At 58.1% G+C, this 57,671-nt stretch carries 39 protein-coding genes and 1 pseudogene (2 of these 40 only partly in view); 16 read left to right on the top strand and 24 right to left on the bottom strand.

Annotated features, from left to right (window positions below; translation table 11 throughout):
• Both IM282_RS07260 and IM282_RS07255 read right to left on the bottom strand, forming a co-directional pair.
• On the bottom strand, nt 1-15,326 hold the 5' portion of the coding sequence (locus IM282_RS07260) for an Ig-like domain-containing protein (protein ID WP_192970278.1). The gene continues 2,680 nt to the left of window position 1, outside the view; only the first 15,326 of its 18,006 coding nucleotides appear in the window; it begins with the start codon at nt 15,324-15,326; the stop codon falls past the left edge of the window.
• Nucleotides 15,327-15,446: 120 nt separating this feature from the next.
• The gene (locus IM282_RS07255; protein ID WP_046621616.1) at nt 15,447-16,778 is read right to left on the bottom strand and encodes a TolC family outer membrane protein; all 1,332 of its coding nucleotides are present in this window, start codon (nt 16,776-16,778) and stop codon (nt 15,447-15,449) included.
• 737 nt (nt 16,779-17,515) lie between these two features.
• Here IM282_RS07255 and IM282_RS07250 point away from each other — a divergent pair.
• Entirely contained in the window at nt 17,516-18,259 is a 744-nt protein-coding gene (locus tag IM282_RS07250; protein ID WP_022648061.1) for a DeoR/GlpR family DNA-binding transcription regulator, read from the top strand.
• Between the two features lie 13 nt (nt 18,260-18,272).
• Nucleotides 18,273-19,340, top strand: a complete 1,068-nt coding sequence (locus IM282_RS07245) for an oxidoreductase (protein WP_038416023.1) — start codon at nt 18,273-18,275, stop codon at nt 19,338-19,340.
• A 42-nt stretch (nt 19,341-19,382) separates the two neighbouring features.
• Here the strand turns inward: IM282_RS07245 and cybB are convergent, their stop codons facing one another.
• The 3 genes from cybB to IM282_RS07230 form a co-directional block, all read right to left on the bottom strand.
• Nucleotides 19,383-19,913 (bottom strand): cytochrome b561, encoded by a 531-nt coding sequence (gene cybB, locus IM282_RS07240; RefSeq protein ID WP_023300059.1) that lies wholly within the window; start codon nt 19,911-19,913, stop codon nt 19,383-19,385.
• 508 nt (nt 19,914-20,421) lie between these two features.
• Nucleotides 20,422-21,861 (bottom strand): aldehyde dehydrogenase, encoded by a 1,440-nt coding sequence (gene aldA / locus IM282_RS07235; protein ID WP_192970277.1) that lies wholly within the window; start codon nt 21,859-21,861, stop codon nt 20,422-20,424.
• A 199-nt stretch (nt 21,862-22,060) separates the two neighbouring features.
• Nucleotides 22,061-22,855 (bottom strand): YdcF family protein, encoded by a 795-nt coding sequence (locus tag IM282_RS07230; RefSeq protein WP_022648057.1) that lies wholly within the window; start codon nt 22,853-22,855, stop codon nt 22,061-22,063.
• Nucleotides 22,856-23,246: 391 nt separating this feature from the next.
• Here IM282_RS07230 and IM282_RS07225 point away from each other — a divergent pair, with 391 nt between their 5' ends.
• From IM282_RS07225 to IM282_RS07205, 5 genes and pseudogenes are all read left to right on the top strand, one after another.
• Complete coding sequence (locus tag IM282_RS07225) at nt 23,247-24,566, top strand: MFS transporter (protein ID WP_192970276.1); 1,320 nt, start codon at nt 23,247-23,249, stop codon at nt 24,564-24,566.
• Nucleotides 24,567-24,724: 158 nt separating this feature from the next.
• Nucleotides 24,725-26,377 carry an MFS transporter gene (locus tag IM282_RS07220; protein ID WP_023300055.1) on the top strand — a complete coding sequence of 551 codons (1,653 nt, stop codon included), beginning with the start codon at nt 24,725-24,727 and terminating at the stop codon, nt 26,375-26,377.
• Nucleotides 26,378-26,399: 22 nt separating this feature from the next.
• On the top strand, nt 26,400-27,482 hold the full coding sequence (locus tag IM282_RS07215; protein WP_032624299.1) for an HlyD family secretion protein: 1,083 nt from the start codon (nt 26,400-26,402) through the stop codon (nt 27,480-27,482).
• Nucleotides 27,479-28,858 carry an efflux transporter outer membrane subunit gene (locus tag IM282_RS07210; protein WP_058646681.1) on the top strand — a complete coding sequence of 460 codons (1,380 nt, stop codon included), beginning with the start codon at nt 27,479-27,481 and terminating at the stop codon, nt 28,856-28,858. Before IM282_RS07215 ends, IM282_RS07210 begins: the two co-directional genes overlap by 4 nt.
• A gap of 61 nt (nt 28,859-28,919) precedes the next feature.
• Nucleotides 28,920-29,360: pseudogene (locus IM282_RS07205) on the top strand (O-methyltransferase); the annotation flags it as partial.
• An 81-nt stretch (nt 29,361-29,441) separates the two neighbouring features.
• Here the strand turns inward: IM282_RS07205 and hrpA are convergent.
• On the bottom strand, nt 29,442-33,344 hold the full coding sequence (hrpA, locus tag IM282_RS07200) for an ATP-dependent RNA helicase HrpA (protein ID WP_192970275.1): 3,903 nt from the start codon (nt 33,342-33,344) through the stop codon (nt 29,442-29,444).
• 203 nt (nt 33,345-33,547) lie between these two features.
• Here hrpA and azoR point away from each other — a divergent pair, with 203 nt between their 5' ends.
• Complete coding sequence (azoR, locus tag IM282_RS07195) at nt 33,548-34,153, top strand: FMN-dependent NADH-azoreductase (protein ID WP_022648050.1); 606 nt, start codon at nt 33,548-33,550, stop codon at nt 34,151-34,153.
• 89 nt (nt 34,154-34,242) lie between these two features.
• Nucleotides 34,243-34,929 carry an RluA family pseudouridine synthase gene (locus tag IM282_RS07190; protein ID WP_023300051.1) on the top strand — a complete coding sequence of 229 codons (687 nt, stop codon included), beginning with the start codon at nt 34,243-34,245 and terminating at the stop codon, nt 34,927-34,929.
• A gap of 7 nt (nt 34,930-34,936) precedes the next feature.
• On the opposite strand, the gene IM282_RS07185 is transcribed toward IM282_RS07190, so the two are convergent.
• Entirely contained in the window at nt 34,937-35,476 is a 540-nt protein-coding gene (locus IM282_RS07185) for a DUF2058 domain-containing protein (protein ID WP_022648048.1), read from the bottom strand.
• A 168-nt stretch (nt 35,477-35,644) separates the two neighbouring features.
• Between IM282_RS07185 and IM282_RS07180 the strand changes: the two genes are divergently transcribed.
• Nucleotides 35,645-36,619, top strand: coding sequence for a DUF1852 domain-containing protein (locus IM282_RS07180; protein WP_063147385.1), 975 nt, complete (start codon nt 35,645-35,647; stop codon nt 36,617-36,619).
• 26 nt (nt 36,620-36,645) lie between these two features.
• A complete protein-coding gene (locus tag IM282_RS07175; RefSeq protein ID WP_003857302.1) occupies nt 36,646-37,674 on the top strand; it encodes a methionine synthase in 1,029 nt (342 codons plus the stop codon).
• A 3-nt stretch (nt 37,675-37,677) separates the two neighbouring features.
• Here IM282_RS07175 and IM282_RS07170 read toward each other — a convergent pair whose 3' ends face one another.
• Nucleotides 37,678-38,610 carry a LysR family transcriptional regulator gene (locus tag IM282_RS07170; RefSeq protein WP_046621637.1) on the bottom strand — a complete coding sequence of 311 codons (933 nt, stop codon included), beginning with the start codon at nt 38,608-38,610 and terminating at the stop codon, nt 37,678-37,680.
• A 98-nt stretch (nt 38,611-38,708) separates the two neighbouring features.
• On the opposite strand from IM282_RS07170, the gene IM282_RS07165 reads away from it, so the two are divergent.
• Both IM282_RS07165 and IM282_RS07160 read left to right on the top strand, forming a co-directional pair.
• Nucleotides 38,709-39,143, top strand: a complete 435-nt coding sequence (locus IM282_RS07165) for a DMT family transporter (protein ID WP_063148850.1) — start codon at nt 38,709-38,711, stop codon at nt 39,141-39,143.
• 4 nt (nt 39,144-39,147) lie between these two features.
• Entirely contained in the window at nt 39,148-39,606 is a 459-nt protein-coding gene (locus IM282_RS07160) for a DMT family transporter (protein WP_022648044.1), read from the top strand.
• Here IM282_RS07160 and IM282_RS07155 read toward each other — a convergent pair.
• Genes IM282_RS07155 through IM282_RS07120 form a run of 8 tightly spaced genes read right to left on the bottom strand, consistent with a single transcriptional unit; the run spans nt 39,603 to nt 45,483 of the window.
• Nucleotides 39,603-40,136: a DUF3833 domain-containing protein gene (locus IM282_RS07155; protein ID WP_063841499.1), complete on the bottom strand. Its 534-nt coding sequence runs from the start codon at nt 40,134-40,136 to the stop codon at nt 39,603-39,605. The genes IM282_RS07160 and IM282_RS07155 overlap by 4 nt on opposite strands.
• Nucleotides 40,133-40,657 carry a hypothetical protein gene (locus IM282_RS07150; protein ID WP_045309114.1) on the bottom strand — a complete coding sequence of 175 codons (525 nt, stop codon included), beginning with the start codon at nt 40,655-40,657 and terminating at the stop codon, nt 40,133-40,135. Before IM282_RS07150 ends, IM282_RS07155 begins: the two co-directional genes overlap by 4 nt.
• Nucleotides 40,654-41,139, bottom strand: coding sequence for a DUF2878 domain-containing protein (locus IM282_RS07145; protein WP_046621641.1), 486 nt, complete (start codon nt 41,137-41,139; stop codon nt 40,654-40,656). Before IM282_RS07145 ends, IM282_RS07150 begins: the two co-directional genes overlap by 4 nt.
• A complete protein-coding gene (locus tag IM282_RS07140) occupies nt 41,136-42,356 on the bottom strand; it encodes a cyclopropane-fatty-acyl-phospholipid synthase family protein (RefSeq protein WP_108367525.1) in 1,221 nt (406 codons plus the stop codon). The genes IM282_RS07145 and IM282_RS07140 overlap by 4 nt, the downstream gene beginning before the upstream one ends.
• Nucleotides 42,353-43,075: a DUF1365 domain-containing protein gene (locus tag IM282_RS07135; RefSeq protein ID WP_192970274.1), complete on the bottom strand. Its 723-nt coding sequence runs from the start codon at nt 43,073-43,075 to the stop codon at nt 42,353-42,355. Before IM282_RS07135 ends, IM282_RS07140 begins: the two co-directional genes overlap by 4 nt.
• A gap of 1 nt (nt 43,076) precedes the next feature.
• Nucleotides 43,077-44,336: an NAD(P)/FAD-dependent oxidoreductase gene (locus IM282_RS07130; protein ID WP_192970273.1), complete on the bottom strand. Its 1,260-nt coding sequence runs from the start codon at nt 44,334-44,336 to the stop codon at nt 43,077-43,079.
• Nucleotides 44,333-45,052, bottom strand: a complete 720-nt coding sequence (locus IM282_RS07125) for an SDR family NAD(P)-dependent oxidoreductase (RefSeq protein WP_171935806.1) — start codon at nt 45,050-45,052, stop codon at nt 44,333-44,335. The genes IM282_RS07130 and IM282_RS07125 overlap by 4 nt, the downstream gene beginning before the upstream one ends.
• Nucleotides 45,049-45,483 (bottom strand): nuclear transport factor 2 family protein, encoded by a 435-nt coding sequence (locus tag IM282_RS07120; RefSeq protein WP_022648036.1) that lies wholly within the window; start codon nt 45,481-45,483, stop codon nt 45,049-45,051. The genes IM282_RS07125 and IM282_RS07120 overlap by 4 nt, the downstream gene beginning before the upstream one ends.
• Before the next feature lie 258 nt (nt 45,484-45,741).
• On the opposite strand from IM282_RS07120, the gene IM282_RS07115 reads away from it, so the two are divergent.
• Entirely contained in the window at nt 45,742-45,939 is a 198-nt protein-coding gene (locus IM282_RS07115; RefSeq protein WP_022648035.1) for a hypothetical protein, read from the top strand.
• 1 nt (nt 45,940) lies between these two features.
• The gene (locus IM282_RS07110; RefSeq protein WP_022648034.1) at nt 45,941-46,693 is read left to right on the top strand and encodes a hypothetical protein; all 753 of its coding nucleotides are present in this window, start codon (nt 45,941-45,943) and stop codon (nt 46,691-46,693) included.
• Nucleotides 46,694-46,746: 53 nt separating this feature from the next.
• Here IM282_RS07110 and IM282_RS07105 read toward each other — a convergent pair whose 3' ends face one another.
• A complete protein-coding gene (locus IM282_RS07105) occupies nt 46,747-48,723 on the bottom strand; it encodes an alkyl/aryl-sulfatase (RefSeq protein ID WP_022648033.1) in 1,977 nt (658 codons plus the stop codon).
• 203 nt (nt 48,724-48,926) lie between these two features.
• Here IM282_RS07105 and IM282_RS07100 point away from each other — a divergent pair, with 203 nt between their 5' ends.
• On the top strand, nt 48,927-49,562 hold the full coding sequence (locus tag IM282_RS07100; RefSeq protein ID WP_023300038.1) for a helix-turn-helix domain-containing protein: 636 nt from the start codon (nt 48,927-48,929) through the stop codon (nt 49,560-49,562).
• Nucleotides 49,563-49,600: 38 nt separating this feature from the next.
• Here IM282_RS07100 and IM282_RS07095 read toward each other — a convergent pair whose 3' ends face one another.
• From IM282_RS07095 to paaH, 7 genes are all read right to left on the bottom strand, one after another.
• Nucleotides 49,601-51,598, bottom strand: a complete 1,998-nt coding sequence (locus tag IM282_RS07095; RefSeq protein ID WP_023306141.1) for a choline BCCT transporter BetT — start codon at nt 51,596-51,598, stop codon at nt 49,601-49,603.
• 179 nt (nt 51,599-51,777) lie between these two features.
• A complete protein-coding gene (gene paaY, locus IM282_RS07090) occupies nt 51,778-52,383 on the bottom strand; it encodes a phenylacetic acid degradation protein PaaY (RefSeq protein WP_023300036.1) in 606 nt (201 codons plus the stop codon).
• 9 nt (nt 52,384-52,392) lie between these two features.
• A complete protein-coding gene (gene paaX / locus IM282_RS07085; RefSeq protein ID WP_032622213.1) occupies nt 52,393-53,328 on the bottom strand; it encodes a phenylacetic acid degradation operon negative regulatory protein PaaX in 936 nt (311 codons plus the stop codon).
• A gap of 571 nt (nt 53,329-53,899) precedes the next feature.
• The gene (gene paaK / locus IM282_RS07080) at nt 53,900-55,216 is read right to left on the bottom strand and encodes a phenylacetate--CoA ligase PaaK (protein ID WP_192970272.1); all 1,317 of its coding nucleotides are present in this window, start codon (nt 55,214-55,216) and stop codon (nt 53,900-53,902) included.
• Between the two features lie 26 nt (nt 55,217-55,242).
• The gene (gene pcaF, locus IM282_RS07075) at nt 55,243-56,448 is read right to left on the bottom strand and encodes a 3-oxoadipyl-CoA thiolase (protein WP_192970271.1); all 1,206 of its coding nucleotides are present in this window, start codon (nt 56,446-56,448) and stop codon (nt 55,243-55,245) included.
• Nucleotides 56,448-56,870, bottom strand: a complete 423-nt coding sequence (gene paaI, locus IM282_RS07070) for a hydroxyphenylacetyl-CoA thioesterase PaaI (protein WP_022648026.1) — start codon at nt 56,868-56,870, stop codon at nt 56,448-56,450. Before paaI ends, pcaF begins: the two co-directional genes overlap by 1 nt.
• Nucleotides 56,860-57,671 carry the 3' portion of a 3-hydroxyacyl-CoA dehydrogenase PaaH gene (gene paaH, locus IM282_RS07065; protein WP_192970270.1) on the bottom strand. The gene runs 613 nt beyond the window's last position, so only the last 812 of its 1,425 coding nucleotides appear in the window; its start codon lies off the right edge, out of view — the gene reads right to left on this strand; its stop codon occupies nt 56,860-56,862. Before paaH ends, paaI begins: the two co-directional genes overlap by 11 nt.

Here is a 57,671-nt window from a genome sequence, read left to right as displayed (position 1 = left end):
CCGTACGTGCCCGTACGTTCACCTTCCCCGTCGGTATAGCTGACAACCGTTCCCACCGTTTCAGGCGGCGTGGTATCAACCGTTACCACCTGCGACGAGGTTGAGCCGACGTTGCCCGCCTGGTCGATGATCCGCACCTGCCAGGTGTAATCCCCGTCCGCCAGATCGCGGGTATCCGTATAGCTCCAGCGCTGGTTAGTGACGGCAGTGTCAATCCAGGTATTGCCGCCGTCGAGGCTGATCTGTACGCGCTCGTCGCTGGCCAGCGCGCTGCCCAACGAGCCGTTGATCGTCAGCGAGGTGTCCATGGTGATGAAATCACTCCCGGACTGCCCGGTATCTTCGCTGATGCTGTCAATGGTGATGCCGTACTGCGGCGCCTGGGTATCCACCGTCACGTCCTGCGTGGTGGTGGCCCCGACGTTGCCCGCCTGATCGACAACCCGCACCTGATAGCGGTAGTCGCCGTCGGCCAGGGTGCGCGCGTCGTTATAACTCCACCGGGTGCCGCTTACCGTGGCGTAAACCCAGGTAGTGCCGCCATCCATGCTCACCTGCACATACTCACCCGCCCCGAGTTCGGCCCCGAGCGTCCCGTTGAGCGTGTACGAGGTCGAACTGGTCAGGAAGTCGTTATTGTCGAAGCCGGTATCGACGGTGATGTTATCCACGGTCACCGTAATCGCCGCATCCGGCGCGACCGTATCGACCATCACCTGCTGATGAGCGCTGGCACCCACGTTGCCCGCCGCATCCACTACGCGAACGTAGTAGTCATAGGTCTGGTTACCCAGCGTGCGGCCGTCCACGTAGTACCAGCTGTTGCCGGTGACGATCACGTTCTGCCATGTGACACCGCCGTCGATGCTAATCTGGGCATATTCGCCGTCGGCCAGCGTTGCGCCGAGCGAGCCGTGCAGCGTCAGGGAGGTATCATTGGTGATAAAGTCGCTGCTGCTCAGGCCGGTATCGTCGCTGATGCTGTCGATAGCGATCGTTTTGCTGGCGTCCGGCGCGACGGTATCAATGGTCACCACCTGGCTGGTGGTGGCGCTGATATTCCCCGCGTCGTCAATCACCCGCAGCTGGTAGTTGTAGTCTCCGTCGGCCAGCGTGCGGCCATCAACGTAGGTCCAGCTCAGACCGCTGACGCTCACGTCAGTCCAGGTCGCGCCACCGTCCAGGCTGATCTGCGCGTGGTCGCCGCTGCCCAGGGCCGCGCCGAGCGTCCCTTTCAGGCTAATCTGGTTGTCGCTGGTAATGAAGTCGCTGTCGGACAGGCCGGTATCCTGCGAGACGGAATCCACGGTAATGCTCGTCGCCGCAGGCTTCGTCAGATCGATTACCACGTCCTGGCTGTCCGTTGCCCCAACGTTGCCCGCATTATCAATGACGCGCACCTGGTACGGGTACGTCCCGTCCGTCAGGGTACGCCCATCGGTGTAGCGCCAGGTGGTGCCGGTCACGGTCAGGTCAATCCAGGTGACGCCGCCGTCCAGGCTGATCTGCGCCTTCTCGTTATTACCGAGCTGCGCGGTCAGGGAACCGTTCACCACCACCTGCTTATCGTTGGTGATGAAGTCACTCGCGCTCAGGCCGGTATCGTTTTGCAGGGAATCAATGCTGATCCCCATTGACGGTGCGGTGAGATCCACGGTGACGCTGTGGTTATCGCTGGCGCTGTTGCCGATTGCGTTGCTCACCTGCGCATTGATCACGTACGAACCGCCGTCCGCCAGCGCGGTCACGTCTGCGCTGCCGACCGTATAGCTCCAGGTGCCGTCATTTTGAACGGTAGCCGTGTAGGTTTTACCGTTAAGCGTAATGGTCACCGTCTGGCCCGCAGGCGCGTCGGTGGTGCCGCTGACAATTAGCGGCGTGCCGTGCTCGGCGGCGTTGACGATATCGTCCTGGGCAAAGGTGTTAATGACGATGGTCGGCACGTCGCCGTTCAGCGTCACGTCGTGTGTTGCGCTGCCCGGGTTACCCGCCTTATCGCTCACCGTAGCCGTAATGGTGTAATCCCCATCGCTCAGGCCGAGGAAGTCGCGGCCCGGCACGAAGACCGACCACGAACCGTCTGCTCCAACGGTCGCCTGATAGCTGTGCCCGTTGAAGGAGACGGTCACCGTCTGGCCCTGCTCCGCGGTGGTGGTCCCGCTAATAGTCTGCCCCGCCAGCTGCTCGGCGTTGTTGACGATATCGTCATCGGCCACGGTGCTGATGGTGACGGCTGGTGCGACGGTATCGACCGTTAAGGTATGGGTCGTCTGGCCGCTGTTACCGGCTTTATCGTTGACCACGGCGGTCACCGTCAGCGCACCCTGGCTCAGTGCGGCCAGGTCTGCCGCCGGAACGTCCAGCGTCCAGGTGCCATCGCTGCCGACAAGCGCAGTGTAGGTTTTTCCGCCCAGCGTGACGGTCACCGTCTGGCCTGCTTCCGCGCTGGAAGAGCCGTGTACGGTGAGCGGCTGCTGAGCTTCCGCCGCATTCAGCACGTCGTCGCCCGACAACGTGTTCACGCTAATCACCGGCACGGTGGTGTCCACGCTGATGGTATGCGTCGCCGAGGCGCTGTTCCCGGCGCTGTCCTGCGCCGAAGCAGAAACCTGGTAGCTCGCGCCGTCGGCCAGAGCGCCCACGTCGGCGGCCGGAACGGTGGTCTGCCAGGCGCCGTCGCTCTGAATGGTGGCCGTATAGCTCTTACCATTCAGGGTGATAGTGACCTGCGTACCGCTGGCGAACTGCGCACTGGAACCGTTGATAACCAGCGACGCGCCCGCTTCTGCCGCATTGATCACGTCATCACCACTGAGGGTGTTGACGGTCAGCGCGACCGATGCGGTATTTACCACCACGTCATGGGTCTGGGTGCTGCTGTTGCCTGCGCTGTCGGTGATAGTCGCGCTGAGGGTTACGGTGCCGTCGGTCAGTGCGGAAATCACGCTGGCCGGAACGCCCACGCTCCAGTAACCGCTGGCGTCAACGGTGGTGGTGTACTGATTCGAACCGATGGTGATAATCAGCTTATCGCCGACGCTGGCGCCGGTTGCGGTGCCGCTGACGATCTGCGCCTGCCCGTGCTCCACGCTGTTGATGACGTCATCACCCGCCACGACGTTAAAGCTGACGGTCGGCGGCGTGGTATCAAGCGTAATCGCTTTACCCGCGCTGCCCGGGTTACCCGCGGCGTCACTCACGCTCACCTGCACGGTGTAGCCGTTATCCGCCAGGGCGGACAGGTCTGTGCCCGGCACGTTAACGCTCCAGACGCCGCCCTGCTGAACCTGCGCGGTGTAGCTGTTCCCGCCGAAGGTTACGGTTACCGTCTGACCGACTTCCGCCGTGGTGGTGCCGGAAATGGCCACGCCCGCAGCCGCTTCGCTGCCGTTGATCACGTTGTTGCCTGCGACCGTGTCAATCGTCACGGTTGGCGCGGTGGCATCTACACTGTATTCGCGGCCCGCCGAAGCGCTGTTGCCGTGCGCGTTGGTGACGCTCACCTGCACGCTGGCGTCGCCGTCTTTCAGACCCGCAAGATCCGAGGAAGGCACGCTCGCCGTCCAGTTACCGTCGGCATCGACTTTGGCGGTGTAAGACTTGCCGCCAAAGGTGATGGTAACGATCTGGTTCTCTTCCACATTGGATGTGCTGCCGGAAAGCACCAGATCCGCGCCTTTCTCCGCCGCGTTAATCACGTCGTCGGTGGCGATGGCATCGATGCTGATCGCCACGGCTGCCAGATCGATGGTGACGTCGTGGCTGATGGAGACCGGATTGCCCGCCGCGTTCTGGCCCGCTACGGTGACGGTCATCGTGCCTGCGGCCAGAGCGCCCACGTCTGCCGCCGGGATCGCCGCGGTCCAGGAGCCGTCTGCCAGTACCGACGCGGCATAGGTCTTGCCATTCAGGGTCACGGTGAGCGTAGTGCCCGCCGCCAGCCCATCGCTTGAGCCAGTGACGATAAGATTCTGACCATGCTCAATGCTGTTGATCACGTCATCGCCCGCCACGGTATCCACGCGCAGCCCCGGCAGGCTGGCGTCGATAGTGATATCGCGCTCGCCCGTTCCCGAATTGCCATGGTCATTAGTGACGGTCGCAGACACCGTTAAATCGCCGTTGCCCAGCGCCGTCAGAACCGACTCAGGCACGTTCACGGACCAGGTCAGATCGCTCTGCACCGTCGCGGTGTAGCTGTTGCCGCCGATGGTCACCGTCACGGTGTTGCCCGCCTCAGCGTTCGTTACCCTGCCGCTGAGGGTCTGCCCCGCAGCCACTTCCGCCGCGTTAATCACGTTGTCGCCCGCCACGGTGTTGATGGTGACGGTTGGCAGCGCGGTGTCGACAAGCAGGTTCGCGGTGTTGCTCACGCTGTTGCCCACGCCGTTGGTGACGGTCGCGCTCAGGGTGTAGTTGGCTTCGCCCAGGCTCGCCAGATCCGCCGCCGGAACCGTCAGGCTCCAGGTGCCGTCTGCCGCAGTTGTCGCCGTGTAGTTTTTACCGTTCAGAATTACGGTCACCACGGTGCCTTCTGCCAGGTTGGCGCTGGTGCCGTTGACGCTCAGGTCCTGCCCTTTTTCTACCGCGTTCAGGACGTTGTCATCGCTGATGGCGTTGAAGCTGACCGACGGCAGACCAGTATCGACGGTCACATTATGCGTGCCGCTGCCGGTGTTGCCCGCCGCGTCGGTGACAGACGCAGTGACGGTCACGGTGCCGTCGCTGAGGACTGAAATGACGCTGGCCGGAACGCCCACGCTCCAGTTACCCGCCGCGTCCAGCACGGTGGTATAAGTCTGGCCGCCAATCGTGACGGTGACCTTATCGCCCGCTGCCGCGCCGGTGGCGGAGCCGCTGACGATCTGCGCCTGATTGTGTTCAGCCGCGTTAATCACATCGTCACCTGCAACGGTGTGGATGGTCACCCCAGGAACGGTCACATCCACCGTCAGAGTGTGATCAACCGATGCCGGGTTACCCGCCTTGTCGCTGACTGAGGCAGTGACCGTCACGCTGCCGTCGGTTAATCCTGCCAGATCCGCCGCCGGAACGTTCAGCGTCCAGCTGCCGTCCGCGCTCACGGTTGTGGTGTAATCTTTGCCGTTCAGCGACACGGTCAGCGTCTGGCCCGCTTCGGCGGTGCTGGTGCCGGAGATTGCCAGGTCTGACTGCGCTTCCGTGGCGTTGAGGATATCGTCTGTGGCAATCGTGTTGATGGTCACGGACGGCGCGGTAGCATCCACGCTGTACTCGTGGCCCGCAGACGCGCTGTTGCCGTTCACGTTGGTGACGCTCACCTGCACGCTGGCGTCGCCATCCTTCAGGCCAGCCAGATCCGCTGACGGCACGGTGTAAGTCCAGTTGCCGCTGTCGTCCACGGTGGTGGTGTAGATCCTGCCGTTCAGACTGATGGTCACGGTCTGCCCGGCTTCCACGTTGGTGGTCGCACCGGACAGCACCAGATCCGCGCCCTTCTCCGCCGCGTTAATCACGTCGTCGGTGGCAAGCGCATTGATGCTGATGGCAACGGTAGCCAGATCCACGGTCACATCGTGGCTGATGGTGATCGGGTTACCCGCCGCGCTGTCGCCGGTAACGCTGATTTTCACGGTGCCTTCCGGCCACGCGCTCACGTCGGTGGACGGGATCGCCGCGCGCCAGGTGCCGTCTGCCAGCACCGTTGCCGCGTAATCTTTACCGTTGACGGTAACCGTCAGCGCCGTGCCCGGCGCCAGCCCGTCGCTGGAGCCTGAAACAATCAGGTTCTGCGCGTGCTCAATGGTGTTGATCACGTCATCACCCGCCACGGTATTCACGCGCAGGCCCGGCAGGTTAGCGTCGATAGCGATCTCGCGCTCGCCGGTCCCGGTGTTGCCGTGGCCGTTGGTGACGGTTGCCGTCACGCTCAGGCTGCCGTTGCCGAGTGCGGTCAGCACGTCAGACGGCACGTTGACGGACCAGGACAAATTGTTCTGCACCGTCGCGGTGTAGCTGTGGCCGCCGATAGTCACCGTCACGGTGTTGCCCGCTTCGGCATTCGCCACGGTGCCGCTCAGGGTCTGACCTGCCGCCACTTCCGCCGCGTTGATGACGTTGTCGCCCGCCACGGTGTTGATGGTGACGGTTGGCAGCGCGGTGTCCACCAGCAGGTTCGCGGTGTTGCTCACGCTGTTGCCCACGCCGTTGGTGGCGGTCGCGTTCAGGGTGTAACTGGCCTGACCGAGACCGGCCAGATCCGCCGCCGGAACAGTCAGGCTCCAGGTGCCGTCTGCCGCAGTTGTCGCCGTGTAGTTTTTGCCGTTCAGAATTACGGTCACCACGGTGCCTTCCGTCAGGTTGGCGCTGGTGCCGCTGACGCTCAGGTCCTGCCCTTTTTCAACGGCGTTCAGGACGTTGTCATCACTGATGGCGTTGAAGCTGACCGACGGCAGACCGGTATCGACGGTCACATTATGCGTGCCGCTGCCGGTGTTGCCCGCCGCGTCGGTGACAGACGCAGTGACGGTCACCGTACCGTCGCTGAGGCCTGAAATCACATTTGCCGGAACGCCCACGCTCCAGTTACCCGCCGCGTCCAGCACGGTGGTGTAAGTCTGGCCGCCGATCGTGACGATGACCTTATCGCCCGCCGCCGCGCCGGTGGCGGAGCCGCTGATAATCTGTGCCTGCTTGTGTTCAGCCACGTTAATCACGTCGTCGCCTGCCACGGTGTGGATGGTCACCGCAGGAACGGTCACATCCACCATCAGAGTGTGGTCCACCGACGCCGGGTTACCCGCCTTGTCGCTGACTGAGGCAGTTACCGTCACGCTGCCGTCGGTTAATCCTGCCAGATCCGCCGCCGGAACGTTCAGCGTCCAGCTGCCATTCGCGCTGACGGTTGTGGTGTAATCTTTGCCGTTCAGCGATACGGTCAGCGTCTGGCCCGCTTCGGCGGTGCTGGTGCCGGAGATAGCCAGGTCTGACTGCGCTTCTGAAGCGTTGAGGCTATCATCTGTGGCAATCGTGTTGATGGTCACGGACGGCGCGGTAGCATCCACGCTGTACTCGCGGCCCGCCGAGGCGCTGTTGCCGTTCACGTTGGTGACGCTTACCTGCACGCTGGCATCACCCTCTTTCAGACCGGTCAGATCCGAAGATGGCACAGTGGCGGTCCATTTACCCTCAGCGTCCACCGTGGCGGTGTAGTTCTTGCCGCCGAAGGCGATGGTGACGGTTTGATTTTCCTCAACGTTCGCAGTGGTGCCGGAAAGCACCAGTTCTTCGCCCTTCTCGGCGGCGTTGATCACGTCATCGGAAGCGATGGCGTCAATGCTGATGGCGACGTTTGCCAGATCCACCGTCACATCATGGTTGATAGTCACCGGATTGCCCGCGCTGCTCTGCCCTTCAACGGTCACGGTGACCGTGCCTGCGGCAAGGGCACCCACGTCCGCAGAAGGGATCGCCGCACTCCAGGTGCCGTCTGCCAGCACGGTAGCCGCATAGGTTTTACCGTTTACGGTGACGGTCAGCGCCGTACCCGCCGTCAGGCCGTCGCTTGAACCCGTGATAATCAGATTCTGCCCGTGTTCGATGCTGTTAATCACGTCATCGCCCGCCACGGTGTCCACGCGCAGGCCCGGCAGATTCGCGTCTATCACGATTTCGCGCTCGCCCGTTCCACTATTGCCCACGCCGTTGGTGACGCTGGCTGACACGGTTAAATCGCCGTTGCCCAGCGCGGTCAGCACCGACTCCGGCACGCTCACGGACCAGGTGAGATCGCTCTGCACCGTTGCGGTGTAGCTGTTGCCGCCAATGGTCACGGTCACGGTGTTGCCTGCTTCGGCATTCACCACCTTACCGCTGATGGTCTGGCCGGTTGCCAGCTCCGCCGCGTTAATGACGTCGTCACCTGCCACGGTGTTGATAATCACGCCCGGCAGAACGGATTCCACGTTCACGGTGTGCGAGGTGCTGGTGCTGTTGCCGACGCTGTCCGTCGCGGAGGCCGACACGGTGTAAAGCGCTTCACCCAGTTGCCCCACCTCGCTCGCCGGAACGGTTGTAGTCCATTGGCCATTGGTATCTACCGTGGCGCTGTACGCTTTGCCGTTGAGCATCACGGTCACCACCGCGCCCGCCGCCAGCCCGGAAGCCGTACCTGTGATGGTCAGATCCTGGGTTTTCTCGGTGTTGTTGATCACATCGTCACCGGACACGGTGTCAATGGTCAGCACCGGCGCGGTCAGGTTGACTTCAACCTCGTGCGTTGTGCTGTTGCTGTTTCCGGCTTTATCGGTCAGCGCCGCGGTGATGGTGTGATCCCCTGCGGTCAGAGCACTCACGTCCGCCGCAGGCACGCCCACGTTCCACTTGCCGGAAGCGTCCAGGGTCGCCGTGTAATCTTTGTTATTGATGGTGACGGTCACCACGTCACCCGCCGCCGCACCGGTCACGGAACCGGTGACAATCAGCGCCTGCGCATGCTCGGCGCTGTTGATCACGTCGTCGTCGGAAACGGTGTTAATGGTCAGCTGTGGCACCGTGGTATCCACCAGCACATCGCGATCCGCCGAGGCCGGGTTACCCGCTTTATCCAGGACGGCTGCCGTGATGGTGTAATCGCCGTCGGAAATCGCGCCGACATCCGCAGACGGTACGGTGACGCTCCAGCTGCCATTCGCCTGCACGGTGGTGGTGTAATTCTCGCCGTTCAGGGTCACGGTCACGGTCTGGCCCACTTCCGCATCAGAGACGCCGTTGATGACCAGATCCTGCTGCGCTTCGGCAGCATTGATGATGTTGTTGTCGCTGACGATTTCAATCGACACCGTCGGCGCGGTGGCATCCACGCTGTACTCGCGGCCCGCAGAGGCGCTGTTGCCGTTTACGTTGGTGACGCTGACCTGCACGCTGGTGTCGCCGTCTTTCAGTCCGCCCAAATCGGCAGACGGTACGGTCGCCGTCCAGTGGCCGCTGGCATCCACCGTCGCGCTATAGGTCTTACCGCCGAAAATGATAGTAACGGTCTGGTTTTCTTCCACGTTGGTGGTCGAGCCGGACAGCACCAGATCCGCACCCTTCTCGGCTGCGTTAATCACGTCGTCCGTAGCGATGGCGTCGATGCTGATGGCGACCGGCGCCAGATCCACCTTCACGTCATGGCTGATGGAAACCGGATTACCCGCCGCGCTCTGGCCGTCAACGGTCACGGTGACTGTACCTGCGCTCAGCGCGCCGACGTCAGCCGCCGGAATAGCCGCCGTCCAGGTGCCGTCCGCCAGCACGGTTGCCGCGTAGGTTTTGCCGTTGACGGTGACCGTCAGCGCCGATCCGCTCGCCAGCCCGTCGCTGGAGCCGGTGATAATCAGGTTTTGAGTATGCTCGATGCTGTTGATCACATCGTCGCCTGCCACGGTATCCACGCGCAGGCCCGGCAGGCTGGCATCAATCGTGATGTCGCGCTCGCCGGTGCCGGTGTTGCCGTGGCCGTTGGTCACGCTCGCTGTTACGGTGAGATCGCCGTTACCGATAGCGGTTAAGACGTCAGATGCCACGTTAACCGACCAGCTCAGATCGTCCTGAACCGTCGCGGTATAGGTGTTGCCCCCGATACCGATCGTGACAGTGTCACCGCTCGCCGCGCCGCTCACTTTCCCGCTCAGGGTTTGTCCGGAAGCCACTTCCGCTGCGTTAATCACGTCGTCGGTGGCAACTGCATTAATGGTGACCTGCGGCAGCGCGCTGTCGACCAGCACGCTATGGCTGGTGTTCGCGCTATTACCCGCGGTATCGGTCACGCTGGCCGTCACGCTGTAGCTCGCTTCGCCCAGTGCCGAGACGTTTGCCGCCGGAACGGTGACGCTCCAGTTACCGCTGGCATCGGTGGTGGCGGCGTAACTGATACCGTTCAGGGTTACGGTGATGCGGGTCCCGTCCGGCTGGTTGCTGGTGCCGGAGACCAGCAGATCCTGACCTTTCTCGGTCGCGTTGATCACGTCGTCAACCGCCAGGGTAGTGATGGCAATCACCGGCGCGGTCAGGGAGACGTCAAACGCGTGCGTCGCGCTGGTGCTGTTGCCCGCTTTATCGGTGAGCGTGGCGGAGATCGTTTGATCGCCGTTAGCCAGCGCGCCCACGTCCGCCGCCGGAACGCCCACGCTCCAGTTACCGGCACCGTCCAGCATGGCGGTGTAGTCTTTGCCGTTCAGGGTCAGGGTAATCACATCGCCCGCCTGCGCGCCCGTCACCTTGCCGGTGACAATCAGCGCCTGGCCGTGCTCGGCAATATTAACAATGTCGTCGCCCGCCACAATGTTGAAGGTAATCTGCGGCACGGTAGTGTCGACCAGCACGGACGCCCCCGCGCTGGCCGGGTTGCCCGCTTTATCGGACACGGTCGCCGTGACCGCCGCGCTACCGTCTGCGATCCCCGCCAGATCCGCCGCCGGTACATCCAGCGTCCAGCTGCCGTTTGCCTGCACCTGGGCGGTGTACTGATTGCCGTTGAAGGTCACGGTGACCGTCTGGCCTGCTTCGGCAGTAGACGTCCCGCTCAGGGTCAGGTCCTGCGCCGCCTCTGCCGCATTTAGCATGTTGTCGCCGCTGATGGTGTTGATGGTGACCGCTGGCGCGGCGGTATCGACGCTGAATGCCTGCGAGGAAGAGGCCGCGTTGCCGTTCATGTTGGTTACGCTAACCTGTACGCTGGCGTCGCCATCCTTCAGGCCGCTCAGTTCGGCAGCCGGTACGGTGCAGGTCCAGTCGCCGTTGGCATCGACCATCGTGGTCCAGGTTTTACCCGCAAAGATAATGGTAACGGTCTGGCCCGCTTCAACGTTCGAGGAGGAGCCGGACAGCACCAGATCCTGGCCTTTTTCTGCCGCGTTCAGCACGTTGTCGTCCGTCACGCTGTTGATGCTTATCGCCACCGGGGCGAGATCGACATCCACCACGGTACCGATGTTCACCGGGTTGCCGGAGGTATCCTGCGCGCTGGCGCTGATGGTGAGCGCTCCATCCGCCCACCGGGAGACGTCCGCGGCCGGAACCGCAGCCTGCCAGGTGCCGTCCGCCAGTACCGAGGCGGAATAACTCTTGCCGTTGATGCTCACGGTGACGGTGCTACCCGCCGCCAGGTCGGTGCTGGTGCCGGAGATAACCAGGTTCTGCGCGTGTTCAATAACGTTAATGACGTCGTCACCGGCGACGGTATCAATGCGCAGGCCGGGCAACTGGGCGTCAATGGTGACATCCAGGGAAGACGATCCGGTATTACCGTGCGCGTTCGTCACGCTGGCCGATACGGTCAGGTCGCCGTTGCCGAGCGCGGTTAACTGACTCTGGGTTAACGGCAGGCTCCAGGTGAGATCGTCCTGTACGGTAGCCGTGTATGTCTGCCCGCCGATGATAATGGTGACGGTATCGCCCGATGCCGCGTTCGATACTTTCCCGGTCAGGGTTTGCCCTGCGGCCACTTCCGCCGCGTTAACGATATTGTCGCCCGCGACGTTGTTGAGGGTAACAACCGGCAGCGAGCTGTCCACCAGCACATCGTGCGTGGCAGAGGCGCTGTTGCCCACATTATCGGTGACGCTCGCCGTCACGGTGTAATTGGCTTCACCCAGCGCGCTCACCGCAGAGGCGGGTACGGTAACGCTCCAGTTGCCACTGGCGTCGGTGGTGGCTGCATAGTTGATACCGTTCAGATTAACGGTGATGGTGGTTCCTTCCGGCTGGTTGCTGGTACCGGAAAGCAGCAGATCTTCGCCCTTCTCTGCCGCATTGATCACGTCATCCGCTGCCAGCGTATTAATACCGATTACAGGCGTGACTGTATTGACCACTACATCCACTGAACTGCTGCCGGTGTTGCCGGACCGATCGGTCACGGAGACGTTAATGGTCCAGGTGCCGTCCGTCAGCCCCTGAACGACGGACGCAGGCAGGCCGAGGCTCCAGTTGCCCGCCGCATCCACCACGGTGGTGTAGTCCACGTTATTGATGGTGATGATGACCAAATCACCCGCCGCCGCGCCGGTGACGGAGCCGCTCAGGATCTGCGCCTGTGAATGGGCCAGCTGGTTAACGGTGTTGGTGTCGGTGACGAAATCGTTGATGGTCACCTGCGGCACGGTGGCATCCACCAGCCCAACGCGGTCCGCGCTGCTGCTGTTGCCCGCCACGTCACTGACGGTGGCCGTGACGGTGACATTGCCATCGGTCAGCGCGCCAACGTCGGCGGCAGGCACGTTCAACTGCCAGCGACCGTCCGCCTGGACCGTGGTCTGGTAAGATTTACCGTTCAGCGTCACGGTGACCGTCTGGCCCGCTTCAGCGGTTGTGCTGCCGCTGAGCACCAGATCCTGCTGCGCTTCTGCCGCATTAATGATGTTGTCGTCGGTCAGGTTATCAAGCGTAATGGCTGGCGGCTGTGTATCGACAATCACCACGCGTGAGGCGTCCGCGCTGTTGCCGTTGACGTTAGTCACGCTGACGCTCACCTGCGCCCGCCCGTCGATCAGCGTTTCCATCGCGCTCGCCGGAACGGTCAGGCGCCAGGAGCCGTCCTGCTGCACCTGTGCGGTAAAGGTTTGATCCGCGAATTTCACCACCACGGTTTGCCCGGCCTCTACGCCCTGCGTCTGACCGGAAAGCGTGACATCCGCGCCTTTTTCCGCCGCGTTGAGCATATCGTCAGTGGTTACGGTATCGATGGTGACGGCCACCGCGTTCAGGTCAAGCTCGATCGGGTGTTCAGCCGCCACGGTGTTGCCCCAGGCATCTTCCGCACTGACGCTGACGGTCATTCCTCCCGCCGTCCATGCCTGCAGGTCCGCCGACGGCACGCCAATCTGCCAGCTGCCGCTGGCGTTAACCGTGGTGACGTATTCAACATTATTGATGGTGACGGTGATCTGTGTGCCTTCGGCCAGATGAGTGCTGGAGCCGGTCACGGCCAGATCCTGCTGCTGTTCAATGGCGTTAATCACGTCATCGCCAGAGATCGTGTTCACGCGCAGGCCCGGCAGTTCGGCGTTGATGTTGATATCACGTTCGCCGGTGCCGGTGTTGCCGTGCGCATTGGTGACAGAGGCGCTGAAGGTTAACTCGCCGTCGCCAAACGCCTGAAGGTCGGCCGATGGGATGGTCACGCTCCATTTCAGGTCGCTGCCAACCGTCGCGGTGTAGCTCTTGCCGCCCACGGTGACAGAGACGGTATCGCCCGCCGCCGCGCCGGTGACGCGTCCGCTGAGGGTTTGGTCAACCGCCGCTTCGGCGTTATTGACCAGGTTATCCCCGGAAAAGGTGTTGAGGATCACCTGCGGCAGCGCGGTATCGACCAGCAGATTCGCCTCGGCGGAGCCGCTGTTACCCACGCTGTCGGTGCCGCTGACGCTCACGGTGTAAAGGGTATTCGCCAGATCCAGCACGTCGGAAACCGGCACCTGAACGGACCAGCTACCGTTCTCAACGGTGGCCTGATAGTTAACGTTGTTCAATGTCACGGTGACAGCGCTGCCGTTCGGCAGATTACTGGTCCCGCTCAGGCTCAGAGGCTGCATGGCCTCCAGCGCATTCAGGACGTTATCCTGGCTGATGGGGTCAAGGGTAAATTCCGGCGGGTTGCCGCTGAGCGTAATGCCGTGCGTCGCGCTGCCGGTGTTGCCCGCCGCATCGGTCACGGAGACCGAAATGCTGTGGCTACCTTCACCCAGCGCGCCAATGACAGAGGCTGGCACGCCGACGCTCCAGCTGCCGTCCGCCTGGACGACACCGGTAAAGGTCTTGCCGCCAACGGTCACGGTGACAACGTCGCCCGCCGCCGCGCCGTTCGCCTGGCCGGAAATAATCTGAGCCTGCCCCTGCTCGCTGGTGTTCAGAATGTCGTCGCCCGCGACAGTGTTGATAGTGACCACTGGCGCTGCGGTATCGACCGTGAAATCGGCGGTGGTGGAGGCCCCGTTACCCGCTTTGTCGCTGACGTTTGCCGTCAGGGTGTGCTCGCCGTTAGCCATCGCCTGTACTTCACTGGCCGAAAGCGTAACGGACCAGGTGCGGTCGCTGCCCACGGTCGCCGTGTGATTTTTGCCGTTCAGCGTGACCGTCACAATCTGGCCCGCTTCCGCATCGGTTTTTCCGGTCAGCGTCAGCGGCTGATTATGTTCAGCCGCGTTGATGATGTTGTCCTGGGCGATCGTGTCGACAGAAATCGCTGGCGCAGCGGTATCGACGCCAATCGTCTGGCTGCCGGTCACGGTGTTGCCCGCCGCGTCTTTGCCGCTGACGTTGACCGTCCAGGTACCATCGCCCAGCGCCTGCGCGTCAGCAGCAGGCACCTTCACGCTCCATGCGCCGTTTGCCCCCACTTCTGCGGAATAGGTTTTACCGTTCAGCGTGACGGTAAGCGCCGTTCCCTGCGCCAGGTTTTTGCTGGTGCCGGACAGCGTAAAGCCAGCGGCCTGCTCGCTGGCGTTGATCACGTTATCGCCCGCCGTGGTGGCGAGCGTCACGCTGGTATCCGCTGTAGAAACGGTTACGGTAATACTGCCCGCAGAGGTCGTTTTACTGCCGTCGATCTGGACGACGGACCAGGTATGTTCCCCGTCCGCCTGGGTCGGAAGTGTTACCGTCCAGGTGCCGTCCTTTGCGACCATGGTGCTGGCGATGGTGCTGCCGCTGCTGTCTTTAACCTGAATGGTCGCGCCCGGCTGCCCGGTACCGCTGAAGGTTGGGGTGTTATCATCCGTGACCTCTTTTGCACTCAGCACCCCCTGCTTGTCACCCGCGTTATCCGTCAGCAAAAATGTTGGCGTGGCGCTTTCGACTTCTTTCGTATTATCAATAACTTTTGTTTTGGTTTCGCCGTCACCGCCGTGAGCCAGCAGTGCGCCAATCGCACCGCCTCCCAACGCCGCTCCGGCAATCCAGCCCCACGGCGCATCGCTTAAGACGCTTCCCTGCTCCAGAAAAGGTTCAATGCTGCTAATGGGTGCAGCCTGGGCGGTTAATTCGGTGGCGGCAACGCCTGATGCTTCCCCGGCATCGGCAAATGAAATATGCGTCAACTCCTGGTTATCGTTAAATACCAGTTCGGAATGATTATGGGTTTCCGTGTCTTCGACAAAATAATTATTGCAGCGGATCACGCTGCCATCTTTCATATAAATGAGGAGGTCATTCCCCTGGCGGACATAACGCACCACGTCCTGAGCAGAACCCTGAATTTCAATCACGCTCGGCGATGAAATAGAGACCGAGAGATTCCCTTCACCGGTTAATTTCGTTTTTTCTGCCGTTTTTCGAATGATAACATCAACAACTTTTGCGTTACTCATATTCTTCTCCTTGCAGGTGCGCGTATTCCTGTGGTTATGTCCACCAGAGGGATGTAACTATCCCTGGGAAAAACCACCCATTATTGTCTGACTTATTTCGCGCAGAAAGGCGCGCCTTTTTTAACTCAAATCAGGTAATTTCGCGGCAGCGTTTTTCTCTATTCCGATAAGCGGCATGAGATTATCCACCGCGGAGGCGTAATTAATCGCCGCGCTCCAGCCATCGTATTCAGCCATTATTTTCGCTGAGGTGGCAGACCAGACATCCTGCTCCACGCTGAGCAGATCGTTAATGCTGCGCTTGCTCAGGGTATATTCATTTTTGTAGACGTCGCGGGCGCGCAACGCATTTTCCAGCTGACGTTTTCCGGCCTCCATACGTCCTTGCGCCCCGGTCCAGTCGGCCTGTGCGACGGAGGCTTTTTGCAGGACATCAAAACGGGCCTGATCGACCTGAGACGATGCCATTGCCCTTGCGCCCTCGGCCTGACGGACGCGCGCCGAGACCGCGCCGCCCTGATAAAGCGGTGCATCAATATTGAGCTGGATCTGATCATCCCAGTACGCGCGATTATCAGACTCGTACCGGGTGCGGCCCCCTTTCAGGCTTAAGGTTGGCCAGTGCTGAGACTTCGCGGTTTCTACGCCGTACTGGGCTGATCGCTCCATGTTCTGCGCGGCCATCACCGTTGGGATCAGTGAATAATCAATCCGATTGAGAGAATCCGGCTCCACGGCCAGACCTCCCGGAACCGGTGAATAGCGTTCAGTCTGTATGCCAGTCAATACCGCCAGCCGCGCGCGGGCGCTGTTCAGGGACGCATTGTACTGCTCTACCGTCGCCTGCATTCCGGCAATACGGGTGCGGGTCTGAAGCTCATCAGAGGTGGAGCTTACGCCTGCATCGGCGCGGAGTTTTGCCAGCTGCTCAACGTTTTTAAGCGCCTGCACGTTCTCTGTTGCCGCCTGTAGCAGATCGCTGTAGCGTTTCACTTCCACATAGCTGAGGGCCGTTTTTTCCGCGACGGCAGACATCGTGCTCATCAGTTGGTAGCGATAGCTGTCACGCTGAGCTGAAGACTGGCTGATGCTGTTATTGGTCTTGCCAAAATCGTACACAAGCTGCGTCAGGCTCAGCCCCCAGGCTGCGGAATTTCGCAACGAGCCGCTCGAATCGGTGGTCTGGCTGTGACCCGTACTCCCGTTCAGGGCTATTTGTGGCATCCAGCCACTACGCGCTTCGTCTATTTGTGCCTGGCCAATCCCCAGCTGTGCAGCCTGCTGACTCACCGACGGGTCGCGGTCAAGAGCGAAAAGAATACTTTCTTTCATCGTCATTGCCGCAACGGGAGATATTCCTACCAGACCGTTAGTTGCATGAGCCGCTGTCACCACCAGTGAAATTAAGGTCAGGGAAGCAGATAATCTGAGCATCCTGTTATTGCATTTCATCTTTATAATACCCCCGACTTCAGGTGATGGCTAAATAATTACCAGGAAGAGGTACAAATAATTCACCCTATTTGCCCCACTCCTGTTTGATAAATTCCGCCAATAGTCGCCCACACCCATTTCAATTGAGATGAGAGCCGTACAATCTCTTTTTTTCTTTTAAGAATTTACTTAAATATTTATTGATTCGCAGCATAACAAAATGTGATATGAGCGACCACACCTGTAGTGTTAATGCGGTGTTACAAATAAGAAAAAAGATGGGGTTTCTGGACAAATGGCTATTAGATGCGTTTACGCTGAAACATATAAACCCTCTGTAATTTAAGGAAAATTCTGAAACACCTTGATGTACATTTTTGCGTTTATTTCATCGCGAATCAGACACAAAGATTTTCAAAGAACTGTCAATTTAAGTCATTCGCTGATTAATATTAAATTATTTTACTTTAAAAAGAATATCTAATAGATATAAGCACCAATTTATATTTATAATCTGGTTTTATATTCTTATTCGAACTCCTTATTCGGTAGCTTCAACCAAATTTCTATGTAAAACATAGCGTTAACATCAGGTCTAAACGATACATACATGTTTTTGATGACTGATTAATGCTAATTCAATATTCACCTTATCAAACTGTTTTTGGACAACATCCCCCTCCTGTTACGATTCCCTTTCTTGTAAAATGCTGTAAACTGCATAGTATTGCGACATTTTGCAGGATACTGCACCCATGCATAAAACTGCCAGACAGAAATATGTACTTGAAATTATTACTGAACAAGGCCAGGCCAGCATTACTGAGCTGGCAGAAAAGTTGCAGGTTTCGGCGGATACCATCCGTCGCGATCTGACCGATCTGGAAAAACAGGGACTGGCGCAAAAAAACCATGGCGGCGCCATCGCGCTGAATCTCTCGACGATGAACCGAGTTAGCAGGAATACCTTACTGCCTGAAATCAAGCAGCGGCTGGGTAAACAGGTTGCGCAGTGCGTACCTGCGGGCTCGACGCTTTTTCTGGACGCCGGAAGCACACTTCTGGCCGTTGCCTCTTTCCTGCAGGGACCGCTGACCATCATCACCCCTTCTCTTGATATCGCCCAGCAGGTTAGCGATCGGGAAGATATCGATCTGATCCTGCTTGGTGGAAAGTGGGATCAGAAACAGCGCCTGTTTGCCGGAAGCGCCACCCTTTCGCTGCTCTCTCGCTACCGGGCGGATATCGCCATCCTTGGCGCATGCGCCATTCATGCCGAGCTCGGATTGAGCGCCAGTCAGGAGGCGGATGCCGAGGTGAAGCGTGCCATGCTGGCCGCAAGCCAGGCGCACTGGGTAGTCGCCGATCATCTGAAACTCAACCAGTGCGAACCTTATCTGGTTTCAGGGTTATCCCAGATTCATCAACTGTTTTTAGATCGTCCCTGGGCAGAGCTCGGGGACCATAGCGCCGTGCAGGTTACCGTTTGCGCGCATTAACGTGGAGAAGGTCATGAATAAAGTGAAGACAATGAATATTGCGCTGATCGGGTATGGTTTTGTGGGTAAGACGTTTCATGCCCCGCTGATCCAGTCCGTCGACGGCCTGAAGCTGGCGGTGGTCTCATCCCGGGATGAAGAAAAGGTCAAACGCGATCTGCCGGACGTCCTCGTTGTTGCCACCCCTGAAGAGGCTATTCAGCACCCGGATATCGACCTGGTGGTTATCGCCTCCCCTAATGCGACCCATGCGCCGCTGGCCACCCTGGCGCTCAACGCCGGCAAGCACGTAGTGGTGGATAAGCCATTTACGCTGGATATGCAGGAAGCGCGAGACCTGATTGCGCTTGCGCAAGAAAAACAACGCCTGCTCTCTGTCTTCCATAACCGCCGCTGGGACAGCGATTTTCTCGGCATTAAGCAGGTGATTGAGCAAGGCAGTATCGGCAAGGTAAAACACTTTGAATCGCATATCGATCGTTTCCGCCCGGAGGTTCGCGTGCGCTGGAGAGAGCAAAATGTTCCCGGCAGTGGCCTGTGGTTCGACTTAGGCCCGCACATGATTGACCAGACGCTACAGCTTTTTGGTCTGCCGCTGTCGGTACAGGGCAACATCGCCACCCTGCGTGACGGTGCGGAAATTAACGACTGGGCGCACGTGGTGCTGAACTATCCTGAACACAAAGTGGTCCTCCATTGCAGCATGCTGGTGGCAGGCGGCGTTGCCCGCTTTACCGTCCACGGCGATAAGGCCAGCGTGGTGAAAGCGCGCATCGATCAGCAGGAAGCCCAGCTTCTGGCAGGCGTCATTCCGGGTAGCGAAAGCTGGGGTGAGGACAGCGACGCTATGGTGCTGTTTAATGCCCAGGGTGAAGCCAGCGCTATCCCTGCGCCAAAAGGCGACCAGCGGCAGTACTATATAAACGTGCGCGATGCCCTGAACGGCAAGATTGACAATCCGGTCCATCCGGTGGAAGCCCTGGCGGTGATGGCGGTGCTGGAAGCGGCGGTAAAATCTTCAGAAACGGGTACAACTCAGGAACTGGATTTAACGGCGCAGGAGCGCGCGCAACTGCAATAAGCCGCAAAAAAAATGCCCTGCGGGTTGGCAGGGCATTATCGGTCACTGACGCTTTTTCGGCATCATGCGCAGCAGCGTATTGTCTTTCCAGAAATAGTGATGCATCAGCGCGGCAAAGGCGTGCAAACCAATCACAAAATACCCCAGATTCGCCAGCGTTACGTGCCACGCTTTTAGCGTATCCACCAGGTCAAAATTCCCCTCCGCCGCATGCGGCATCGTCAGGCCAAACGCAAACCAGTCATTTCCCCGGTTATACATCATCACCATGCCGATCAGCGGCAGCGCAATAAACAGCAGGTAGATAACCAGATGCCCCAGATGGGACAGCCCGGTGATCATCGCTTTTGGTTTCGGTTGAATGGGCGGAGCCGGGAATTTCAGGCGGATAAGCAGGCGCGCCACCATCAGCACCAGGATGCTGATCCCGCAGGAAACGTGGATCATATTAATAAGCGGACGATCGGTTCGCGGGAACCAGCCTCTGAATTCCATGGCGCAATAGGCCATAATCACTAACAGAAAAACCAGCCAGTGAATGCTGATTTGCAGACCCGTATATTTTGTGCGCATGTTGTTTCCCGATAAATAACAGTTATCGCGCCAACATAACCACCTTTCCTGAAAATGTGAACCCCCTTTTACGGAGGGCCGAGTATTCCCAGTTATTTGAAATCAGAAGCATTAACGTGCCTTCAGAATAACGGAGGGATTACAGCGATGCCCAGGTCCGGCTGTAAATCGCTGAGGCGTTTGCCTTCCGGCCGGGGCGAGGCGCAGGGATGCGCCGAGAGGGCGGGCTTTACAGGGATGTTACCTCCGCCCGTCCCCGATAAGCCGGAAGGAATAAGCCGAAGGGACCGCGAAGCGGCGATTTACCGCCGGGAGCCCGGGTCGCCAGGGTGGTGGCGACTGAGCCACCCTGGCACGTTCACCGGTCATTTTGTTACAGAGTAGCAAGGAACCTAAAGTGAACGGAATGACCACCAGAGCCGTATGTTCCCCTCACCCTAACCCTCTCCCCAAAGGGGCGAGGGAACTGCTCCGTGCACACATTATCTCGCATGGAGGGGGCTCCTGATTACGACTGTAAATAGACTACCTGCGTCTGCAAATACTCATTCAGCCCGTGTTTGCCATCCGCCCCGCCGATCCCGGATTTCCGCCAGCCCGCATGGAAGCCCTGCATCGCTTCAAAGTTTTCACGGTTAATGTAGGTCTCGCCGAACTTAAGCCCTTTAATGGCTTTCATGGCGACATTCAGATCCTGCGTATATACAGACGAGGTTAAACCGTAGTCGCTGTCGTTGGCCATTTTCAGGGCCTCTTCCAGGGTGTCGAAAGCCACCACCGGCAACACCGGGCCAAAGGTCTCTTCGTGCATGATGGCCATGTCCTGACGTACGTCCAGCAGCAGCGTTGGGGGATAAAAATACCCTTTGCCCTCTGCCGCTTTACCGCCAAGGACCACTTTAGCCCCTTCCTGCACCGCGCGCGCCACCTTCTGCTCCACACGCTCCAGCGCGGCGGCGTTGATCAGCGGCCCCATGCCGATATCCGTTCGCTCAGCCGGATTGCCAAACTGGACGGCTTTCATTGCCTCACCCAGACGATTCACAAAGCGGTCGTAGATCCCCTTCTGAACATAGACACGTTCCGCGCAGTTACACACCTGTCCGGTATTGATGACACGTGAATCCACAATGGCCTTCACGGCCAGCTCGAGGTCGGCATCGTCCATCACGATGGCCGGGGCTTTACCACCCAGCTCCAGCCCCACTTTGGTGATGTTTTTCGCAGCCGCGGCCATGATCTTCTCACCCGCCCCGACGCTGCCGGTCATGCTGACCATCGCCACTTTCGGGTTCCCGGCCAGCTCCTGTCCGACGGTTTCACCGCGGCCCAGCACCAGGTTGAAGACGCCTTTCGGCAGGCCAATCTCGTCGACGATTTTGGCAAACGCAATGGCGTTGTTTGGGGTAAATTCGCTCGGTTTGATAACGATGGTGTTGCCGGTGATTAGCGCAGGAGCGAGCTTACGGGCAATCAGGAAGAAGGGAAAGTTCCACGGCAGAATGCCGGTGGTGACGCCAAGGGCGCGCTTAAACACCAGAATATTCTCGCCCGGACGGTCGCTCTGAATGATTTCCCCTTCATAACGGCGCGCCCACTCGGCCATATAGTCGATATAGTCAGCGGTAAAGTTAACCTCCACTTCCGCCAGCTGCTGGATCTTGCCCCCTTCGGCCACGATCAGCGCGCTGATTTCGCTGACGCGCTCGCGGATCCCGGCGGAAATTTTGCGTAGCCAGCTGGCGCGTTCAATGGCAGGCAGCGCCTCCCAGCCAGCCTGCGCGCGCTCTGCCGCGTCAATGGCCTTGCGGGCGTCCTCGGCGGTGCCATCGGGAATACGGGAAATGACCTCTTCCGTGGCCGGATTGATCACGTCAATCCAGGCATCACCCTGCCAGGCAACAAACTGTCCATCAATATACATAGGATGTTGTACGGGTACTGTCATAACCTGCTCCTGTAATCACACTGTTTTTAACAAGTAAACTTAATGTTAAAAACTATAATTACCGGGGCAATTGCCTACTCTATGAGTCTGTTTTTGTGAGATATCTCATAAAAGAAACGGGTCAGCCCGTTTCAAAAATCACAAATCGGCAACAAAGGCTGCCCGTTTGCGTAAAAGATGGCGCAAACGGGCAAGAGCATTACAGCAGAGAACGGCTCACCAGCGCGTCGGTGAGAATGACGTCGTTTCGCAGGATCTGCCACGCGGCGTCCACGTCGGCAGGGATATCGACATGGGCAATGAAATCACGTCCCGCCGGACCGTAGCCGTTGATGTCGTCCCTGAGTCGCGGAAATTCACCCAGCACCAGCGACAGGTAACGTTCTACCGGCCATAACCCCTCGACCGGGCCGCTGAACGCCAGACCGTCGTCACTGTTTTGCAGCACGGGCGTCAGGCCGGGATGACTCATCCATGCGGGCGATGCAGCCTCGTCGCGGCAAACGCGGGCAAACGTAGCCATTGTGCGACGCTGCATCGTCGGGTCCTGCACTACCAGCACCCGGGCGGCATTCAGTCCGGACTGTTTCATCAACGCCCGGCTGAAGCGGGCGTTTTCGCCACAGTTGGTCGACTGATCCTCAACGTGAAGATGCTCAGCCGGAATGTTCCAGAATTCACGGGCGATGTCGGCCAGAATAGCCGCCTCAGCCCGCCCGGTGGTGGGTATCCTGTTATAGCGGGGGTGCTTAGCAATCGCGGCGTAGAGGAAGGTCGTCGAGTGACCGATCCCGCCGCTGATGATCAGAGGAACCCCCTGTTCAGCCGCGATTTTACAGGCAGCATCAATCGCGGGGATCACCGCGTTACCCGCCAGAATCACCAGATCAACGGGCTGGTTGTCCTGATAGTCGTCCTGAGCAAGCCACGCCCCAACGGTATTCACGGCGTCGAGTGTTGTGCCAGGCAGACAGGGGAAAAGTGCCATTGTCATCGTTACCTCCTTACAGCATTAATCTTTAGAGTACTTCACACAACGGGGGTGAAAAGGAGATCACTCTGAAAGCCGAGGTGCTCATTACGCTGCATATTTGTCATTTTGATGAAATAACCAGAAACATCCAAAAACAATTGGGTTGCACCCTGAGTTTGTGCTTTTGATTATCTGCCCTTCAACACATCCTGCCACAACAGCGTGCTGAAAAAGCACCAGTTGCTGCTTAATCCATCGTGATCTGACCCGTTTTAGTTCTGGCTGACTTGCCAAACGTAACATCCAACCCTAAGTTGCTTAACAATTTCACAACCATTACACACCGACAGGTTGCACCTGAAGCGCGCCGGGTAACACCTCTATTATCATCCACGTGGCGGAGTTTTGAGTCATGACACAACATGAGAGCACGACAACGGTATTGCGGAAAAACAAAAAGGTATTAATTGCCAGTCTTACGGGAAGTTCTATTGAATGGTTTGATTATTTTCTCTATGGCACCGCTGCCGCGCTGGTGTTTAACAAGATTTTCTTTCCGATGGTCGACCCGGTAATCGGGCTGATCCTCTCCTATCTCTCCTTCTCGTTGACCTTTTTTATTCGCCCCATTGGCGGCGTTCTCTTTGCACATATCGGGGATCGTATCGGTCGCAAAAAAACGCTTGTCCTCACCCTTTCATTGATGGGAGGTGCAACCGTGATGATTGGCCTGCTGCCCACCTACGACATGATCGGGATGTGGGCGCCCGCGTTGCTGATCCTGATGCGTATTATTCAGGGGATGGGTATCGGCGGTGAATGGGGTGGCGCGCTGCTGCTGGCTTATGAGTATGCTCCAGAAAAACGCAAAGGCTTCTTCGGCAGTATTCCGCAGGCGGGCGTTACCATCGGCATGTTGATGGCGACATTTATCGTCTCGCTAATGACGCTGTTCAGCGAAGAGGATTTTCTCTCCTGGGGCTGGCGCATTCCGTTCCTGCTCAGTTCCGTGCTGGTAATATTGGGGCTTTGGATCCGGAAAGATATTGACGAAACGCCTGATTTCCAGAAAGTGAAAAAATCCGGCCAGGTTGCGAAAGCTCCGCTGCGCGACACCATAAAACACCACTGGCGTGAAGTGCTAATTGCCGCCGGGCTTAAGGTTGTGGAGACAGCACCGTTCTATATTTTCTCCACGTTTGTGGTGAGCTACGCCACTACCACCCTGACCTATCAGAAATCCCAGGCGCTGGAGGCAGTAACTCTTGGCGCACTGGTCGCCACTATCATGATCCCGCTGATGGGTCTGCTCTCCGACAGGGTTGGCCGCCAGCGTATATACGCCGTCAGTGTCTTCGTGCTCGGCCTGTTTATCGTGCCCTGGTTTATGCTGCTGAATACCGGTACCACCTGGGGAATTGTGCTCGCGACCGTTATCGCTTTTGGCGTACTGTGGGCACCGGTGACGGCGGTTCTCGGCACGCTCTGCTCTGAAATTTTCAGTGCCAACGTTCGCTACACCGGTATCACGCTGGGTTATCAACTTGGGGCCGCGCTGGCGGGCGGAACGGCACCGCTAATAGCTACCGGACTGCTGGCGAAATACGACGGCAACTGGGTACCCGTGGCCTGGTATCTGGGCGTGACGGTCGCTATCTCCCTCATTGCAATTTTTTGTGCCAGCCGCATCAACCGTGAACGCCACCTTCAGGCGCAGCCGGAACAGCGATAATATTATTGCGGCTCCGTTCGCGAGCCGCACTTTTTCTTCATCATTCCCTCTACATTTGATTAACATACAATATTCGTATTCACTTGAATTATGATTTGCGTCAGCCGTAGAATCATTAGCCCGCTCACAATTCAACATTTTTAAAGGTAAACCCCGTTATGCGCCTGCCCCAACGCGATCCTTATGCTCCTCGCGAGTGGCAGCCACACGAGAAACCCGCTCTGCTGGGTTCCCCTTCCACCCCGGAACATCCAACGTCGAAACGGATCGCCTATGGCGTGGTCGGCCTGCTGGTGTGTCTGACCGGGGCGCTGGGTAACGCGGTCGTCACCGCCAATCTGCAAAATCTGCAAGGCACCTTCGGCGCCTGGTCGACTGAAATCGCCTGGCTGCCTGCCGTCTATGTCATGACTAACGTCTCTATCAACCTGCTGCTGGTAAAGTTTCGCCAGCAGTACGGTTTGCGCGCGTTTACGGAAGGCTTCCTGGTGCTGTATGTGCTGGTCACCTTTTTCCACCTGTTTGTGAACGATCTCAGCTCGGCGCTGATGGTACGTGCGGCACACGGGATGGTCGCCGCCGCGCTCAGCTCGCTCGGCATTTATTACCAGATACAGGCCTGGCCCGCGAAGCACCGACTGAAGGCGCTGACCATCGGCATTACCGGTTCGTCGCTGGCGATACCGCTGGCGCGGCTGTTCTCCACCGAGCTGTTGCAGCTTGATGAGTGGCGTGGGCTGTACTTCTTCGAGCTGGGTTTGGCCCTGATCTCACTGGCCTGCGTGATGGTGCTGAAACTGCCCCCGGGCGATCGACGCAAAGTTTTCGAGAAGAAAGATTTCATCACCTTCTTTTTGCTTGCGCCCGGTATGGCGCTGTTGTGCGCGGTTCTGTCGCTAGGGCGTCTGGAATGGTGGTTTGAAACACCGTGGATCGGCTGGGCGTTGGCTCTCTCGCTGGTGCTAATTGTCTGTGCAATCGTCTTTGAACATAACCGCAGCAACCCGCTGCTCAATACCCGCTGGCTGTCCAGCGGCAGCATCGTACGCCTGGGGTTGATTATGCTGCTGATCCGCATCGTACTGGCGGAACAGAACACCGGCGTCATCGGCTGGCTGCAATATGCGGGCCTACAGAATGAACAGATGACCCATCTGGCGTGGTCTATTTTCGCCGGAATCGTCTGCGGTATCGTCACCAGCTGTCTGACGATCAAACCCACTAAGCTGGCCTGGCCGATTATCACCTCGCTGGCGCTGATGATTGTTGCTTCGCTGCTGGACAGCCAGTCCAACAACCTGACCCGGCCGGATCAGCTGATGTTCAGCCAGTTCCTGCTTGGTTTCGGCAGCGCTTTCTTCCTCGCCCCTGCGATGCTGGCCGCCATTGGCGGGGTGATCGCCGAACCACGCAATCTGGTCAGCTTTTCCGTAATGTTTGGCATGAGTCAGAACCTTGGTGGCCTGCTGGGTTCTGCAATCCTTGGTACCTTCCAGACCTGGCGCGAGAAGTACCATTCCAGCCTGCTGGCTGACCAGCTCACCACCCTCAACCCGCTGGTGAACGAACGCATTCAGCTTTACACCCAGATGTATAAAAGCCTGGTTGGCGACAGTTCCCTGTTGGGAACCCAGGCCATTATTCAGCTTCAGACGGTGACGACGCTTGAGGCAAACATTCTGGCTTACAACGATACTTATCTCCTGACGGCGAGCATTGCCACAGCCACGCTGGTCTGGATTTTATGGCGCTTGCTGCGCCTGCGCATCACCGCCCGTATGGCCCTTAAGAACGCCACTGGCAATAAGTAATGACTATTTTTCAGGAGAAGTTATGAGTCAGCAGGATGCCGCCAAAGAGCAGGCCAACACCCGCAAAAATGTACGCGTCGTTTCCATTTTCACCGCCGCGGCTATCGGCATTGTCGGGGTGCTGGTGATCCTTTATGCCTGGCAGTTGCCCCCGTTCACGCGTCATACCCAGTTTACTGATAACGCCTACGTGCGCGGCCAGACCACGTTCATCAGTCCGCAAGTCAACGGCTACATTACTGAGGTCCATGTTCAGGATTTTGTGCAGGTTAAAAAAGGCGACCTGCTGTTGCAGATTGATGACCGGATCTATCGCCAGCGCGTCCATCAGGCCGAGGCGCAGCTGGCAATGAAAATTGCTGCGCTGAACAACAACCTGCAACAGCGTAAAAGCGCGGAAGCGGTGATTGCCAAAAACGAAGCGGCACTGAAAAACGCCCGTGCCCAAAGTCTGAAAACCCAGGCGGATCTGAAACGCGTGAAGGATCTGACCGCAGACGGCTCCCTGTCCATTCGCGAGCGCGATGCGGCGCTGGCCAGTGCTGCCCAGGGGAGCGCCGATATCGACCAGGCGAAAGCAACGCTTGAGATGTCGCGCCAGGATCTACAAACGGTTATCGTCAATCGCGCTTCGCTGGAAGCGGACGTTGAAAATGCGAAAGCCGCGCTGGAGCTTGCGCAGATCGATCTGCAAAACACCCGCATTGTCGCGCCGCGTGACGGTCAGCTCGGGCAGATTGCGGTGCGTCTTGGAGCGTACGTCACCGCCGGGACGCACCTTACCACGCTGGTCCCGCCGCAGCACTGGGTGATCGCCAATATCAAAGAGACGCAGCTGGCGAATTTACGCGTCGGACAGCCAGTGAAATTCACCGTCGATGCGTTAAACGATAAAGCCTATCAGGGCCGCGTGGAGAGCATATCCCCGGCCACAGGCGTCGAGTTCAGCGCTATCACCCCGGATAACGCCACGGGCAACTTTGTTAAAATCGCCCAGCGCATCCCGGTACGCATTGAGGTACTCGGTGAGCCGGAGGCGTACCGGCTGCTGCGCCCTGGCATGTCGGTGCAGGTCACCATCGACACGCGGGAGGCAAAACAATGACGCTTCGCCCGATAGCCGGCCTGCTGATGATGGCTATCCTAGCGGGTTGCCAGTCGGTTGACGTTGAGCCCGCCACATCGTCCCTGCATATCCCGGCCCAGTGGCGCGCGACGTCGGGGCCAACCAGCCCGACAGAGCAGCTCTGGTGGCGTAATTTCCACGACAGCAATCTGAATCACTATGTGGATCAGGCGCTGAAGAACAACAGCGACGTGCTGATTGCCCGCGAGCGGATTAATGAGTTTCAGGCCCGGGTATACGCCGCCGACGGCAGCCTGTTCCCGTCGCTTGACGCGGGCGTGACCGGGACGCGCGCGCGCTCGCAGTCCGCCGCAACAGGCCTTCCGGTATACGGTACGTTGTACAAAGGCAGCCTGACCGCCAGCTACGACGTGGATATCTGGGGGGTAAACCGCAGCACCTCCCGTGCCGCCGAAGCGTCGCTGGAGGCACAAAAGGCGGCGGCCGCGGCGGCAGATCTCACGGTCGCATCGTCGGTGGCCTCCGGGTACGTCACTCTCCTGTCGCTGGATGAACAGCTTCGCGTTACCCAGTCCACGCTGAAATCGCGTGAAGAGGCGTTCAACCTTGCTAAACGACAGTTTGAGACGGGATACAGCTCTCGCCTTGAGCTGATGCAATCGGATTCTGAGCTGCGCGCCACCCGCGCTCAGGTTCCACTGCTTCAGCACCAGATTGCGCAGCAGGAGAATGCGCTTAGCCTGCTGCTGGGCAGCAACCCGGGTAACGTTGCGCGCGGTGAAAGCTTTGATGCCCTGACGCCGCTGAAACTGCCCTCCCAACTGCCGTCGACGTTACTGAACCGGCGTCCGGATATCGTCCAGGCTGAACGTCAGCTGATTGCGGCGGACGCGACGCTGGCGGCATCGCGTGCCAGCCTGCTGCCGTCGATCAACCTCACGGCCACAGGATCGGTGCAGGATCGCACGCTGTCGGGATTGCTGGATAACCCCCTCCAGCTCTGGAGCGTGGGCGGCAGTATTCTTGCGCCGCTGCTGAACCGACAGGCGCTGAATGCACAGGTGGATATCTCCCAGTCTCAGCGTAATCAGGCGTTGTACAGCTACGAAAAAACCGTACGTAATGCGTTTGCCGAGGTGAATGACAGCCTTGATGCCATCACCCGTTATCAGGAACAGCTTAACGAGCTGCTGGCTCAGCAGGCGGTCGCGCAGGAGACGCTGCGGATAGCGCAAAACCGCTACCGCAACGGGTACTCTTCTTATCTGGATGTGCTCGATGCACAGCGCACGCTGTTCTCGGTGCAGACCAGCGTGGTACAGGTGAAAAACAACCTGCTGCTGGCGCAAATTGATTTGTATAAAGCGCTGGGCGGCGGTTGGGTCAGTGCGTGAAAACATGCCGGGTGGCGGCTACGCCTTACCCGGCCTACATTTCGCCTCTGGCGATACCCCCATGGCGCGCGCCCTGCCGCCGGACGGAAAGTTGATTACGCTAGAAGCGGACCCGACACATGCCGCAGTTGCACGACAAAATATTCATCTTGCGGGACTCGGCGATCGCATAGAACTGATTGCAGGCCCGGCGCTAAAGTCGCTCGAGAATTTCGGTGACGTCCCGCCCTTTGACCTGATCTTTATTGATGCCGATAAGCCAAACAATCCCGGCTACCTGGAGTGGGCGCTGCACTACTCTCGTCCCGGCACGGTAATAATCGGCGATAACGTGGTGCGCGACGGCGAGGTGGTTAACGGGCAAAGCGACGATGCACGCGTGCAGGGGGTACGGAAGTTTATCGAGATGACTGGAGATAACCCACGCTTAACCGCCACCGCGCTGCAAACGGTGGGCGTTAAGGGGTGGGATGGGTTTACGCTAGCGATGGTGGAACGATAAAAAGCCGGGTGGCGGCTACGCCTTACCCGGCCTACATGTTCTCCCGTAGGCTCGGTAAGCGCAGCGCCACCGGGCAATGGTTTAGCCGGAGATCTGCTCCATCGCCTGCAAGATACGCTTATCCGAAATGGGATACGGCGTACCGAGCTGCTGGGCGAAGAAGCTGACGCGCAGCTCCTCGAGCATCCAGCGGATCTCCCGCACGTCGTCGTCATCGCGACGCGCTGGCGGCAGTTTGTTGAGCCACTGCTGCCACGCCTGCTGCACGTTTTCGACTTTCAGCATCTGCGCTCGATCGCGATGCGGATCGACCGCCATTTTCTCCAGACGCTTCTCAATCGCCTGCAAATAACGCAGCGTATCACCCAGACGCTTAAAGCCGTTGCCGGTGACAAAGCCGCGATACACCAGCCCCGCCATCTGCGCCTTCACGTCCGACAGACCCAGGGCCATGGTCATATCCACCCGCCCCTTCAGGCGCTTGTTGATATTGAACACGGCGGTGAGGATCTGCTCGACCTGTTTGGCAATCTCCACCACGGTGTCGTTCAGCTCCGCGCGCACCTTTTCATGAAGCTGAGCAAAGCCCTCTTCCGTCCAGACCGGACCGCCCGCCTCGTGGATCAGTTTGTCCACACCGCAGGAGATGCAGTCGTCGATCAGATCCAGCACCTTACCGTACGGGTTAAAGTAGAGCCCCAGCTTGGCTTTGTTCGGCAGCTTCTCGTGCAGATACTTAATCGGCGAAGGGATGTTAAGCAGCAGCAGGCGACGCAGCCCGCGCCACATCATCTGCTGTTGCTCCTGCGGATTGTCAAAGAGCTTAATCGCCACGCTGTCGCGCTCATCCACCAGCGCGGGCCAGGCTTTCACTTTGTAGTTCCCGCGCTTCTGCTCATAGCTTTCCGGAAGCTGACCAAAGCTCCAGATGTGCAGCCCGCTCTGCTCAATACCGTCATCGGCCACCGCAGAGAGCGTCTCCTGGACTTTACCTTTCAGCGCTTCTTTCAGCTCCGTCAGAGAACGGCCTTCGAGCAGCTTTTTGTTTTTATCGTCCACTACGCGGAATGTGATTTTCAGGTGATCGGGCACCTGATCCCAGTTCCAGTCGTCGCGGTCAATGGTGGTCCCGGTCATGCGTCGGAACTCACGCTCCAGTGCGTCCAGCAGCGGCAGTTCCAGCGGCGTGACGCGGCCTAAAAACGCTTCGGCGTAGTTCGGCGCCGGTACAAAGTTGCGCCGCACTGGTTTAGGCAGGGATTTGATTAATGCAATGACAAGCTCGCGGCGCAGGCCGGGAATTTGCCACTCAAACCCGCTCTCATCCACCTGGTTTAACAGCGGCAGCGGAATGTGCACCGTCACGCCATCGGCATCCGCGCCCGGCTCAAACTGATAGGTCAGACGCAGCTTGAGGTTGCCCTGATGCCAGAAGTTCGGGTAGTCGAGCTTGCTGACCGACTCCGCACCCTCTTTGATCAGCATGCTCTTTTCAAAGTTGAGCAGGTCCGGGGTCTCTTTGCTGGCTTTCTTCCACCAGCTGTCGAAATGGCGCGCCGAGATCACATCGTGGCTGATGCGCTGGTCGTAAAACTCAAACAGCGTCTCGTCGTCCACCAGAATGTCGCGACGGCGGGACTTGTGCTCAAGCTCTTCCACCTCGGCGCGCAGCTTGAGGTTTTCGCGGAAGAACGCATGGCGCGTCTGCCAGTCGCCTTCCACCAGCGCATGGCGGATAAACAGCTCGCGACTCAGCGCCGGGTCAATCTGGCTGTAGTTAACCTTACGCGCTGCAACCACCGGCAGGCCGTAAACGGTGACTTTTTCCGTCGCCATCACCGCGCCCTGCCCGCGCTCCCAGTGCGGCTCGCTGTACGAGCGTTTCAGCAGGTGCTGCGCCACCGGCTCAACCCACTCTGGATCGATACGCGCGGCAATACGCCCCCATAGACGGCTGGTTTCCACCAGCTCGGCGACCATGGTCCACTTCGGCGGCTTCTTGAACAAACCGGAGCCCGGGAAGATGGAGAAACGCGCGTTGCGTGCGCCGGTAAATTCCTGTTTATCCGCATCCTTCATCCCGATATGAGACAGCAGGCCGGTCAGCAGGGCGATATGAATTTCGCGGTACTCCGCCGGTTCACTGTTCACCGGGATGCCCAGCTCTTTCACCACCTGGCGCAGTTGGGTGTAGATATCCTGCCATTCGCGCACGCGCAGGTAGTTGAGGAAATCCACCCGGCACTGACGGCGGAACTGATTCGAAGAGAGCGCTTTTTGCTGCTCGCCGAGGTAGTTCCACAGGTTGACGAATGCGAGGAAATCGGACTCTTTATCGTGGAAGCGACGGTGTTTTTCATCCGACGCCTGCTGTTTGTCCATCGGACGCTCGCGCGGATCCTGAATTGAGAGCGCCGAGGTGATGATCATCGCCTCGCGCACGCAGCCGTGTTTTTGCGCCTCCAGCACCATGCGCGCCAGCCGCGGGTCGACCGGCAGCTGGCTAAGCTGGCGGCCCAACGGCGTTAGCTTGTAGGCCGTCGCCTGCTCGTCGGTGGTAATGGCACCCAGCTCTTCCAGCAGCCGCACCCCGTCCTGAATATTGCGCTTATCCGGCGCTTCCACAAACGGGAAGGCGGCGATATCGCCCAGCCCCAGCGCGGTCATTTGCAGGATAACGGATGCCAGGTTGGTTCGCAGGATCTCCGGATCGGTAAACTCCGGGCGCGACAGGAAATCGTCTTCCGAATAGAGACGAATACAGATCCCTTCCGACACGCGGCCGCAGCGGCCCTTACGCTGATTAGCTGACGCCTGCGAAACCGGCTCGATCGGCAGACGCTGAACTTTGGTTCTGTAGCTGTAGCGGCTGATGCGCGCCGTACCCGGGTCGATCACGTATTTAATGCCCGGTACGGTCAGCGAGGTTTCGGCCACGTTGGTCGCCAGCACGATGCGGCGCCCGCTGTGCGGCTGGAACACGCGGTTCTGCTCGCTGTTGGACAGGCGCGCGTACAGCGGCAGGATCTCGGTATGGCGCAGATCGCGCTTGCTGAGCGCATCGGCGGTATCGCGGATCTCACGCTCGCCGCTCATGAAGATCAGAATGTCGCCAGAACTCTCGGTGCCCAGCTCGTCGACGGCATCGAAGATGGCCTGAAGCTGGTCGCGCTCGGTATCGTCCGCCTCTTCAACAATCGGGCGATAGCGCACTTCAACCGGGTAGGTTCGGCCTGAGACTTCAATGATCGGCGCATTGTTGAAATGTTTTGAGAAGCGCTCCGGGTCGATGGTCGCGGAGGTGATGATGATTTTCAGATCCGGACGCCGGGGCAGCAGCTCTTTCAGGTAGCCGAGCAGGAAGTCGATGTTCAGGCTGCGCTCGTGCGCTTCATCGATGATAATGGTGTCGTACTGCATCAGCAGACGATCCTGCTGGATTTCCGCCAGCAGGATACCGTCGGTCATCAGCTTAACCATGGTGTTATCGCTGACGTGGTCGCTGAATCGCACCTTGTAGCCGATGCAGCCGCCCGGCTCCGTTTGCAGCTCGTCGGCAATACGGTTCGCCACGGTGCGCGCCGCCAGACGACGCGGCTGGGTGTGACCGATCAACCCTTTCACCCCGCGGCCTAATTCCATGCAGATCTTCGGCAGCTGAGTGGTTTTACCTGAACCGGTTTCCCCCGCGACGATCACCACCTGGTGGTCGCGCACGGCCTCAAGAATGTCCTGTTTTTTCTGGCTGACGGGCAGGTTTTCCGGATAGGTAATCTCCGGGCGTGCGGCTTCACGCAGCACAACTTTCCCTGCCGCCTGTTCAATCTCTTTGGCCATCTCCTGGTAAATGGCCTGTTGTGCATCAGGATTTTTAACCTTCTTAACGCCGTGCAGACGGCGCGCAAACCGCTGTTTATCGCGCAGCATCAGCGAATCAAGCTGTTGCATCAGCACCGGGAAGGATAATTTCTGTTGTTCTGTCATAGCGTTAACGGGCAGTGCACTGCCGGATAAAATCTCTTTTTAATGATTGCTATAGAGTACCACATCAGTGCTTTTCGCGCCTTATTCAAAAAATTCGAACATAGGCTTCGATATATTGCGCTATCCCTGTGGCAGTATTGTGAATAAAGTGTCAACAAGCAACGGGGCAACCCCCTCAATCAAATACAAAACAGGAAATTCCCATGAGCAAAGTATTAGTGTTGAAATCCAGTATTCTGGCAGGGTATTCACAGTCTGGTCAGCTGGCTGACTATTTCGTTGAACAGTGGCGTGAACAGCACAGCGCGGATGAAATCACCGTGCGTGACCTGGCAGCAAACCCGATTCCTGTGCTGGACGGCGAGCTGGTTGGCGCGCTGCGTCCGAGCGATGCGCCTCTCACCCCACGTCAGCAGGAAGCCCTGGCGCTCTCCGACGAACTGATTGCTGAGTTGCAGGCCCACGACGTTATCGTGATCAACGCCCCAATGTATAACTTCAACATTCCTACGCAGCTGAAGAACTACTTCGACCTGGTGGCGCGCGCTGGCGTAACCTTCCGTTACACCGAGAACGGGCCGGAAGGTCTGGTGAAAGGTAAACGCGCTATCGTCCTGACCAGCCGCGGCGGTATTCACAAAGATACCCCTACCGATCTGGTCGCACCGTACATGACGTTGTTCCTGGGCTTCATCGGCATTACCGACGTGAACTTCGTGTTCGCTGAAGGTATCGCTTACGGCCCGGAAGTGGCCACCAAAGCGCAGACCGACGCGAAAGCCGCTATCGACAGCCTGGTCGCAGCCTAAATTTTCCCCCTCTCACCGCCCGGTGGGAGGGTTTTTCTTTCCCCCGTATTTCGTTATCATCCGCACCCACTCTCCAGCCCGGCGGCCTGATGTCTGTCATAATCGATACGTTTATTGCACCACCCTGTCACGACGACATTGAGATCCTCTGGCAGGACGAGCATCTGCTGCTGATCAACAAACCCTCTGGTCTGCTCAGCCTGTCCGGGAAAAATCCGCAAAACCGCGATTCCGTCCACCACCGTCTGGTGCAAACCTTTCCCGGCTGCACGCTGGTGCATCGTCTTGATTTTGGCACTTCGGGCCTGATGGTGATTGCACGTAACAAAGCGATTAACGCCGCGCTTTGCCACCAGTTCAGCCAGCGCGCCGTGACCAAGGTTTACACCGCCCTGTTGTGCGGACATGTGGAACAGGACGAAGGGACCGTGGATGCCCCGATTGCCAAAGATCCGGCGCTGTTTCCGCTGATGACGATCTGTGCCCGCACCGGTAAGCCCGCTCGCTCCCGCTATCGGGTGATGGAACGTATTTACCAGGATACGACAATGCCGTTGACGCGGGTTGAGCTTACCCCGGAGACCGGGCGCACCCACCAGCTGCGCATTCACTGCCAGCAGTTAGGCCATCCTATTCTGGGGTGCGATCTGTATGGGGGTCTGGAATGGCCGGGGGCGGAAGAAACGCCCCGGCTGATGCTGCATGCAAGCGTTCTGAGTTTTATTCATCCGCTGAGCGGCGAGACCATGAATGCCCGTCACGCCGCGCCATTCTGAACGAGGTTTACCACATTAAATCGTCAGGGATTTTGAAGTCTGCGTACGGATCGTCTTCGTCCTGCTCTTCCTGACTCAGCGCGCTGTTTAGCACAATGCTGTCCGCATCGCGCTGGGCAATTTTATCCGCCACCACCGCCGGGATAATCGCGTAATCACAGTCGCCATTCGCGTTAATCACCAGTCGGGCAATCGCCAGACGACCGTTGATCAGTTGGGTTTGCGTCTGCTTATCGACGTCGATTTTTTTGATCAGGCTGCCATCGGTAAAGTTAAAGGTAATGTTGCCCTTCGCCACGGTGATGCGGTTCATCTCAATCAGCTGCTTCACCTGCGCCCTGAACTCTTTTGCCAGCACCGCCTGTTTTTGCTGTTCGCTCAGCTGCTTATCACGCTCCAGCTGGGCTTTCTTGTTCTCTTCAACAGCCTCTCTCGCCTCGCGAGCCTGGACGCGGGATTTTTTCGCCGTGCGCTGAACCTTCGCCATCTTTTTACTGCTGACTAAGCCCGCTTTCAGCATCTGCTCTTGTAGGGTGAGTTTTGTCATGATCGTTTAAACCGGTTGGAAATGTCGGGGGATTATACCTGAATCGCGCAGTTCATGAAGAACCCTCATGACGCAGTGAAATTAAGTCACTTCCCCTGCGCCAGTGGCTCAGGCATAAATTATGCATTGATAACGTTTAGGCAACATGAACTTAGGATGCATAACCAAATGAGTCAGGCTTTCACATTTACCCTTAAGCGCAGTTGCTTTGATGAAAATTATAACCCGTCAGAAAACACGCGCACCACCACCAACTTCGCCAACCTGGCGCGTGGCGAGAAGCGTCAGGAGAACCTGCGCAATACGCTGGTGATGATCAACAACCGCTTTAACGCGCTGGCGAGCTGGGATAACCCGAAAGCCGATCGCTATGCCGTCGAGCTGGAGATTATTTCAGTCGATATGAATATCGGCGGCGATTTTACTTTCCCGGCCATCGAAATTCTGCAAACGACGATTGTGGATAAAAAGACCCACGAGCGCATCGAAGGCATCGTCGGGAATAACTTCTCATCCTATGTTCGTGACTATGATTTCAGCGTCCTGCTGCTGGAACATAATAAAGATCAGCCCCGTTTTACCCTTCCCGAGAATTTTGGCGAGCTGCACGGCAATATCTTTAAAAGCTTCATTCATTCTGCGGAATATCAGGCGAACTTTAAAAAAGCGCCGGTGATCTGCCTGAGCGTCTCCAGCAAAGACACCTATCGTCGTACCGGTAACCACCACCCGGTGCTGGGGTATGAGTACCAGCCGGACGGCGAGTCGCTAACGGAACAGTACTTCGCGAAGATGGGCCTCAAGGTTCGCTATTTCATGCCGGAAAACAGCGTCGCGCCATTTGCCTTCTTCTTCACCGGCGATTTATTGCGTGATTACACCAATCTGGAACTGATCGGCACCATCAGCACCATGGAGACGTTCCAGAAGATCTATCGACCAGAAATTTACAATGCCAATTCCGCTGCGGGACAGTGCTATCAGCCCGACCTGAATCAGCAGGATCACTCATTAACAAAAATCGTCTATGACCGTGAAGAGCGCAGCCGGCTGGCCATTGAACAGGGTAAATATACCGAAGAGCGGTTCATCAAACCCTATAAAACCCTTCTTGAGCAGTGGTCTCATCACTTCACGCTTTAATTTAATACGAATAAAAGGTTCTTCTTATGAAAACATTGCTCCCGACATCGACGGCTGGCAGCCTGCCGAAACCCACCTGGCTTGCGCAGCCGGAAACGCTCTGGTCGCCGTGGAAACTCCAGGACGAGGAATTACTGGCAGGGAAACAGGATGCGCTGCGTTTGTCTCTGGATGAACAGATTCGCGCCGGGATTGATATCGTCAGCGACGGGGAACAAACCCGCCAGCATTTCGTCACCACCTTTATTGAACATCTCAGCGGCGTGGATTTTGAAAATCGTCAGACGGTGCGGATCCGTAACCGTTACGATGCGAGCGTGCCGACCGTGGTAGACGCGGTGGCGCGCCAGAAACCGGTGTTTGTAGACGACGCGAAATACCTTCGCCAGCTGACGGATAAGCCGATCAAGTGGGCGCTGCCTGGCCCGATGACCATGATCGACACGCTATACGATGCACACTATAAAAGCCGCGAAAAGCTGGCCTGGGAGTTCGCAAAAATTCTTAATCAGGAAGCCCGCGAGCTGGAGGCGGCCGGCGTTGACATTATTCAGTTCGACGAACCTGCTTTTAACGTCTTTTTCGACGAAGTGAATGACTGGGGCATCGCCGCGCTGGAGCGCGCCATTGAAGGGCTGAAATGCGAAACCGCAGTACATATCTGCTACGGGTACGGCATCAAAGCCAATACGGACTGGAAAAAAACGCTCGGCTCCGAGTGGCGCCAGTATGAAGAGGCGTTTCCAAAGTTGCAGACCTCAAAGATCGATATCATCTCGCTGGAGTGCCACAACTCGCGCGTGCCGATGGATCTGCTGGAGCTTATCCGCGGTAAAAAAGTGATGGTCGGGGCAATTGACGTCGCCACCCAGACCATCGAAACGCCGGAAGAGGTGGCCGATACGCTACGCAAGGCGTTGCAGTTTGTTGATGCAGACAAGCTCTATCCGTCCACCAACTGCGGCATGGCTCCCCTTTCCCGCCAGGTCGCCAACGGTAAGCTGAAGGCATTAAGCGCCGGGGCTGACATTATCCGTCGCGAGCTTGCCCGCTAACCTTCAGGTTTGCCAGTACAGTGGCGTACCGAACCGCTCAATATAGTAGTCAATCACCGCCCTGACGTTCAGGGGCGGATGACGCGCGTTCGGGTAAATCGCCGCAATCGTCAGTGGCTCCGTATTAATAGAACACTCCATTTCCGGCAGCAGTGCCACCAGCTCACCGCTTTTGAGCCGTTCGCTCACCATCCAGTCCGGGAATAGCACAACGCCCATGCCGCCCAGCGCCGCAATCAGGAGCGTTTCCGCGTTATTGGAAGTCATCAGCGGTACGATGGGATAGTGAACCCACGCCTCGCCCGGCTGCCGGATCAGCCAGCGGTTAGGCCCGGACGAACCGCGGTAAACCAGACAGTGGTGACGACTGAGATCGTCCGGCCCGTCGGGCGCGCCATGTTTTTGCAGATAGTCCGGCGAGGCCGCCAGATGGTAGAACTGCTGACCGAACACCCGGGCGTGAAACGAGGAGTCCGTCAGCGCGCCGATGCGGAAGATAACGTCCGCGGCGTCGCGGTGCGGATCGATAAAATCGTCGGTGAGGGTCAGTTCAATGGAGAGACGAGGATAACGCGCCAGAAGCCCCGGCAGGCCCGGCGCGATGTGCCGTTGTCCGAAAAAGACCGGGCCATTGATACGCAGCGTGCCCGACGGCTCGCGGGCGCGTTCATCCAGCTCGCGTCGCGCATCCTCCAGATTTCCGGCCATCGCCCGGGCATAGCGCACAAAAAGATGCCCGCTCTCTGTGGGCATAATCGCCCGCGTGTTGCGGTAGAAAAGCTGTTGCCCGAGGGCGTCCTCAAGCTGGTGGATCATGCGGGAAACCTGCGACGCAGAAATCCCTTCCCGCCTCGCCACCACGGAAAAATTCTGCGTTTCATAAACGTCGATGAAGATCAGCAGCGCGCGAACGCTGATATGTCCGGCATCCATCATTAATGCATTTCCTGCACAGGTGTTTCCTGCATTATGGCATTTTTCTCAATGATGTTCAGACGTAATCTTCTCCGCCTGGAAAAAGGAGAAAAAGCGTTATGCACATTATTTTAATTTTACTGGTGATTGCCGGCGGCATGGGGTTGTCCGTGGAAGCCGGGCTGCTGGGGCCGCTGGGCGCGGAGGTGGGCGACCTGTGGGCGGCGTTCAGCATATTTAGCGTGGGAACCGGGCTGACGTTTCTGCTGATGCTGTTTTTCAGCCCCCGCAACAGTCCCTCATTTTTTGCGCAGCCGTCATGGCACCTGCTGGGCGGCGTGCTCGGCCCGGTCTACGTCATCATTCTCACCATTGCCACGCCAGCGATCGGTATTGCTATGACGATGATCGGCATTCTGGCAGGCCAGGTCTTTAAAAGCCTGATTATTGACCACTATGGCCTGCTGGGTACGCCGCACCGCAGGATCGATACAAAACGCATTATTGCGCTGGGATTTATCATCACCGCGCTCATTCTCGTGGCGCAGGGGTAACGTTATGACAGTGATTATGATTATTCTGGCGGTGATTGGCGGCGCGACGCTGAGCATTCAGGCTGCCATTAACGGGCAATTAGGCAGCAGCGTGGGGGTATTCAAAAGCGCGTTTCTGACCTTTTCCGTCGGCGCGCTGGTAACCGCCCTGCTCATTTTCTTTTTTGAGCCGAAACAGGCGGTCAGCCTGATGGATGTGCCCAAGTGGCAGCTTCTGGGCGCCCTGTGCGGCGTGCCCTATATAGTGATTATGGTGCTCGCGGTGCAGCGTATCGGCACCGCCGTTGCCACGGTAGCGGTGATCCTGGGTCAGCTGGCCATGAGCATGCTGATTGATAACTTTGGCTGGCTGAACAATGAAGCCATTCCGTTTTCAGCGAGCCGTTTCGGGGCCGTCGTCTGCCTGAGTATCGCGCTCTTCTTCATCTACTCAAGCAGTAAACCTCAGCCCGAAGAGGATTAACCGCCCTCTTTGCGGGTAAAGAACAGCGTCACCGTGGCGACGGTGACGCCAAATTTCTTCATCTCGGTTTTATTGAACAGACGGGTGCTGTCCTGCAAATACATCCAGTCATCAAAGTGCAGCAGCCAGGTTTTGCCGTCCGCCTTCACGTTCATGCTGTAGCGCCAGTTAAGGGCGTTGCCCGAAACCTGACCTGTCGCGACACCTTCTATGTCACCCGCCGTGCCTTCGTAACGATCGTGGCCAATGCGGCGAATATGCCAGACGCGCTGCTGCTTTTCGCCATCGTCATAGACAAAATGCTCGTTCAGCGTCAGCGTATCGCCGATGACATCTCCGGCGATCTCGACGTGAAAACGGCGGATCTGCTTACCGCTGCGGTCCTGCACCATCCCCCACGCCTCGGTTTTGCCCTGGAAGTAGTGGAAAATATCAAGCCTTGGCTGCTGCTGACGATACTCGGTCACTTCTGTGCTGCACCCGGCCACCAGCATTGTCAGTGTAAGCGCCATTAACAGGACTCGTTTCATTGTGGTCCTCCGATTAACTGCTGACGCAGTTCAGGATACTCGGTGCGGGGATCGAGCCAGATCGCCAGAAAGCGCGAGCTAAACGCTGCCGACTGGCGCGGCCCGAGGGGCGTAAATTTTTTCTGCGACGCCGTGGGGCGATACCAGAATTGCCCCTGACCGTTATTAACCACAAACGCGAGCTGCGTGCCGGGCGTGACGTCGGGCCAGAGCGCTTTTAGCATCCGCAGCCAGGCTTCACTCTGCGGCTCCTGCTGCAAAATGCCCTGCGCCTGCCACTGGTCGCGGGTCGCCTCGACCAGGTCGTCGCCATCGATATCCCGGGCATAGGTGATAATCAGCGCGTTATCGCTGTCTGTTCCTGTATAGCTGCCGTCGGGCGTCAGCAGCTGAGAGGTATAAACGGTAAACGGCCCCCAGGTGAGGGTGGCATCGCCTACCTTGCGCCAGCTCAGCCAGTCTGCCGCCTGCGCGTTACAGGCCATAACGGTTAGCGCGAGCGCGAGTAACAGATGTCTCATTGTTGTCTCCCCATCAGCAGGTGGAAAAACAGCATCAGCACCAGCCAGCCCGGGATCATCCAGCTGACGACGATAAAAGTCGGATCCAGGAACGTGATGGCCCCCAGACGCTCGCCAAACAGGTAGGCCAGCGGCCCGCCCAGGGTCGCCAGCGCCGTCAGCAGCCAGCCCGGCAAGGTGGTCGTGCGGGTCAGTTGCGTCCAGACGGTGGCAAACATCAGCCACAGCGCCACCATCCATAGCGGCATCAGAGACGTGCCAGTGAATGAAATCAGCCCCGTCAGCGCCCAGAGGGCGTCCAGCATCGCGCCCGACGCCGCCAGCACAAGGGCGTATACCCGGTGTGATGGCGGTAACAACAGCCAGGCAATCAGCGCCAGCGCGATCCAGATGACCAGCCCCTGCTCGCGAAACAGCACCACCAGCGTCCAGTAGAGATCAAACCCGATGGCCAGCAGAAAGACCTGCCCGTAGCGCTTCATACGCGTTCCGCAGTCAGTTGCACCACGCTGATGGTGCGGGCGTTAAACCCGGCTTCACAGTAGCCGAGGTAGTACAGCCACATCCGGCGGAAACGGTCATCAAATCCGAGCTTTTCAATCTCCTGCCAGGCGTGAACGAAGCGCTGACGCCAGTGCGCCAGCGTGCGGGCGTAGTCCGGCCCCATATCGAAGAGGTTACGCACGACAAAATCGGTATGGCGGGTCATCAGTTCATTCATGGCGGTGATGCTGGGCAAAAAGCCGCCGGGGAAGATGTAGCGCTGAATAAAATCGACGCTTTTGCTGTAGTCGCGATAACGCTGATCCTGAATGGTGATGGCCTGAATCGCCATCCGCCCGCCCGGACGCAGACGCGCCTGGCAGGTGCGGAAAAACGTTGGCAGGTAGCGTTGGCCGACGGCTTCAATCATCTCAACCGACACCAGCTTATCGTACACTCCGGTCAGATCGCGGTAGTCGCAGAGCAGCACCTCAACGCGATCCTGTAAACCTGCCCGCGCGATCCGCGCGGTGGCCCAGTGGTACTGCTCCTGCGATAGCGTGGTAGTTGTGACCCGGCAGCCATAATGACGGGCGGCATATTCCGCCATCGCCCCCCAGCCGGTACCAATCTCCAGCAGATGATCGTTTGCGGTGAGCGCCAGTTGGTCGCACAGCCTGGCCATTTTTGCCTGCTGAGCCGCTGCCAGATCCTGCTCTTCCCCGGTAAACAGCGCGCTGGAGTAAAGGAGTTGTTCATCAAGGAAATGGGCGTAAAAGGCGTTGCCCAAATCGTAATGGGCGGCAATATTTTCCCGTGCCTGCGCGCGGGAGTTGCGCCGCATCCAGTGCCGTAGCCGCTCTACCGGTTTCCCGAGAAGGCGAAACCCTTTTTCCAGTTGCCCGAGGATCTGGCTATTGCGCGCTATCAGCTCCAGCAGCGGCGTCAGGTGGGCCGTCTCCCAGTCGCCATCCATCCACGCTTGTGCCGCGGCGAGGCTGCCCCCGGTTAGAATGCGCCAGTAGACGCCCGGCGCGAGTACCTGCACCTCAGCGTGAAGCGCGGTGGAGGCGTCGCCGAACTGGAATGTCTGCGCGCCTTCACGCAGCGTCAGCGAGCCGCCGCGCAGCCCGTTCAGCAGGCGAAAAAGCAGCCATCGCGCGACGCGGACGTTGCGCGGGATATCGGGTTCAAGCGCAAAGACGGGATCGGTCATGAGCGTTCACTCCTGCTTAGGGGATGGTTATGCAGCGGCACGCGCTTCAGCCACAACCTGAGCGCCTGCCAGTAAATGGCGAAAACGGTTTTGAGAGTCATCAACGGGATCCGCGCCAGCAGCGACCGCAGCGCTGCGCGCGTCAGCGGCTCCCGGCGCAGCGTCAGAGTGGCATCAAACACCTTCGTCTCCTGATGGTTTTCGATATGCATGCGCAGCGTGCTGGCCGGACTGTTGAAGCGCCAGTGGTAGACCATGTCCATCGGATTAAAGGGCGAGACGTGAAACGCTTTTTCCGTCGGCGGGGTGTCCCGCCCCGCTACCGCATAGTAGTGTCGTTCATTCCACGGCGTGTTGCGGACTTCGGCGAGAACCCAGCGCAGGGTGTCTTCCCTGTCATAGCAGTAGTAAAAATTGACCGGGTTAAAATGAAAGCCGAAATAACGCAGTTGGGTTAGAAGCATGACCCGCCCCGCCGGGCGTTCGCCGGTCAGATTTTCCAGACGCTCAAGGACGCGCTCTTTGAGCGGCGTGCCCAGCGGGTAGTCCGCATCATAAAATGCCGCGGGCGCAACGCGGTTACGGCGCACGCCGACGGAGGGCAGCGCGTCCAGCTCATCGAGATCGAGCCAGGCCATAAAGACGCTGTAGGTAAAGTGGTGCGCTTTTGGCGAAAGACGGCGATGGCGCAATGTGCCGTGGTAAAGGCAGCTGTTCATCTCAGTTGCCCTCCCCGGCCGCAATGGCGTTTACCACATCCAGCGCACTGCGTACCCCATCTTCGTGGAAGCCGTTGTACCAGTACGCGCCGCAAAACCAGCTCCGCTGGCGACCATTTATTTCGCCACGCCGGGCCTGGGCTTGCCAGCTTTGCGGGTTAAAAAGCGGATGCTCATAGACAAAGCGGCGCAGCACATAGCGTTCTTCCACCGGCGTTTCCGGGTTGAGGGTGACGCAAAACAGCGGGCTACCCGGCGGCAGTCCCTGTAAGATATTCATGTTGTAGGTGACGCAGGCGCTGGCCCGATCCTGCTCGCTGAGGCGGTAGTTCCAGCTCGCCCACGCGCGCTTGCGCACCGGCAGCCAGCGCGGATCGCTGTGAAGCACCACCTCGTTACGCTGCCAGCCGATATCACCCAGCACCTCACGTTCAGCCTGCGTTGGGCTGGCGAGCATCGCCAGCGCCTGAGCGGAGTGGCAGGCGAAGATCACCTGATCAAAGTTGTCTGTTACGCCCTCACGCGTTATATCAACCCCGCGATCGTGGCGAATAACCTGCTGCACCGGCGCATTGAGGTGCAGCGTCAGGCGATCGCCAAGCTTGTCCATCATCGCGCGGATGTACTCCCGGGAGCCGCCCGGCACCACGTACCACTGCGGACGATGGGTAATGTCCAGCAGACCGTGGTTTTCAAAAAAGCGTAAAAAGAGCAGCAGCGGGAAGCGTTTCATCTCCTGTAGCGAGGATGACCAGATAGCCGCCCCCATTGGCAGAATGTAGTGACGCGCAAAAAAAGGCGTGAAGCGGTGCTGGTGCAGGAACGTCTCCAGCGTGGCGGACTCGCTGACGTCACCCCGGAGCGTCTGTTTCGCCAGCCGGTTAAAGCGCACGATCTCCTTCAGCAGCGTCCAGAAGGCAGGGTTTAACAGATTACGACGCTGGGCGAACAGCGACGTCAGCGTGTGGCCGTTGTACTCCAGCCCGCTCTGCGGGTTATGTACCGAAAAACTCATCTGCGTTTTTTGCCCGCTGATGCCCAGTTCGCTCAGCAGCCCCATGAAGCGCGGATAGGTGCGGTCGTTGTAGACAATAAAACCGGTGTCGATGGCAAAGTTGCCCTGCGGCGTGTCGACATCCACCGTTGCGGTATGCCCGCCCGGCGTAGCCTGCGCTTCAAACAGCGTGACCTGATGATGTCCGGCGAGCCGCCAGGCACAGGTTAACCCGGCGATACCGCTGCCGATAATCGCGATCTTCATGGTCGCACCATCCTGCGCAGCAGTGCGCGCTGAAGTATATCGGGCAGACCGGAGAGCAGGCGCAGCGCCAGGCTAAACCCGGCGGGAAACGCGATATGATCCTTCCCTTTTGCCAGACCGCGACGAATGGCATGGACGGCGTCCTCCACGCTGACCCGGCCCGGCATCGGGAAATCATTTTTTCGGGTCAGCGGCGTGTCGACAAAACCAGGTGAAACGACCGTGACGGCGATCCCTTTCGGCTCCCAGTCGAGGCGCAGCGTGTCGGCAAACCAGGTTAACGCCGCTTTAGAGGCGCCATAGGCTTCTGCTCGCGGGAAGTGAAGCCAGTGCGCCATCGAACTGATCAGCACCACGCGGTTGCCGGATATCAGCTGCGGCTGCAACGCCGCAAGGCAGTTTACCGGCCCCATGAAATTGGTGGTCATGACCCGCGCCACCAACGCGGCATCCACCTCGCCGCGATCGAGATACTCGCAGGTTCCGGCGCAAAGAATCACCGTGTCGGCAGCACAGTCCGCCAGCGCCTGGCGACAGGCGTCCCTGTCTGTCATATCGAACAGGCGCACCGTAATGTTGGGGCTGTGCTGATGCACAGCTGCCAGACGTTGCGCATCGCGCCCGCAGGCAATCACCCGGTAACCATCGTCGGCAAAAGATTTCGCCAGCCCGGCCCCTATGCCCGAGCTTGCGCCGGTGATCAGAACCGTTTTCATGATTTCACTCTCCGCTTCACGCCGCGTACGGCCCAGCCGAGCACCGGAAGATGTTCGTAAATCATCTCTCCGGCATCGTAGTAATCCCGCTGGCGAACTATGCGATCGTCGCGCATGTCTACCACAGAGCAGCCCGGCAGCTGGCGCATTGCCCCCCGGGCAATACGCGGGTGCGACCAGTGCATCATCCAGGTAACAACAAAGCGATCGCCCTGCTGCAACGGTGCATCGACGGTAAAGCGGCACCGCTGGACGTTAGCCAGCAGGTGAGTGAAATAGCGCTGAATCGCGAACAACCCGCTGTGTTCGCCAAAGGGATCGATAAGCGTGGCATCGGCGCGATAAATCTTTGCCAGCGCCGAAGGTGGCTGGGTATCCAGCGTGGCGTAATAATCAACGAATCGACTGATGACGGACGGCAACGTGCTCATGGGTCACATCCTGGCTGTAAACAACGTAGCGAAATCGCATAATTAAAACTTACACAATTAGCGTTATTTGTCCAAGTTTGTGCAGATATATTTTTTATACCTCTTTTAATTCAGTATTTTAAAAACTTTCCCTGAGGTGCCAATTTGAGTCAAAAGCAGATTCTCACCGCCGTGCCGTTATTTTTTAGGGATAACCTTAAGGCAAAGGTGCCATTTATCTTCCAGACTTATCCTTTTAATTCATAAGGATGTCACGCGATGAAAAATTTACTGATGGCGCTCTTTTCCAGCCCGGAATCCTTGTTGCAGGTTATGAGTCACCAGGAAATTATCGAAGCCGTAGAGGATGGCGACCGCATCATCATCGATCAGGATGGAAACGCCTCGGTTAACTACAAAAGTAACGAGGTTCGGCAGGACTTTCTGCGCCATGTCAACGCGCTGAAGAGGGCCTGAAATGGGAACGGCAATATTCATGGTATTGATGGTATGCGGCTACTGGTACACCAGCCGCGATCTCTCAACCCGGTTCAAAATTAAGCGTTCATTCGGCTGGGATGTCTATTTCCTTGTGGCGCTGTATGGCTGCATTTTCGTTTTACAGGGCGTGATCGCCACCGGCCTGCTCTGGCTGCTGTTGTTCGCCCTCTCCGCCGCCGACAACACGTTCCATTTCACGTCCGCAAAATACGCCGACTGGCAAATTGATTTTATGAACTGGAGCTTTTTAGGAATTCAGGCTCCGGTCGTGGTGATGCTGGCCTTTGCGATCCTGTTTTGTCTCTATCGTTCTAACTGGGCCGGTAGCGCGCGGCTGGACGGCGAAGGCCGGAAAAAGCTCTACAAGCGGCTGGCGCAATCGAGCGGGATTGAACAACTGCTCTATCAGTGCATGGAGGAAGGTGAACTTGCGCACGTCACGCTGAAGTCGCGGCGGATTTATATTGGCATGATCCATACCGCCACGCTGGAGTATGAAAAAACCGCCAATATCGTGCTTATCCCGATGCTGAGCGGCTACCGCGACGGGGAGAACATGCAGCTGTGTATTGAGCACAACTACAGCAAATGGTACGCCGAGCATGAGGTTACGCTCGACTCAGAGCCAAAAAGCGCTATGGATTTCCGTAAGGTGATCATGCTTGATCAGATCGAGAGTATTTCGCTGTTCGATCCGGCAAGTGCCAGCGCGCTGGCGATGCGTGAATAAAAAAATGGCGCCTTATTTCTAAGGCGCCAGGATTATGTGGATGAAACCTGAACTTATGGCGTTACGATATTGAACCAGAAGTCAAATTTGTCCATGTAGCTCAGCATCTCTTCCAGCTTCGCCCCGTTTCCACTCACCTTCACGTCACCTTTATCCATCGCCTGCTTCAGCGTCTCTTTCTTAAGGATGATGTTGTTCAGCGTGGTGCGGTCAAGCGCGATAGTTGCGTCGGCATCCTTCGCCTGCGCGTTGGCGGTATGGTTCAGCACGCCGTTTTCCAGCTCCAGCTTGTATTTGCCGCCATCCTTACCGAGATCGACATTGAAGACCGCCTTCGCGTTACCGGCACGCACCCCGTTGATGTGCACACCCAGGTAGTCGAAGAACATTTCCGGGGTCATCGCCCGCACGGTATCCGGGCTGGCGGTGTTCGGCGTCGGCAGCTTCTTCACGCCATTACGCAGTTCTTGCGCGCCGGTCAGGTAGAAGTTACGCCAGGTGCCCGCCTCCGCCTGGTAACCTAACTGCTCAAGCGCGTCGGCTTCCAGATTACGGGCAGCCTGGTTGTTAGGATCGGCAAAGACCACTTTGCTGACCACCTGAGCAACCCAACGGTAATTACCCTGCTGATAATCCGCTTTGGCTTTCTGCATGATGGCATCAGCGCCGCCCATGTACTGCACGAACTTCTTCGCAGCCTGTTCAGGCGGCAGCTCGTCGAGGGTTGCCGGGTTGCCGTCGAACCAGCCGAGATAAAACACGTAAGTGGCTTTGACGTCGTGGCTAACGGAGCCGTAGTAACCGCGGCTTGCCCACTGTTTCTCGAGCGATTCCGGCAGCTTAAATTCTGCGGCGATCTCATCGCGAGTCAGGCCTTTGTTGGCCATACGCAGGGTCTGGTCGTTGATGTAGCGGTACATATCGCGCTGGCCTTTCATCAGCTTGACGATATTCTCGTTACCCCAGGTCGGCCAGTGGTGCTGCGCAATAATCACTTCCGCGTCCGCGCCCCAGCGCTCAATGGCGGCGTTAATGTACTTAGACCAGGCCAGCGGGTCGCGGATTTTCGCGCCGCGCAAGGAGTAGGTGTTGTGCAGAGTATGGGTCACGTCCTCTGCGGCCTCGATCATTTTCTTCTCTTTGACGTACCACAGCATCTCCGACGGAGCTTCTGAACCCGGCGCCATCATAAAGTCGTAGGTCAAGCCGTCGATCACTTCTTCCTGACCGGTATGGGTAATGTAGTCGGTCGGCGGGATGAGGGTGACAGTACCCGCAGAGGTGGTGGTGCCAAGGCCTGCACCCACCTGGCCTTTTGCATCCGGCTTCAGCAGGTTGCCGTACATATAGCTCGCACGGCGGCTCATCGCGTTTCCGGCCATAATGTTTTCGGAAACCGCCTCTTTCATAAAGCCATCCGGCGCGTAGATTTTCACTTTGCCAGACTTGACGTCAGCTTCGTCAACCACGCCGCGCAGGCCGCCATAGTGGTCAACGTGGCTGTGGGTGATCACCACAGCGACGACCGGTTTCTTGCCGCGGTTTGCATAGTAGAGATCCAGCGCTTCTTTCGCCGGTTCAGCGCTTAACAGCGGGTCGATAACGGTAATGCCCTTCTCGCCCTCAATGATGGTCATGTTGGAGAGATCGAGATTACGGATCTGATATACGCCGTCGGTGACCTTAAACAGCCCGCCAATGTTGATCAGCTGTGACTGACGCCACAGGCTCGGGTTTACCGTATCCGGGGCTTTTTCACCCTCTTTGACGAAATCATATTTCGCCGGGTTCCAGATAACGTTCCCCTGCTCGCCTTTGATCATGTTTTGCGGCAGCGGGGCGATAAAGCCTTTATGGGCATTTTCAAAGTCGGTTTTATCGGCAAACGGTAATTTGTTATACAGGGCGTTATTAGCCTGCTGGGTTGTAGGAGTGGCATCCTGCGGCTGTACTTCCGCAAACGCGGAAAGCGACAGCGACGTCAACACACCGGCCAGCGCCAGATGTTTAGCGATTATCGTTAATTTCATTAAATGGCCTCATAGATTAATTGCGCCGCCAGCGATATTTAATTGTGGCGGATAATTTTAATGCGAACTTATTGAGGACCATTCTAACCAGAATACCTTCCCTTCATAGTCCCATATGGGACTGGTTATTTATCGATTCGTAATTCGTGGGCTATTGCTGCTATACTCGCTACCATAGCAGACGTTGCGGGGAGAGGCTTAGCGTGAATTTTCAGGATATCCATACCTATTATCAGCAACTCAATATTGGGCAATTTTTTCCGCAAATGCTTTGTAAAGGCGAGGTCTTAACCGTTGCCGCAAATAAAAAACTCACCGTTGAACCTGGCTATATTTATTTTTGTACTGAAGGGTCACTGACGATATTAATGCCTGATGATGGGCTGAATATTGGCAATACTATTGAGTATATGCCGATCGGGTTAATGGAAAGGTATTGTCCACTGGCGAAGTATGAATATCGCAGCAGTGCCAGGGTGAAACTGGTGAGAATATCCTGGGCCGACTTCGACCAGATATTTTTCCAGGGTGGGCCTGAGCGCATGCAGGCGCTGGCCACCATACTGACCTACATGTCGATATTCACCATCGACCTGCATAACGAACGCAGGCAGGTCACCAGCTACCAGACCATTAAACCTATGCTCTATCGCTATCTTTATCGGCAGGAAACCCACACCGGAGAGAATGAGGGTCTGGCGCTGTTTATCATCAAGCGCACTAACCTGTCGCGAACGCATGTCTTTCGCGTGCTGGCGGATCTTAAAGCCGGGGGCTATATCACCATGAAGCGCGGAAAGCTGGTGTCGATAGACCGTCCGCTGCCGGAGGCGTATTAAATTACGCCCCTGAAGCGAATGCTTCAGGGGCTGGCTGATTAACGCACCAGGTGCAGGAAGTGCAGATGTTTTTCATACTGGTCCAGGATATCGTTAATTAACTGCTCCTGGTTCCAGCCCATCACATCGTAATTTTGCCCACCTTCCTTGAGGTAGATTTCTGCCCGATAGTACCGGTGCTGTTCTGCCTGATTCTCATCATTCTCCATGGCCGCTAGCGCGAAGGTCGGCGAGTTATAGCCACGCAGCCTGACTTCATAAATGAAATTCAGCTCATTGCCTAAATCCACCTCAAGGCGAATACGATCGTCCGACGCGTCGCTGATATGGCTCTGCGTTCCCTGCTTATTCAGTTCATCCTGCACCAGCACCATGGCCGGTTTGATCACTTCTTCCATAAAGCGTTTCACCAGGGAGCGTTTAGGTAAGTAGGCGATGTTACGTAGTCTGCGCTGCCACGGAATGGGGTTACGGGCCGCTGTCGGCGCGATCGTGGCCATACTCAGGCTCTCGCGTTTGGTCAAATCGCGTCGGAGCGCCTTCAGCAACCCATAGATTGAGACCAGCAGGATCATCGAGAACGGTAGCGCGCTGGCGATGGTCACGGTTTGCAGCGCACTCAGTCCGCCCGCGAGCAGCAGCGCGATAGCGACTACGCCCATCAGCGCGGCCCAGAAGATGCGCTGCCAGACGGGTGTATTGGCCTCGCCGCCGGACGCGAGGGTATCCACCACCATCGCCCCGGAGTCAGCGGAGGTTACAAAGAAGACAATAACCATCGCCATGGCGATAAATGACAGCACGGAAGAGAACGGGAAATGCTCAAGGAAATTAAACAGCGCCAGCGCCACGTCCTGCTGGACGGTATTCGCCAGATCGGACGCTCCCTTGTTCATGATGAGGTAAATGGCGCTATTGCCGAACACCGTCATCCACATCAGGGTAAAGCCCGCCGGGACAAACAGCACGCCAGTCACGAACTCGCGGATGGTTCTGCCGCGGGACACACGGGCAATGAACATCCCGACAAACGGCGACCAGGACAGCCACCAGCCCCAGTACAGCAGCGTCCAGCCTCCCAGCCAGTTGCTGGATTTCGGTTCATAAGCGTACAGGTTAAACGTCTTGCTCACCAGCTCGGACAGGTATCCGCCGGTATTTTCCACAAAGGATTTCAGCAGGAGTACGGTTGGCCCCAGGCACAACACCAGCACCAGCAGCAGTACCGCCAGCCCCAGATTGAGCTCTGATAAAATGCGAATGCCTTTATCCAGACCGGACACCACAGAAATGGTCGCCAGCCCGGTAATCAGGACGATAAGGATCACCTGCACGGTATCGTTGATGGGCACGCCAAAAAGGTGGTTCAGCCCGGCATTGACCTGTAAAACGCCGTAACCTAACGAGGTCGCCACGCCAAATACGGTGCCGATTACCGCGAAGATATCCACCGCATGACCTATCGGGCCGTAAATACGGTCGCCGATAATCGGATAAAGCGCCGAACGAAGCGTCAAAGGCAGGCCGTGGCGGTAGCTGAAGAACGCCAGAATCAACGCAACGATGGCGTAGATAGCCCAGGCGTGCAGCCCCCAGTGGAAGAATGTCAGCCGCATGGCCTCTTTGGCCGCAGCGACCGTTTCAGGTGTCCCCACCGGCGGGGAAAGGTAGTGCATGACCGGCTCCGCCACGCCGAAGAACATCAGGCCGATCCCCATCCCCGCCGAGAACAGCATGGCGAACCAGGAGTGGTAGCTGAAGTCAGGCTGGGAGTGGTCGGGCCCGAGTTTAATATCGCCGTAGCGGGACAAGCCGAGGAACGTCACACTCATTAAAATCAGCGCGACGGCAAGAATGTAAAACCAGCTGGCGTTGGTGAATATTTGCTGTTGCAGTAGCTTAAAGTTTTTATCGGCAACGTCAGGGAAAATCGCGGCAAAGGCGACAAGAAGGAAAATTAACAAAGCAGATGTGTAAAATACCGCTTTGTTAATCTGGCTTTTGGACTGCTTTGGGATAGTGTCGTTTTCACTCATATAGTGTCTTCCATAAACGCATTGACCGCTCTGAATGAGAGGCGTGATCTGCGTCAGGGTAACAAAATCCCTTTATGGATGCAGGTCTGAAACGTTCAATTATACACTATCCCCAAAGGGTATTTGTTGCGCGTTAACGCATCCCTATGCCATTGCATTATTTCGCAGGCAAGAAATGGTTAATTATCCCGGCCAGCCGACTTGGGCCGTAAGTTCTCATCGAATACCAGCCGTTTGCGGCCGGGCTCTTCTTCCCGCAGCGGCTCTACCTGATGCAGCGTCTGCTTACAGCGATCCACCAGCACCTGATACTCCCGCGTGCCCTGCTTTTTCCACTCTATTTCCTGCGCGCTTAGCTCACGAATCGCTTTCGCCGGACTGCCAAGAATTAAGTGATTCGCAGGCATTTCCGCTTTGGCCTTCACAAACGCCGCCGCCCCGACGATGCTGTTTTCGCCGATCGTCGCTCCGTCCATCACCACCGCATTCATCCCCACCAGCGCATTACGGCGGATAATGCAGCCGTGCAGGATCGCGCTGTGGCCGATATGCCCGTCCTCTTCCACCACCGTGTCCTGCTCCGGAAAACCGTGCATCACGCAGTTATCCTGAATGTTCGCGCCGTCTTTCACCACGATCCGGCCAAAATCACCGCGCAGGCTGGCGTTGGGGCCTACGTAAACACCTTTGCCGAGGATCACGTCGCCAATCAGCACCGCGGTCGGGTGAACATAGCTCTCTTCAGGCACGACCGGCGTCAGACCATCAATTTGATAAACAGGCATACCCTCTCCTTATGTGATATTCAGACCACCAAAACGCTGGTGATAAAGCGTGCCGGGCGCGGGCAGCTCGCCGACGGAGGTTTCCCCCTTCTCACTGACAAACGCCAGGGCTCCCGCTGCCACGCGCTGGTAGATGTTAATGCACAGCTGTCGCGCGCTCTGTCCCGCCCAGTGCGCCGGGAGTAACTCCTCCGGCAACAGCGGATCTTTCAGCACCACGCGACGATAAAAATGAATGAGTAACAGCTGGATCTGGAAGCAGCGTTCCGGGGTTAAATCCTCGGGCGACGCCTCTTTCAGCAGCGGCAGCAGCGGACGGAACGAGTTGATAAACGTTTCGTACATCGCGTTTTGTTCGGTCAGCTGCCAGCACTCTTCCACGCGGGATCGTAATGCCGCGCGTGACAAAGCCAGCGGCGAATGAGCTTCAAAGAAAATGACGTTTTCCGCCACGCCCGCGTCATGCAACAGCGACTGCACGTCCGCGAGGTTCTGCGACGGCGAGGCCATCAGGCTCGGCGCCAGCGTGCCGAACCCTTGCCAGATGAGCTGTTTTTTCACGTCCGCGAGCGTGGTTTTATCCAGCCCCTCGGAAAGCAGTAGCAGCCATTTACCATCCCACGCCGGCAATTCTGCACGGTAGATTTTATTTTCCGCGCGTCGGGTCAAACGCAGCCCCTTGTCGCTGAGACGGTAAAAGCTGCGGCGGCCAATGCGGGACACGTCCAGCCAGCCCTCTTTGTTGAGGCGAAACAGCGCGGTGCGCACAAAGCGCTCCCCGAATCCCATCCCTTCCAGCAGGGCCGCCAGGCTGCCGAGCCAGATCTCTCCGCCGCGATGGGAAAGCGCGTCGCCATACAGCGAGGAGATAAGCGACGTTCCGCTGACGGGAACAGAGCTGACTGCGTGCTGGATAAAGGCATCAAGTTTATTCATGTGATTCATTCTGTTGTTATTTTTTTCCTGGATGAATCATAGCATAGGAATCTGGGGTTTCCCCCTCACCCTAACCCTCTCCCAAAGGGAGAGGGAACTTAATACACCCTCTCCCTTTGGGCTGAGGGATCCCCAGTAATTTTTTTATGCAGAAGCAATAAAGTTGCTTTCTAAATGACTGATGGCTGTCAGCGATGCCCTGGTCCGGCTGTAAATCGCTGAGGCGTTTCCTGCAGGCCGGGGCGAGGCGCAGGGATGCGCCGAGAGGGCGGCTTTACAGGGACGTTGCCTCCGCCCGTACCCGATAAGCCGGAAGGAATAAGCCGAGGGCACCGCGAAGCGGCGATTTACCGCCGGGAGCCCGGGTCGCCAGGGTGGTGGCGACTGAGCCACCCTGGCACGTTCACCGGTCATATCGTTACAGAGTAGCAAGGAACATAAAGTGAACGGAATGACCACCACCGCCGTATGTTCCCCTCACCCTAACCCTCTCCCCGGAGGGGCGAGGGGATTGCTCAGTGCTCGCATTAATTTGTGGGGAACCCTCAGCCCTTTGGTAGAGGGCTGGAGTAAGGGAAATTCAACCGTTGGCTGCCACTTTACGCAAATCAAACACCCGGCAGGCTTTACCCTCGGATCGCGGTATGCTTCCGCAGTTAACGATCATCACATCGGTTGAAATCCCCACCATCGATTTAATCCGATGACGCAGCTGATGGCAGACCTGACAACGCTGTTCATGCGTCAGCGTTAAGCTACTCTGTTTCAGCTCGACCTTCACCGAAAGTGAATCAAGATGCCCGCGGCGGTTCACCTCCAGCTGATAGTGCGGCGAAAGATGTTCGAACTTGACGATCTCCTCTTCCAGCTGTGACGGGAAGACGTTAACGCCGCGAATGATGAGCATGTCGTCGCTGCGCCCGCTGATGCGATCCATCCGGCGCATGGTGCGTGCGGTGCCCGGCAGCAGGCGCGTCAGGTCGCGGGTGCGGTAGCGGATCACCGGCAGCGCCTCTTTGGTCAGCGTGGTGAACAGCAGTTCGCCCTGCTCGCCGTCGGCCAGCGGCGTGCCGTCATTCGGGTTGACGATCTCCGGGTAGAAGTGATCTTCCCAGATGGTCGGGCCGTCAGCGGTTTCAAGACACTCCATCGCCACGCCCGGCCCCATCACCTCGGAGAGACCATAGATATCCAGCGCGGTAATGCCCAGCCGTTTCTCGATCTCGCGGCGCATCGCCTGCGTCCACGGCTCGGCGCCAAACACGCCGACGCGCAGGGAACAGGCGCTGGCATCACCGCCCATCTGACGCTCCAGCTCTTCGATCAGGTTCAGGCAGTAAGAGGGCGTCACCATGATCATATCCGGCTGGAAATCGCGGATCAGCTGCGCCTGCTTCTCCGTCTGGCCGCCGGACATCGGGATCACCGTCGCCCCCAGACGCTCTGCACCGTAGTGCGCCCCCAGCCCGCCGGTGAAGAGCCCGTAACCGTAGGCGACGTGAATTTTATCCTTCGCGCTGCCCCCGGCTGCGCGCAGGGAACGGGCGACGATATTGGCCCAGTTGTCGATATCATTCTGGGTATACCCCACCACGGTCGGCTTTCCGGTGGTGCCCGACGAGGCGTGGATACGCACCACCTGCTCCATCGGCACCGCAAAGGTATCGAACGGGTAGTTGTCGCGCAGATCCTGCTTGGTGGTGCACGGGAATTTTTGCAGGTCCGCCAGCTCGTTGAAATCCTCAGGGTGAACGCCCGCGGCATCAAACTTGCGTTTGTACATCGGAACGTTGTTGTAGGCGTGGTTCAGCGTCCACTTCAGGCGCGCGGTCTGCAACGCCTGCAATTCATCAATGGACGCGGTTTCGATCGGATCAAGCTTTGTTGTATTTATCATCGCAGGGTACTCACATTATTGTTCGCTCAAACACGCTCAAGGATCATGGCAATGCCCTGACCCACACCGATGCACATCGTACACAGCGCGTAGCGCCCGCCGCGTCGGTGCAATTCATTGCTCGCGGCCAGCGCCAGTCTGGCACCGCTCATTCCCAGCGGATGACCTAGCGCGATCGCTCCGCCGTTCGGGTTGACATGCTCCGCGTCATCCGGCAAGCCCAGCTGACGCAGCACCCCCAGCGCCTGTGCGGCGAAGGCTTCGTTAAGCTCAATGACGTCCATATCGGTGATACTGAGTCCGGCACGTTCCAGCACCTTACGGGTGGCGGGAACCGGGCCTAATCCCATCAGACGCGGCTCGACGCCCGCGGTCGACGTGGCCACAATGCGGGTGCGCGGGGTTAACCCCTGGGCAAGCGCCATCGGCTCGCTGGCGATAATCAGCGCCGCCGCCCCGTCGTTGACGCCAGAGGCGTTCCCCGCCGTCACCACACCGTTCTTGCGAAACGGGGCTTTCAGCGCGGCAAGCTGTTCAAGGGTGGTTTCGGCGCGCGGATGCTCGTCTACGCTCACTTCCGTTACCGCGCCTTTTTTCCCCGTTACCTGTACCGGGATTATCTCCTGCGCCAGAACGCCATTCTGCTGCGCCAGCGCGGTGCGCTGCTGGCTGCGCAAGGCAAATGCGTCCTGATCGGCACGGCTTATATTTAACAATTCCGCTACATTCTCTGCCGTTTCCGGCATGCTGTCAGTTCCGTATTGCTGATGCATGAGCGGATTCACAAATCGCCAGCCGATGGTGGTATCGAAGATCTCCGCCTGACGCTGAAACGCCGCGGTGGCTTTACCCATCACGAACGGCGCACGGGACATGGATTCGACGCCACCGGCGATCAGCAGATCGCCATCCCCGGCCTTAATGGCGCGCGCCGCAAAGCCAAGGGCATCCAGACCGGAGCCGCACAGGCGGTTAATGGTGGTACCGGAAACGGTCTGCGGCAGCCCGGCCAGCAGCGACGACATGCGCGCCACGTTGCGGTTATCCTCTCCGGCCTGATTTGCGCAGCCGAAGATCACGTCATCTATGCGCTCCAGATCGAGCTGCGGGTAACGCGCCAGCAGCGCACGCAGCGGAACGGCCCCTAAGTCATCGGCACGCAGGCTGGATAATCCTCCACCGTAGCGACCGACCGGGGTACGCACACCCTCACAAATAAATGCGTTACGCATCAGGCTTCTCCTGTCACACTGCCGCCGGTGCGGTGGGATTTCCCGCGAAAAAGAGCGACGGTTTTATGTTGTTGATTCTGAATTTCGATGTCGTAGACGCCGGTCAGTTTGCCCTGATGCTTCACCCGCGCGGTAGCGGTCAGCTTATCGCCAGCAAAGCCCGGACGCAGAAAATCGATGGCGCAGCCTGAGGCCACCGCCGCCAGCCCCTGACTGTTGCAGGCGTAGGCAAAGGCGGTATCGGCCAGCGAGAATAGCTGTCCGCCGTGGCAGGTTTTATGCCCGTTAAGCATCTGCGGGGTGATGGTCATGGTCACCACCGCGTAGCCCTCGCCCATCTCGATAATGTCCATCCCCATCGCCTGCGCGCAGGCGTCCCGTTCGTACATCGCGCGGGCGTTATGCCAGGCGTTATGACTCATAACTACTCTCCAGAAGCGCACGCTGGCGCAGCAGTGAACAGGGGCGATAACGTTCCTCGCCGTAGTGACGTTGCAGGTTCTCCAGCAGCGTTAACAGACGCTGCCAGCCAAGGCGCTCGCCCCAGGCGATGGGGCCGCAGGGATAGTTGACCCCTAAGCGCATGGCGGTATCGATGTCTTGCTCACTGGCGACCCCTTTTTGCAGGGCATCCAGCGCTTCGTTGGCAATCATCGCCACCGTGCGCCAGATCAGCAGGCCGGGGTAATCCGCAATCTGGACCACACGTTTCTCCTGGTGCTGCAACCAGTAAATGGCTTTCTGCGTGGCGGCGTGCGGGTTGCCGGGCGCGGCGGCTATAACGGCCACATCCCGCTCGATGCGGTCGACCACCACCACCGGACAGCCGTGGCGCAGCGCCAGCGACTGCGCGGTTTCACCCTGCGTTTCGATCAGCAACATATCGTCAATTTCCGTGACACCGTCACTTCTTCGCTGTGCGCGCATCGGGCTGAAGCTGTGGCTGACCGGGGCGAGCCAGCTGACGGCGGGTTTGTCCTCCTGCCAGCGGTAAACGCCCTGCCCGCTTTTCTTACCCAGACGCCCCGCCAGCACCAGCTCCTGCTGCACCAGCGACGGCAAAAAACGACGCTCCTGCCAGAAGGCGTTAAATACGGAGCAGGTCACGGCAAAGTTGACGTCCTGACCAATCATGTCCGTCAGCTCAAGCGGCCCCATCGGGAAACCCCCGCCGTCTCGCAGGGCGGCGTCGATCACCTCGGGCGCTGCCACCTGCTCTTCCA

Source organism: Enterobacter cloacae complex sp. P29RS (genome assembly GCF_014893445.1).
GTDB lineage: Bacteria > Pseudomonadota > Gammaproteobacteria > Enterobacterales > Enterobacteriaceae > Enterobacter > Enterobacter intestinihominis.
This window is presented reverse-complemented; position numbering and strand designations above follow the sequence as displayed.

Coding starts and splice junctions, on each gene's coding strand:
- IM282_RS07250 (WP_022648061.1), top strand. CDS start 17,516: ATGCATAAAACTGCCAGACAGAAATATGTACTTGAAATTATTACTGAA.
- IM282_RS07180 (WP_063147385.1), top strand. CDS start 35,645: ATGAGTCAGGCTTTCACATTTACCCTTAAGCGCAGTTGCTTTGATGAA.
- IM282_RS07190 (WP_023300051.1), top strand. CDS start 34,243: ATGTCTGTCATAATCGATACGTTTATTGCACCACCCTGTCACGACGAC.
- IM282_RS07115 (WP_022648035.1), top strand. CDS start 45,742: ATGAAAAATTTACTGATGGCGCTCTTTTCCAGCCCGGAATCCTTGTTG.
- paaY (WP_023300036.1), bottom strand. CDS start 52,383: ATGCCTGTTTATCAAATTGATGGTCTGACGCCGGTCGTGCCTGAAGAG.
- IM282_RS07150 (WP_045309114.1), bottom strand. CDS start 40,657: ATGAGACATCTGTTACTCGCGCTCGCGCTAACCGTTATGGCCTGTAAC.
- IM282_RS07165 (WP_063148850.1), top strand. CDS start 38,709: ATGCACATTATTTTAATTTTACTGGTGATTGCCGGCGGCATGGGGTTG.
- paaK (WP_192970272.1), bottom strand. CDS start 55,216: ATGATAAATACAACAAAGCTTGATCCGATCGAAACCGCGTCCATTGAT.
- IM282_RS07130 (WP_192970273.1), bottom strand. CDS start 44,336: ATGAAGATCGCGATTATCGGCAGCGGTATCGCCGGGTTAACCTGTGCC.
- IM282_RS07145 (WP_046621641.1), bottom strand. CDS start 41,139: ATGAAGCGCTACGGGCAGGTCTTTCTGCTGGCCATCGGGTTTGATCTC.
- IM282_RS07225 (WP_192970276.1), top strand. CDS start 23,247: ATGACACAACATGAGAGCACGACAACGGTATTGCGGAAAAACAAAAAG.
- IM282_RS07110 (WP_022648034.1), top strand. CDS start 45,941: ATGGGAACGGCAATATTCATGGTATTGATGGTATGCGGCTACTGGTAC.
- hrpA (WP_192970275.1), bottom strand. CDS start 33,344: ATGACAGAACAACAGAAATTATCCTTCCCGGTGCTGATGCAACAGCTT.
- IM282_RS07175 (WP_003857302.1), top strand. CDS start 36,646: ATGAAAACATTGCTCCCGACATCGACGGCTGGCAGCCTGCCGAAACCC.
- azoR (WP_022648050.1), top strand. CDS start 33,548: ATGAGCAAAGTATTAGTGTTGAAATCCAGTATTCTGGCAGGGTATTCA.
- IM282_RS07125 (WP_171935806.1), bottom strand. CDS start 45,052: ATGAAAACGGTTCTGATCACCGGCGCAAGCTCGGGCATAGGGGCCGGG.
- IM282_RS07135 (WP_192970274.1), bottom strand. CDS start 43,075: ATGAACAGCTGCCTTTACCACGGCACATTGCGCCATCGCCGTCTTTCG.
- aldA (WP_192970277.1), bottom strand. CDS start 21,861: ATGACAGTACCCGTACAACATCCTATGTATATTGATGGACAGTTTGTT.
- IM282_RS07210 (WP_058646681.1), top strand. CDS start 27,479: ATGACGCTTCGCCCGATAGCCGGCCTGCTGATGATGGCTATCCTAGCG.
- paaI (WP_022648026.1), bottom strand. CDS start 56,870: ATGAGTCATAACGCCTGGCATAACGCCCGCGCGATGTACGAACGGGAC.
- IM282_RS07120 (WP_022648036.1), bottom strand. CDS start 45,483: ATGAGCACGTTGCCGTCCGTCATCAGTCGATTCGTTGATTATTACGCC.
- paaX (WP_032622213.1), bottom strand. CDS start 53,328: ATGAATCACATGAATAAACTTGATGCCTTTATCCAGCACGCAGTCAGC.
- IM282_RS07095 (WP_023306141.1), bottom strand. CDS start 51,598: ATGAGTGAAAACGACACTATCCCAAAGCAGTCCAAAAGCCAGATTAAC.
- IM282_RS07215 (WP_032624299.1), top strand. CDS start 26,400: ATGAGTCAGCAGGATGCCGCCAAAGAGCAGGCCAACACCCGCAAAAAT.
- IM282_RS07170 (WP_046621637.1), bottom strand. CDS start 38,610: ATGATGGATGCCGGACATATCAGCGTTCGCGCGCTGCTGATCTTCATC.
- cybB (WP_023300059.1), bottom strand. CDS start 19,913: ATGCGCACAAAATATACGGGTCTGCAAATCAGCATTCACTGGCTGGTT.
- pcaF (WP_192970271.1), bottom strand. CDS start 56,448: ATGCGTAACGCATTTATTTGTGAGGGTGTGCGTACCCCGGTCGGTCGC.
- IM282_RS07140 (WP_108367525.1), bottom strand. CDS start 42,356: ATGACCGATCCCGTCTTTGCGCTTGAACCCGATATCCCGCGCAACGTC.
- IM282_RS07245 (WP_038416023.1), top strand. CDS start 18,273: ATGAATAAAGTGAAGACAATGAATATTGCGCTGATCGGGTATGGTTTT.
- IM282_RS07230 (WP_022648057.1), bottom strand. CDS start 22,855: ATGACAATGGCACTTTTCCCCTGTCTGCCTGGCACAACACTCGACGCC.
- IM282_RS07160 (WP_022648044.1), top strand. CDS start 39,148: ATGACAGTGATTATGATTATTCTGGCGGTGATTGGCGGCGCGACGCTG.
- IM282_RS07255 (WP_046621616.1), bottom strand. CDS start 16,778: ATGAAATGCAATAACAGGATGCTCAGATTATCTGCTTCCCTGACCTTA.
- IM282_RS07155 (WP_063841499.1), bottom strand. CDS start 40,136: ATGAAACGAGTCCTGTTAATGGCGCTTACACTGACAATGCTGGTGGCC.
- IM282_RS07105 (WP_022648033.1), bottom strand. CDS start 48,723: ATGAAATTAACGATAATCGCTAAACATCTGGCGCTGGCCGGTGTGTTG.
- IM282_RS07185 (WP_022648048.1), bottom strand. CDS start 35,476: ATGACAAAACTCACCCTACAAGAGCAGATGCTGAAAGCGGGCTTAGTC.
- IM282_RS07220 (WP_023300055.1), top strand. CDS start 24,725: ATGCGCCTGCCCCAACGCGATCCTTATGCTCCTCGCGAGTGGCAGCCA.